This is a genomic window from Flavobacterium sp. UBA2787, assembly GCA_002352205.1.
In the GTDB taxonomy this organism is placed as follows: domain Bacteria; phylum Bacteroidota; class Bacteroidia; order Flavobacteriales; family Flavobacteriaceae; genus Flavobacterium.
Genome location: DEHZ01000010.1, coordinates 115,343 through 173,013, shown reverse-complemented (window position 1 = coordinate 173,013; position 57,671 = coordinate 115,343). Strand labels below are relative to the sequence as shown.

The following is a 57,671-nucleotide window of genomic DNA, read 5'->3' as shown; positions in this document are numbered from 1 at the left end:
GTTTGTTTTATGAATTTAGGACAATATTAAAAAAATACTTTCAATTTAAGTTTAATAGTTAAAAAAATGTTTAAAAAAAATTAATGAAATGTGAATTATTTTGAAAAAAAGTATATTTTTGGGAATTATTAAACTTTAGCTAAACTATTAATTAACAAACCACTAACAATTTTAATTAACAAACCACTAAACTATGAAAAAAACACTACTTACAGCAATTCTGCTGACATTTGGTTATGCAAATAGCCAAACTTTTGTTAGTACCACACCAGAAAACAAAAAAGTTATTTTAGAAGAATTTACGGGTGTCAATTGCGTTTATTGTCCACAAGGGCATGTTATTGCAAACAATATTAAAAATGCAAACCCAAACAATGTATTTTTGATTAATATTCATCAAGGATCATTTGCAACCCCTGGAGCTGGACAACCGGATTTCAGAACAAGTTTTGGTAATGCTATTGCAAATCAAGCAGGAATAGCTGGTTATCCGGCAGGAACTGTAAACCGATCAGTTTTTACAGGACTTTCTCAAAATCAAAATGGAGGAACCGCTATGAACAGAGGAAGTTGGGCAAATGCTTCAAATCAAACCCTAGGACAAAGTTCCTATGTAAATGTTGGCGTGCAAGGAGTTATCGATGCACAAACCAGACAATTAACAGTAACTGTTGAAGTTTACTATACTGGAAATAGCCCCGTAAGCACAAATAAATTAAACATAGCTCTTTTACAAAATAACACTTTAGGACCTCAAACAGGAGGTAATATGGGTAATAATTACAATCACCAACATCGTTTGGTTCACATGTTAACGGGACAATGGGGTACAGATATAACAACAACCACAAGCGGTTCATTTTATTCACAAACTTTCAATTATACTATCCCTGCAGCCTACAATAATATTCCTGCAGAAATCGGAGAAATGGAATTTGTAGCATTTGTAACTGAAACACAACAAAAAATCATCAGTGGAAATGGAGCAAAACCAACTTTTACTGGTTTGGCAACAAATGATGTAAAACTTAAAAGCATAGAAGGAATTAGCACGCAATGTGTTACCTCAATTAGTCCAAAAGTGACGATTCAAAACATGAGTCAAACTGCATTAACTAGTCTACCTATAGAATATAGTATTAATTCTGGTGAAAATTCGGTATATAATTGGACCGGAAATCTAGCTCCATTAACTAGTACAATTGTTCAATTACCTAATTATGATTTTACATTAAACCCAACAAACACACTTAATGTAAGCATTCCTAGTGATGACAATAATGCAGATAATAACGGTAGTACAAACTTTAACAAAGCTGTTGAAACAGATCAGACAAACATTACAATCAAAATCACAACAGATCGATATGGAAGTGAAACAACATGGAATTTGAAAAATGCAGCAGGAAATATTGTTTCTCAAGGTGGTCCTTATGTTGATGGTGCTACTAATGGTATTTATCCTCAAGCAGATGTTAATTTAACTTTACCAAACGATTGTTATACTTTCACAATTAATGACTCTTATGGTGACGGTATGAGTAGTCCAACTTATGGTTTGGGTGGATATCAAATACTGGCAAATAACGTTTTAATACCGGGAATGAGTGGAGGTACTTTTACAAGTACAGATATTAGAAAATTTGGAGTAAACACTAATTTGAGTGTTGATGATTTCAATGCTTCCTTAATCAAATTTTATCCTAATCCAACAAATGGATTGGTTAACATCTCTTTACCAGAATCAGCTACAATTACTCTAACCGATTTAAGCGGGAAACAAGTTTTATCAGGTTCATATGAATCAGGCGAATCAACTATAAATTTAAGTTCACTTTCAAAAGGATTATACCTGATTAATTTTTCAGGAGATAATTTTTCTAAAACGGATAAAATTGTTGTAAAATAAATTAAACAAAGGGTGTTAAATTAATGATTTAACACCCTTATTCCTCAAAATCTATTTTTTTTATTAGATTTGTAAACTACTAAAACTTCAAAAATGAAAAAAATTACCTTATCAATTTTATTTTCAATGGTATTTCTGAATGCATTTTCTCAATTTGTATTTAGAAAATCAGATGGAACACCTATTACAAACGGAATGGTTTTGACTTACGGGCCAGGAGAAAATTACCTAAATTTTAGAGTTCAAAACACAAGTAATCAAGATCTTGACATTAAAATAAAATGTACTAATCTAATTAACACAACCGGAGCTCAATTTGAATTGTGCTATGGAGGATCTTGTTATGATAGCGTAGCAGTAAACGGAGTCTATCCTGAATATGAAAACCCTTTAACACCAGGTCAAAGTAATCCTTCACAAGGAGACCATTTCGTGAATTTTAATGCCGGTAATGGACAGGTAATGGAATTACATTTTTCTGTTTACCCAATTGGTTTTGAAAACGATGCGATTAATTTCGTATATCGTTTTGATCCATTTTTGGGCGTAAATTCTTTTGAAAATTTATCTTCCATGGGAATTAATATTGAAAACACTTCAATAAAAAGTGATTTTAAATTCAATTCAACTCAAAGCGGAAATCTTTCTATTTTTAACTTGAATGGTCAACTAATAAAAGAGATTAAATTCTCAGAAGGTGCTCAAAATCTAAGTTTATCTGAATTGAGTTCAGCTATTTATGTTGCAAATTTTTCAACAATTGAAGGAAAAACTTCCTCAGTTAAATTAATAAAAAACTAAATAAATGAATAAATTTGGTTTAATAGGAATCGTCATTGCTTTTTTCTGTTGCCTTTCATGTAGCACCGATTATACTATTTTAGATCCTGTTGAATCCATTAGTTTAACGGCAGATAGTTCAGTTAAGGTGATTGGGGAGACCATTACTTTTTCAGTTAATACTAATGACGGTGCTGATATCACAGATGAAGCAACTATTTTCATTAACGATAATCAAATAGATGGAAATACTTACACGGGTTCTGAAACTGGTGATTTAACCATCAAAGCAGAATACTTAGGTGTTGAGTCTGAATCAATAGTCGTTCGCTTTCATGATGGTTCTGAAACGAATTTTGTTAAACGCGTTTTGATTGAAGATTATACCGGAACGTGGTGTGGTAACTGCCCGAGAGTAAATCATGCCGTTGAATTAGCTCGTGCTCAAACAGATAAAATTGTGACAGTTGGCATACATCGATCAAGTTCTAATCCTGCAGATGCTAATTATGATCCTTATAATTTTGATACTTCTGAATTAGAGGCAGTTATAAACATGTCTGGTTATCCAAAAGCTTTATTAAACAGAATGACACGTTGGCAACCTTTGGAGCAAAACAACATTACTCAAGTTATTAATTTAACGCAAGGTGAAAATCCTAAGCTAGGTTTAGCTATGGATGTTTCAATTGTTGGAAGCACTTTAAATTTAGATACTAAAGTTAAATTTAGCAAAGACTTTTCTAATTTGAAATTAGTAGTTTATGTTTTAGAAAATGGATTGATTTATGACCAAGTAAATTATACAAATTTTTATACTGGTCCAGGAACAATTTCTAACTTCCTGCACGATCATGTCTTAAAAGCATGCTTAACCCCGCTGATGGGTGAAGCAATTGCAAATAGTAATACAACGGTTGGACAAACTTATACTAAATCTTTTTCGGTTCCGGTTCCATCTAACATTTCAAACTTGAATAATATTGAATTTGTTGCTTTCATAACTGATGAAAACAATAAAACAATTAATGTTAGAAAAGCAAGTGCTGGAGTTACACAAGATTTTGAAGAATTATAAAAACCAATTCTATATTTAAAAAGACTGTCATTTTTTGGCAGTCTTTTTTTTACCCTAACCACTCTTTAAAATCACTTACTCGTTCACGACTCACAATTACCTCATCGGCTTTATAAGTTGGCAAAATCACTTTTAAACGCGAATTACTGTAAACCACAATATCTTTAATTGTTTTTAATGGGATAATGAATTTTCGGCTGACTCTGAAAAAATTTTTCGGATTTAATTCGGTTTCTAATTGTTCTAATGTTATATCTAACAAATAATCACGATTGTCAATAGTGTGAAGATAAGTTCCTTTATTTTCACTGAAAAAACATTCCACTTCATCAATAGAGATCATTTTGAGATGTTCGCCAATTTTGATGGTAAAACGTTGTTTGTATGTCTTTTCAGTTGGATTAACCAACATTCGTTTAATGGCTTCAAAATCTAAAGAAGATATACTGCTTTTTTGAAATTGATTTTTGAATTTTGAAATTGCTATTTCCAATTCCTCTTCGTCAATGGGTTTTAGTAAATAATCAATACTGTTTAATTTGAAAGCTCGCAACGCATATTCATCAAAAGCAGTGGTAAAAATGACAGCACTTTTAATCTCAATTTTTTCGAAGATTTCAAAAGATAATCCGTCAGACAATTGAATATCTAAAAATATCAAATCCGGATGTTGATTCGAATTAAACCATTGCAATGATTCTTCCACAGAATGAAGCATTGTTTCTACTTGCAATCCTAATTTCTCAACTTTGCGTTGCAATAATCGGGCAGCGGGTTTTTCGTCTTCGATGATGATGATTCTCATTTTTTAAGGTAATTGGTTATTGGTAATAGGCTATTCTTGTGAACAGATACTGAAAGCTGCTTACTAAAACTACTCCCACTTATTATTTTTATCCTTTTCCATAATTTCTTTTATTTTTCGTTCCTCCCAATCATTACCTAAAAACCATTGCGGAATGAAAACTGATAATCCGTGTGCCAATAATCCAATTCCCCAAAAGAATGCTGTAAAGAAGTTTTTGTAATGAAAATAGGATTCTCCGGGTGATAAATTTTGAATATTTACCGCTACAATCATAACATTTACAACAACATAGACAATTGCATGTGTATAAAAACCTTTTATTTTTTGCACTCTTTTTCGAGCTTGTTCGTATTTAATTTCTTCTTGCGTGTTCATCGTACTATTATTTAAATTGATTGTTTTTTAATTTCTCCTCTTCTTCTTTTATAAACTGTTTTAGTTTTTTTTCCTCCCAACCTTTCCCAAAAAAGGAACCTGTATCAAACACACCCAAGGCATGAAAAAAGACTCCTATTCCCCACCCTATCATTGGGTAAAAAAACCAATAATGACCAGGAGTAAATTTAAAATTGATAACCACAAAAAGTGGAATAACCAACAAATAGGCAATCAAATGGCTGTAAAACCCTTTTATTTCTTGTACTTTTTCACTTGCTTTTTTATATCGTTCGTAATCATTCTTTTTTTCCATGACAAATTATTTTTAGTTCCAGTTACTATCTTGTTTTTTATCTTTATTCATAATTTCCTGAATTTTTTTGTCTTCCCATGATTTTCCATAACCAAAGGTTTCCATGGCATGAAAAATAATACCCATCCCCCATCCCAACATGGGAAACCAAAACCATTGAAAATTTGAAGTACTTATATTGACGATAATCAACACCGGTATCACAACACAATAAGAAATCAAATTGGCATAAAAACCTTTTAATTTTTCAACGCGTTCTTTTGCTCTTGCAAAAGCTATATTTTCACTATAATTTGTTTGAAAGTTCATCTCTGTAATTTGTTTAGTTAAAATAGGTAATAAGATTTTGAATGTATTTTCACTTTCCTCAACCACTACATTTCGTTTGGTTAAAATGGCATAGCGATTCACTATATTTTGCAATCCAACTCCTTTTCTATCTGACAAAACTTCTTTTTTTTGTAAATTATTTTCAACAACGAGTAGGTTATTTTCAATGTAAATTTTGATATGCAATGGTTTACTTTCACTCACCACATTATGTTTAATACAATTTTCTAAAAGTAATTGAAGTGACAATGGAACAACTTTGGCTTCTTCATTATTAAAATTCTCTGGCAACTCAAATGTAATACTGTTTTCGAATCGCATTTTCAACAAGTTCATATACGTTTTAGCGAAGTTTAATTCTTCCTGAACAGATACCAATTCTTTATCTTTTTGCTCCAAAACATAACGGTAAATTTTGGATAAAGAAGTAGTGAACTTTTGAGCACTTTCCGGGTTTTCTTCAATTAAAGAACTCAATACATTTAAACTATTAAACAAAAAATGCGGGTCGATTTGATTTTTTAAACTTTCAAACTGTGCCGAAGCTGTCCCTGCAATAACTTTTTGTTCTTTTACTTTGTTTTCCTGATACGCTTTGTAAAAATAGAAAGCATGAATTCCTAATGTTATAATGAGCGTGATCACCATCGCCACGATATAATTGGATGGTTTTTCGGTTGATAAAAATTCGCTTAGCGATTTCTTTTCAATGATTACATCTTCAAAAATTCGCATTAAAAAAATAACAAACATTGAGACAACAAATGAAGCTATTCCTCCTATGATTATTCTTTTTCGATTAAAGCGATCATCTTTAAATATATAATCTAACTTACTGAAAACAAAACTATTGGAAAAGTATAAAGAATATCCATATAACATGGTATAACCAAAATTGACAAGCAAATTAAAATTAAAATTAATTTTTCCTCCGCTTAAAAGTTGGATAAAAACTAATACAATAAAAACTGTGATACTAATCCACGTTGCTCTGGGAAATTCTTTGATATACTTCTGCATAATTATTATTGTTTACAGCCTTTTGCAGCTTCTTGTGCTCTTTCTAATCCCCATTTTGGATGAAAAACTGTTTGAGGTTTAAAAGTAGCAAAAAGTTCGATAGATTTTTCAATTTGAGCACAGATTGGTTTGGTATCTGTTCCGAAAAATCGAGCAGAACCCATTTCAAACTCGGCTTTGCTAAACACTACTCTCGGATTACTTGGCTCAATTTGTTCTGCTTTTGCATAGATTTCCATTACTTTTCCGGATAATTTCATTCCGTTGGTCATTGGATCAAAAGCAATCCAAGCAGTGTGAATCATGGCTTGCATCACTAACAATTCTGCATTGTTTGGATATTTGTTCAACTCAACATCCAACGCAGATTGAGCTTTTGTCAGCAAGGCATTTACTTGTTCTTTGTCTTTTGTGGCAAAAGCAGTTGTTGTATTCACTAATGCAACATAATAATTTGGCAACCAGTTGTCTTTTTCAGCCGAAGCAATTCGTTCAAACATAGCTGAAGCTTCAGTGTTTTTTCCTTCTCCCCAAAGACTGAATGCTTTTCCCATTCCTTGTTCAAATTGACCTTGTGAGAATAATTGTGAAGTCACATGTAAAACGATGGTAACGATAATTTTTGTCATAATTTTAATTTTTATTTTGATTATTGGATTGTTAGATTATAGATTTTTTGATTGTTAGAATTTTGATATTGAATTTTGATATTGTCATTGATTTACTGATTCAAATTTCCGTCATAAAATCAAATTTTAAAAAAGAGACTGACTGAGTTGTTGATTTTTGAGGATGAATTGTTTTTGAAAAGGTTCAGAGATGCTGAGGTTCTAAGGTACTGAGGGGTTAACAGTGATTAAACCTTAGCTCCTCAGAACCTCAGAACCTCAGAACCTTAGAGCCTTAGAACCTATAGATTCTCCAATTGATTCGTTTTCTTATTATCACTAATCGTCCAAAAGAAACCAACAAAGAAAAAGCGATCGGCTGGCTGACCAATAGCTCTTCGTTGAAATTGGCCATTCATATCAGGTGAATTGGCATATTGATAGCCAAAAACATTATCAGTTCCGATGATATTGGAAACCGAGAAATACAAAATCTTTTGTTGCGAAAGCAAATAAGCCCAGTTGAAACTCAAATTTTGAAAGGCTTTTGTCTTTCCATTCATAAATTCCATTTCATTCGGATTGTTGTAAGGACGACCGGAATTAACAGTGTACGAAAACCCGATTTGCGATTTCCAATCTTCAATCCAATGTTTTGTAACCACTGACAACGTATGATCAGCAATAAAGCTTGGAGTAACTTGGTTTGGAAAATTCAAATAATCACGTTCCGAATCGATGTATGAATACGAAACCCAATAATCGGTGTTTTTAAAGGTTTTATTATCTCGCCAAAATATATCGATTCCTTTAGCAAAACCGGAACCATCGTTGTTGAAAGCTGAATTAAATTGAGCAATTTCTGTATCAAATTTTACTAAATCGTCATATTTTTTATAATAAGCTTCGGCTCTAAATAAACGACCATCTTTATTATGTTGAAAATTTAAAATGTAATGACTCGCTTTTTCCGATTGAAAATCATCCGAATATTTGATATAATCTGCTCTCGGAGTTTGAACGAAATCGCCATAAGCAAATGAAAATTGTCCGTTTTTTGACACTTTGTAAGCAAAAGAAGCTCTAGGCGAAAGTCGGAATTCATCCAACAAGCTGTTTTGCGAAGCCCTTGCTCCTACTTTCATCGCTAATTTTTTACTAAAGAAAATATCTGATTCAGCATAGGCCGCAGCAATTGAGTTTTGATAACCAACATTAAAAGTTTCTCCTTGAAATTCAGTAAATTTTTCATCAAAATCAGTCACAAAATAATCCGCTCCTGCTGTAATTTTAATTCGTTCGGTGATTTTTTTTCCCACTTTCATTTTTAGGTGAAGGGCATTTTCGTCATTTTCAACTTGATCAGAATTGATTCCGATTTTATTCACACCCAAACCATAACTCAATCCGGTGTGAATATTCCAATTGCTGCCAAACGTTCCTTTGTACGAAGCATTTCCATAAAAATTATCATTCCGCAAATCAAACCGAACTTTCTCCGGTTGATTGATATCTTCCTGATTAATGTCAAATTGAGACACATCAAATGCTCCATACACTTTTAATAAACCATTTTTAAATTGATAACGATAAACCATTTCTCCGGCTAACGATTGATAAGGTTTATTCCAATCAACTGCTTGCGGAATCAATTTTTGATACGGTTCTAAATTGATGTAAGCCGCATTAAAAGTCAGTGAATTATTGTTCCTTTTTTGCGTATTTCCGATTCCTAATCCAACGGTCATCAACGAAATATCGGTTTGTTCTTGTGTTGGTTCATCAATCGTATTCAAAGTCAGCACACTCGAAAGAGCTTCTCCAAATTCGGCACTATAACCTCCTGTTGAAAACGAAATTCCGTTAAACAAAAATGGTGAAAAACGCCCTCGAGTAGGTAAATTTTGTGCCGTTGCACCATACGGTTGAGCCACTCGAAGTCCGTCCACAAAAGTTTGAGTTTCATCAGCTTCACCACCACGAACAAATAAGCGACCGCTTTCTCCGACAGTTTGAGTTCCCGGTAACGTATTCAATGCTCCGATGATATCTCCGGCAGCACCGGCGGTAGTTACAATATCTAAAGGTTTTAGGACAGAAACTCGAGCTTTATCTCCGGCTTCAAACGTTCCGGCAGTCACAATAACAGCATCCAAGGTATTTACACTTTCTCTGAGTTTGATGGTTTGGTTTTTGAAATTGTTTACATCAATTTCCTTTTTAAATGTTTCAAATGAAAGAAAACTAACCACAATTATTTTAGTTCCCGTTTCTGAAGTTGAAAATGTAAAATTTCCGTTTTCATCTGATGAAGCTCCGTCATACGTTCCTTCTAAATAAATGTTTGCACCGGGAATGGCGATACCTTTTTCGTCAGTGATTCTTCCGGAAATCTCTGTTTGAGCGTACGTTTGAATTCCGATAACAAAAAGTAGAAATGTAAAAATAGTTTTCATTGGTTTGATTTTGATGAGACAAAGTTGGTTCAAACGATATTGAATAAAAATTGAAAATTACTCAAATGTGAAAATTAGAGGATGAATTGTAAATTAGTATGTTTTTTAGTATTTTTACTAAAATCAATTATATCATGAAGAAAATAATTGTCATAATTTTATTTCTTGTCTCTTTTCTCGGCTTAAGTCAAGAAAACAATTCTAATTTGTCGAATGAAAACAGTAAGTCGTTTTATAATTTTAATTTTCAGGAAACAAATTACAATTACAAACCTTTTCCAAAAAATTATTTTTCTGAACTACAAGACAATTTCGCAACATTAAATGAATTACAAAGCAATTTACCTAAACTGAATTATGGTAAGCAAACCTTTTTCTACACTAAAGATGAATTCACAGGATTTTATAATATTTATAGTTCAGTGAATAATGAAGTTAGATTGTATCAAAGTCATTTCAGTATTTTAGATTTTTCGCCGACTTGTGGGATGCCTGGTCCCGTGAGCAATGGAGATGCGGGAGATTTGTTTGGTGCAATCATACATTCATTACTTTCTGACCTTGATTTAAAATTTAAAATAGGCAAACGACATACTATTTCCTTCTTTTAACATTACTTAATTAATGAACCCAACAATCCAAATCACCAAAACCGAATTACTTTCAGATAATTGGTATTTACTTAACAAAGTTACTTATGAATTTACTCCCGAAAACGGCGAACCCGAAATCCAACGTAGAGAAGTGTATGATCGCGGAAATGGTGCCGCTATTTTATTATACAACAAAGAAAAACAAACTGTTATTTTAACTCGTCAATTTCGATTACCGACTTTCTTAAACGGAAACGAAAGTGGTATGATGATTGAAGTTTGTGCTGGATTGTTAGACGAAAAAAATCCCGAAGATTGCATCAAACGCGAAACGGAAGAAGAAACCGGTTACCGCATTCAAGATGTAAAAAAAGTATTTGAAGCTTATATGTCTCCCGGAGCTGTTACAGAAATTTTATACTTTTTTACGGCTGAATATCAACCTCAAATGAAAGTGAGTGAAGGAGGCGGATTGGCTTCGGAACATGAATATATTGAAGTGTTAGAACTCGATTTTAACGAAGCTCTGAAAATGGTTTACAATGGAGAAATTAAAGATGCGAAGACGATTATGTTGTTGTTGCATGCAAAAAGCGAAGAATTATTACCATAAAAAATCGGACAACTCAAAAGATGAGCTGCCCGACTTTCATCACTAATCAATCTTTAATTTTAAAAACTTTGGTTAAAATATCATCCATCAAACACCATTTTGTTAAAGATGATTGTAGCAAATTGGCTCCCACAAATGCGGTGAACCATAACCAATTTTGGTTTACATAAATAGCCAATAACAAACTGATGATAATAAATGTTCCGGCCACTCCGCGTACGATTCTGTTTTTCATATTTTTAAGGTTCTAAAGTTCTGAGGCACTAAGGTTCTGAGGTTGGGGACTATTTTTAACTTAGTCCCTCAGTTTCTAAGTACCTTTTATATAAATTTTTCGATGCTAAATGTCGCTAAATGCACTTTTGATTTGGTTTCTAGTTCTTGATTGAAAGTCAGAATTAATCGGTATAATTTTTCCAAATTTTCAACCGGAACGAAAGCATAAAATGCAATGGATTCGTTTTCGTTTACTTCGCTTCCAAACCAATTGGATGCCAAGGCTTCTTCGGATAAATCTTTAAATCCGGTTACATCACGATACGAATAGGTTTTTACACCGGATTGTTTGAGCAAATGCTGTATCTCTCGTTTGAAAGAATGGACAGCGGTTATTAAGACTAGTTTCATTTTTTTTTTTTGAGTTGCTGAGTTACTGAGTTGCTGAGATGCTGAGATGCTGAGTTACTGATATACTGAGTTTTATCAAATAGCCAATTTTTACTAATTACTATTCACTATTCTTCTCCCATTTTTTCCGCTCGGTGATGTAATAGATTAATGGCACCACAATTAAAGTTAATAACGTAGATACAATCGCTCCGGCTACTAACGAAATCGCTAAACCTTGGAAAATAGGGTCGAATAGGATAATCGATGCTCCAATAACAACGGCTCCGGTGGTTAGTAAAATTGGTGTGGTTCTAACAGCTCCAGCTTCAATAATGGCTTGTTTTAGTTCTATTCCGTCGTTTAATCTGATTTCAATGAAGTCGATTAATAAAACAGAGTTTCGAACCATTACTCCAGCTAATGCGATCATTCCGATGAATGAAGTTGCCGTGAAGAAAGCTCCCAACAACCAGTGACCTAACACAATTCCTACCAACGAAAGCGGAATGGCCAACATCATTACAATAGGCGTTTTAAAGTTTTGGAACCAACCCACAATTAACATATAAATTACTAAGATTACGACTAAGAAAGCCACGCCTAAATCACGGAAAACTTCTAAGGTAATTTGCCATTCACCATCCCATTTTACAGTAAAATTACTTTCGTCAGAAGGTTGTTCCATATATAATTCATTGATGGAATAGCCTTTCGGTAAATTCATTTTTTGAAGTTTTTCTTCCATTCCTAAAATGGCATACACCGGACTTTCTAAATCACCGGCCATGTCTGCGGTGATATAAACAACCCGTTTTTGGTCTTTGCGGTAAATGGTGTTTTGTAAGGTACTCTCCTCTACTTTCACCAAATCATTCACCGGAATCACATTGTTTTGTGAACCTTTAATTTTTAGGTTTAAAACATCTTGCAACGACGTTTTATCTTGATCGTCAAGCGATAATACAATGCCCACCGGGTTATTAGAACGTTCGTCATACAAATTGGAAACAGGCATTTCTCGCAACAAATACGTCAAATTACCCACCACTTGCTGTGGAGCAATTCCGTTCAACATGGCTTTTTCTTTATCCACTTCTAATTTATATTCGGTTTGGGCATCTTCTACCATCCAATCGATATCCACAATATCGGGAGTGTTTTCTAAAATGGTTTTTACTTGGTGAGCTACTTTAATTTGCTCTTTGTAATCAGGTCCGTAAATTTCAGCCACCAACGTAGAAAGTACAGGTGGTCCGGGTGGAACTTCAATGATTTTTACATTCGCACCATATTTTTTGGCAATTTTTTGCACTTCCGGACGAACGATTTTGGCAATATCATGACTTTGTAAATTACGGTCTTCTTTATGTAATAAATTCACTTGAATGTCTGCCATATTACTTCCGCCACGCAAATCGTAATGTCGTACCAATCCGTTGAAAGTAATAGGTGCAGAAGCTCCAATATAATTTTGATAATCCACTACTTCCGGAACGGTTGACAAGTACTGAGCAATTTCTTTGGTAACGGCTGCCGTTCTTTCTAATGTTGTGCCTTCCGGCATATCAATCACCACTTGAAACTCATTTTTATTATCAAACGGTAACATTTTAACGGCTACTGATTTGGTAAAAAACATCAACACCGAACCGATTAGCAATACCGTCGTAATTCCCAACATAACCATTCTTTTCTTTGAGCTATCTAAAAACGGACGTTCTAATTTGTTGTAAATTTTATAAATACGAGAAGTTTCTAAACCTTGTTCTTCTTTGTGTTCTTGTTCGTCTTTTTCTCTTAATAAATGATAACCCAAATAAGGCGTAACGGTTAACGCAACAAACAACGATAAAATCATGGCAATGGAAGCTCCAATCGGCATCGGACTCATGTAAGGCCCCATCATTCCGGATACGAAAGCCATCGGAAGAATCGCTGCAATTACGGTGAATGTGGCTAAAATAGTTGGATTTCCTACTTCATTTATCGCATAAATGGCAGCTTGTTTGAATGGGAGTCGCTTCATTTTAAAATGCCTGTGCATATTTTCGGCAATGATGATACTGTCGTCAACCACAATTCCCACCACAAAAACTAAGGCAAAAAGCGTAATTCTATTCAACGTATAACCTAATAAATAATAACTAAATAAGGTCAACGCAAAAGTCAACGGAACGGAAAAGAAAACTACTAATCCACCTCTCCAGCCCATGGCCAACATCACTAAAATGGTTACAGCTAAGATAGCAACACCCAAATGCAACAACAACTCGCCTACTTTATGAGAAGCTGTTTCCCCATAATTTCGGGTAACTTCCACATGTACATCGTCAAGAATTAAATTGGTTTTGAGTTGTTCGACTTTTACTAAAATCTTATCCGAAATTTTCATTGCATCGGCACCTTTTACTTTTCCAACAGAAATAGTAACGGCGGGATATTCGCTTGGCTTATTGGTAAACTTTTCATTCGCTTTTCCATACCCAAAAGAAACATAACTTCGAGCTGTGGAAGGTCCGTCTTGAATGGAAGCCACCTGTTTTAAATACACCGGCATATTTTGATTTATTCCCACTACCAAATTTTCTACATCTTCGACATTGGATAAAAATTTTCCGGTGGTAATTAAATATTCCGTGTCATTTTGCACAAAGCTTCCCGATTGCGAAGAACCGTTATTGGCCTGAATCATTTGCATAATTCCCAACGCATCCACTTTATTTTCGGCCATTTTGTCTTTGTCTAAAACTACTTTCAACTCGCGGGTTCTTCCTCCAATTTCTTTTGTAATAGCTACATCTTTTACTTTTTCTATTTCAGATGTAACTTCTTCTGCCAATTGTCGAATTTCAAAATCATCATATTTTTCACTCCATAATGTTAATCCTAACATCGGAACATCATCGATTGAACGCGTTTTTACCATCGGTTTATAAACACCTTGCGGAAACATATGTTCGTGTTTGGCTAATTCGTCATACAATTTCACATAGGAACGCTCAATGTCTTCGCCAACATAAAATTGAACAATAATCATCGCTTGACCATTCATCGCCATACTATGCAAATGCTCAACCCCTTTTATGTTTGATAAAACTTTTTCCAACGGTTTAATAACACGGCTTTCTACTTCTGCCGGAGTTGCTCCCGGATAACCAATCATTACATCGGCCATGGGAACATTAATTTGTGGTTCTTCTTCTCTTGGAATTAAGAACGAACTATATACACCAATTACCATCAAAGCCACCATCAACAGAATGGTTAGTTTGGAATTGATAAAAAAAATGGCAATTTTGCCTGAGATACCTTCTTGCATAATTTTAATGTGTTAATTTGACAATATGTCAATGTGACAATTGACTAATCGGCTAATTGAACAATTGCCTAATTAATTTGAACTTTTGCTCCATTGAACAATTTCCCTTCTGCCGAAACGATATACGGTTCTTTGGAAGATAATCCGGAAAGGACTTCTACTTTGTCGCCGTAGGTTTTTCCGATTCGCAACCATCGCAAAATAGCTGTATTGTTGGCAACTGTGTAAATTCCGGTGAGCTGACCTTGCTTTACTAATGCAGATTCGGGAACTAAAACTTGTTCTGAACCTTCATTTGAATCTGATGATTTTTCAATTGGAAATTGCACGTTGACAAACATTCCGGAAAGGATCGTTTTATCCATTTCGTCTAAATTGACTTTCACTAGATATTGTCCGCCTGTGTTTTTGGCTGATAAACTCACTTCCGACACTTTTCCTGCCACTTTTTTATTCATTGATTTGATGATGATGGAAACCGGCATTCCTTGTTTTATTTTAGAAATATCACTTTCCGAAACCATAGCAGTCACTTGTAATTTTCCGGAACCTTCCACACTCACTAAAGGCATTCCCGGATTAGCCATGTCGCCTTCTTTGATGAATGTATTAGTTACAATTCCGCCAAAAGGTGCAGTTATATTAGCATAATTAAATTGAGCAATGACTTCGTTACGCATTTGTTTTGCTCCTTCCAATCCTGCTTTTGCCATTTCAAAACGAGCGGTAATGTCATCTAATTCTTTTTGTGAAGCACTTTGTTGAGCAAACAAGTTTACAAAACGATCGTAGTCTTTTTTGGCATTGTTATAACCGGCAGTTGCTTGTAATATGGAAGCATCCACTTGTGCTTTTTTGGCTTGTAAATCGGTGTTGTTAATACTTACTAACAATTGTCCGGCTCCAACTTTTTGTCCTACTTTCACATGTACTTTAGTTACATAACCCATCATTCGGGTACTGACATTGGCACTGTTTTCTGCTTCAATTTTTCCGCTTGCCGTTACAAACGGTGTGGATGTGTTATCAACCGAACCATTAACTTTTACAGCAATGGCAGGTAATGTTTGGACTTCTTTTTGGTCGCTTCCGCAGGAAAATAAAATGGCTGCTGAAAAAATAATTAGAGATTTTATTTTGATATTCATAAGATTGTGATTTAGTATATTGATTTGTTGAAAGCTATTATTTAGTTAAAAATTCCAAATACATTTTGGTGAAATTGTATTCAAAAACCGCTTGTAAATATTCCAATTCCTTTTGAGCCGTTTGTGTTTCCGTCATCAATAAATCGGAGGTTTTTTCCAATCCTTGTACAAAACGATTTTGACGGATTCTGAAACTTTCTTGGGTTTGTTCAAAAGCCAATTTAGAAAGTGTCACTTTGTTTTGAGCATCGGTCAATTGACGATTGGTTTTGTTCAATTCTAATTGACTTTGTTTTTTGTATTGTTCGGCTTCCGTTTCTGCTTTTTGAAATTCAACTTTTGATTTTTCAAATTTTCCGATGGATTTGTAACCGTCAAATAAATTCCAAGACAATTGAGCTCCGACAGTGTATCCATTTGCTCCAAATTGGAAGATTTCGGTATCATACAGTTCATACGTTCCAAAAGCATTTAAGCGAGGTAAAAAACTCATTTTACCGGATTTCATCATGTTTTTATACGCTTCTGTTGATTTTTCCATCGCTAGAAAATCTTTTCTTGATGTTGATAATTGAGCGTTTTCTAACGTAGGATTAATTTCGTTTTCTAAATTTTCAACCGGTTTATAAATGCCGCCTTTGGTATCTTCGTTCAATAAGAAAGCCAAATAATCGGATGCATTTCGAATATTACTTTTGGCATACGATAATTGATTGGTGATTTCATTTACACGAACTTGCACATCCAACACATCTGTTTTTTGAAGCATTCCTTGTTTGAAATAATTGTTGACCAAATTCAGATTGGCTTGTGCAGTAGAATTCGCTTTTTCTAAAACCTCAACCGCTTTATAAGCCAGTTGCAATTGCATGAAGGCTTTGTTCACTTCCAATTCTAAATATTCTTTGGTGCGTTCGGTTTGCAATTGATAGGCTTCCATTTTTGACTTGGCGGCTTTTCTTTCAAATAAACCATCGGCATTTAAAATGGGTTGAAGCACTTCAATTCGAGTAGCATAATTTTGCACTTGTGAAGGATCATTCAACAAAGCCGGATTAAAATCAGCTTGCGTTAAAATTTCCTGATTCAATTTAGAACCAAATGCCATCAATGGATTGGTTGTAGTAATGGCCGTATGCGAAGCAGAAATACTCGGTAAAAAAATTGCATTCGATTGACGGTAATCTGAACGAGCCGATTCAACATTTTGTTTGGAAATTTTCAATTGAAGATTTTGTTCCGATAATTTAGTGGATAAATCCGTTTTGGAAATTTGCAAGGTATCTTGACTGAATACGGCTGATGAACAGGCAAATATCCCGAGTGCAATTGTATTTTTAATTGTTTTCATTCGTTTTACTTCTTAATTACAAGGCAAAAGTAGAACGATGAAAAGAGGTGTGCAGTAACATTTGTTACCAAGAGAATTTTTTATGATTTTAGGATAATTGGAAAGAATCGGCCACTTATAATGGAAGTTTTGGAAAAAACCGTCCTACTTTCTCCTGATATTCCTTGTACGAATTGAATTTTTGAGCAAGTTGTTTTTCTTCATATGTTGATTTAAGATAAAACCAAATGAGTAACAAACTTCCGACGATGAGTTTATAAATTGAATACTTATAAAGTGCAAAACCAAAGGCAAACATCAAAATTCCAGAGTAAATGGGATGACGACTATATCGAAAAAATCCTTGCGTTAGTAAAACCGCTTTTTCGGTTGGTGATGGAAAAACGGTTAGATTAGTTTTTAACTCAAAAACAGTCAATAAAGCAATCATAAATCCGATAATGGCAATCACCATTCCGAATGTTGCCAGATAGTTTGGAATTGCTAATGGTTGAAAAAAATCAAAAGTATAGGCTCCAAAAAGAAGAAATTGGATAAAAACAAAAATGTAATCTTTGCTACTCTTTTTCATTTTTTTCCTTCTTCTTGGGGGAAGTTACAAACAAATTAAACAATAAACCACCCATTAAACCTCCGTATAAAGTGCTGTTTAATGGTTTGGAGGTGATGGAACACGTTCCACTAACACAACCTATTTGTTGATAATAGAGATATCCGGCAACTAGTCCTACAACCACCCCAATTCCGGTAACAATGATAGCTTTTTTATTCATTTGTTTTTTTTGTAAAGGTAATACTCCAAATCCCACGTACTTCATTTTCATCATATCCAATCGCTAAATCCTTGGGATATAATTTCAAAATTTGACGTTGTACTTCCGGTTTGATTTGTTTTCCGTGACATTGCAAACACATTGTGTTAGTTTCTATCGGGTAATAAAATTGAATTTTATCTCCTTTTTCAAGAGCAACAGGTTTGATGTCTTTTTTGTCAACCAAATCTTTTTTAAATTGAGCAATATAGTTTAATTCTTCTTCATTGGCTTTGTTATTAGGGTTTCGATTTTTGTCGGAAACTCTTTTTATAGTAGCATTAAACTGCGTTGACATACTATCAGTTAAAGGGATGGCTTGAATGTTACAAAAGGTCAGGGCTTCCATTGTTCCTTTTTGCTGAATCGCTTCCATTAAATTTTTGCCTAATACTTTTTTGGTGCCCAAAGCATAGTCTAAACCTATATCGGCATACGTTTTAACCACTTCCACTTCTTCCATTTTCTTTCCTGATTGTGTCCAATTTTCATTACCATGACCTTCCCAATGAGCTTTAAACCATTCGGGTTCTTCAATTTGATAGTCATACATAAAGGCAGCAATTTTCTCTATACTACCTTCCGGAAAAGCTTGTTTCGGCATTAGTCCGTGTTTTTTTATCGCACCATACATTAAGGCTTTGTCTTCTGTAGGGTTTTCAACAAATTGTTCAATGTGTGAAACAAATTCCTCTTTTGTTTTATTATCCATCAAATAGCGAGCTTTAATGGCAACCATCGGAGGAGCTATGCGACCTTGAGTTTCAGAAGCCGTTGGACTGTGGCATATATAACAATGAGTCTGCATTAATTTCTGAGCATGCTCGGCTTCTGCTTGAGTCAAATCTTTTTGGATTTCAAGTAGTTCATTTTTATTTTGACAAGACAATAAACTTAGAAATACAAATAAAACAATACTACTTTTCATAATTAATTCTGATTCTAATTAACAACTACTTTTTGAGATATATAAAACTTATTATCAAAAACAAAAGTGATGATAATCAATTGATTTGAAATTTTATTTAATTCAAAATTCATCGAATTTTCGCCTTGCTTTGCATCGATTATTTCGCCTTCTGAAATAATTTTACCATCTGTTGATGTTACAAAATAGTCAACTGAAGTTTCATATGGCAATGTAAAATGAATTCTAATCTTCTCGTTTTTTGTAGGATTAGGTGAAGCAACCATCGTAAAAGGGTTTTTACCATCTAAAGTGGCAACTTCCAATGTTGGATCATAAATTAATTTCACTTCATAAATGGTTGGATCTGCCGAAGTGGTTGATGTTTGATTGTTTGAAAAAGGATTAATACTTGGACTCAAAATTCCACCATACAAATGTCCAATCACAAATTCGGTAGCAGTAATATCATTTAATTTAATCACTTTATTTGAATAATGTGGTAGGTTTAAATTTGGAATAAACTCTGCTCCTGCCCCTTTAAAATTAGGCATCTCCAAAGGAAATTTATGTTCAGACAAAGTGCCGTCTGCTAATCGGGTTACTCTACTAATCGTTTTTACAAATGGTACATTGTCATCTTGAATTAAAGTTGTTCCATTATAATAATACTGACTCATTCCACCAAAAAAGAGGCTGTGCATTTTATTGGCATCTTCATCATACAAGCCTACTTTTCCATTATGATAGTTACTCAAATATTGATTGAATTGTGTTTGAGGGAAATACCCACTACTTTTAACATCAATCGGATATAGATAAGGTAAATCAGCATTGATTTGAAATACTCCTGATGAAATGGTATAACCTTGTTCTCCATTTGGAAAAACCTGAGGCACCAAATTATAATCGCGTCGGTGCAAATGCACTGCATCAGTAACCGCAGAATAATTCGCATAACTCAATTGTGTCTCAGAATTATCAATAGTGAATTTTTGAATTTTATTCAAATACGATTGCGTAAAAGTGGGATTATTCATAGGATTGTATCTTCCCATAAAAACATGTCCACCAATTAAATAAAATTCACTTCCTATTTTTCCTAATTGTCCACCCGTATTTTGAAAAATAGGATTAGAAATTTGTTTAAAATAAGAAGTTATCGGATTGCCGTTGATAATTGCATCCATTAAATTTGGCACATCTACCGATGTTAACTTATCAAAAGTAATGTGGTCATTTGCAGTCACTGAGAATGCATATCCGCCGATAATATAAAGTGAATTATCCACTTGATAAAAATTCATATTTGTCGCTTGTAACTGTTCTCTTAAACCAACCGGCAATGTATTTACGGAAGCTGACCAAAATTGTTCAGTAGCCACATCCACAACATAAATATTAGTATTATTTAATGAGCCGGGAAAAGCATTGAAAGGTTGACGTGCATGAATTCCATCTAATCGTCCTCCGATAATTAACCATTTACCATTGTGTTGACCATAAACATATGAATGCAAACCGGGTAAATTTGAAATTGTAACGGGTGTCAGTTGAATATCAAATTGAAATGTATTTTGAGCTATTGAGAAATTTGATAAAACCGATAATAGAAATAAATAAATAGTTTTTTTCATTTTTAAATAATGTTTTATATGTGAAAATTTAAATGAAATTCAAAATTTAAATTTTGTATACAAACATATAGAATCATAAATAGATAAGGTGTAACATTTGTTACGTAACACTATACAAATCTTAAATTAGAAAACTTATAAATTAAATTTCTATTTGTCAAATCAAAGAAGTTTTACTTTTTTACATAGTATTAATTTATAAACAATTCTAAAAAACCTCAATCACAAATCGCAAATAATCGTTACTTTTGCCTTCCGTAAAAATGCAACGACAATGATTTACAAATTACGAGTAATACTCGACAACGAAGAAGATGTTTTTAGAGATTTAGCCATTGAAAACACTGATACTTTAGAAGATTTACACAATGCGATTGTGAATGCGTTTGGCTTCGACGGAAGTGAAATGGCTTCTTTTTACACCTGTGATGACAATTGGAATCAAGAAGATGAAATTCCGCTTTTTGATACTGGTGATGTTCCGGGCGAAATGCGAATTATGAGCGACTTGTCGTTGGAAGATATGCTTTACGAAAAGCAAACAAAAATCATTTATGTATATGATTTTCTAAATATGTGGACGTTTTTGGTAGAATTAGCCGCCATCGAAGAAAAACAAGCTGGTTCCACTTATCCTGAATTATTGTATTCACTTGGATTAATGCCACTTGGAGCCAATGATCCAACTTTTGAAGCCGATGACGATTCTTTATTCTCCGAATTTGAAGACGAATTAGACGAGGATGATTTGGATATGTTTGAAGGCGGAGATGACTCTTTTGAAGATTTTGGGTTTGAGGAAAACTGGAACTAAAAGGTTTAAAATTGTTTAAAAGTTTAATGGTTTAATATCGTTATGGCCACAGTTAAAAGGTTTGAAGATTTAGAAATTTGGAAAGAAGCAAGAAGATTATCCAAAGAAATAATTTTATTATCCAAAACGACAGATTTAAAACTTGATTTCAAATTGAAAGATCAAATTAAAGACTCAGCTGGTTCTGTTATGGATAATATTGCTGAAGGATTTGAAAGAAGTGGAAATGGAGAATTTAAACAATTTTTAGCTATTGCAAAAGGCTCTTCCGGCGAAACTCGTTCTCAATTGTATCGTGTTTTTGACAACGACTATATTAATGAAGAAAAACTAAACATTCTTGTAACCGAGTACGAAAAACTCAATGTGAAAATTCATAATTTTATTGTATATCTAAATAATTCCGATTTTAAAGGCACGAAGTTTATCAAACCCTAAACTGAATTAAACAATTTAAACAACTTTAAATAATCTTAAACTTTTAAACAATTATATCCCAAACATGATCAACCTTTTCAACGCCCACATCGAATCCCTATCCATACACCGAGTTGGAAACAAAAGCCGTAACGAAGCTATTTTTTTATCGGAACAACCATATCAAACCAATGATGAAATTACGCCATTGTTGAAAGAGTTTTTCCTGAAATCGTTTCGTGAGAAAGAGGAAAACTATTACCAATTTGCTCACGAAGTTGATTTAGAATATAACGATATGTTCAAATTGGCCTCGGAAGTTTTTGAAAATCCTTCCAACATTCACGATGTTTCCAAGAAAATCACGAAACATTTGTTTGAGCAATCCAATCATCCACACATTAAGAACGGTGAAGTTTATGTCGTTCATTTTACACATTTAACTATTGATAACAATCAAGTGGATGCGATTGGCGTATTCAAAAGTGAGTTGCAATCTGACTTTTTACAATTTGAAGAAAAAGGGACAAATTTAGAAATGTTGCTTCAACACGGCATCAATTTGAATAAATTAGATAAAGGTTGTTTGATTTTTAATTACAAAAAAGACGAAGGTTATAAAATTCTAACGGTTGACAGCAATCGATACGATGCTCGTTATTGGTTGGAACATTTTTTAAGTGTTGATGCTTTTCAAGATGAAAATTTCATCACTAAAAAGTATTTGAAATTCTGTCAAGATTTTGCAAAAGATGTTGTATTTCCGGCCGAAGATAAAAAACAAGAAGTGATGTTTATGAATCGTTCGGTGAATTATTTTGCAAAGAATGATGAGTTTGAGGAAACCAATTTTTTGAATGAAGTAATGGATAATCCGGATTTGATTCCTGAATTCAAAAGTTATAAAGTGGATAAAGGTGAAAAATACAGCATCGAAGATGTAACCAATTTCCCGATTGCCAATGCTGCAGTTTCTGATGCAAGAAAGAAAATTAAAAACGTAATTAATTTGGACACCAACATTCAAATTAAACTCGATTTCATCAACCCCGAAAGTGCTGAAAAATTTGTTGAGAAAGGTTGGGACGAAGAAAAACAAATGTACTACTACTTGGTCTATTTTAATAAAGAACAAAAATCTTAAATAACAAATCCTCAATTAGTTAAAATGATTGAGGATTTTTTTATGTCTTGTGATTTGTAAGTTTTTTATGTCATAAAATTTAAATTTTAATCAGTTTATCGACTTTTTTTGGCTTTTCGTCTATGTTTTTGTAGTTTTCGCTAACCACAATTTAAATACCACATTTATGAAAACCTACACAAACAACAATTCCGTTTCAGCCACTTCCGTAATTTGCTCCGTTTTGGGGCATAAGTATCATTCTACCAGAAAAATAACCAATCATTTTAGCGAATACCAATGTCGCTGCTGCGGAAAACAAATGACAGAAGATACAAGAGGTCGTTTGATTTCATTAACACCCGAACTTCGTGAGATTAATGAAACGTTGAATATGATTTTCACTAGAAGGCAAATTCAATTATAAAAATTCAAAATAAGGTTTTTCAAGAAACATCCGTAACAAATTGTCATCTTAGTCGTCCTATCTGTAACGATTAAACAATTTATCTTGGAAACTATTCTCACTATCGAAAATCTGAACAAACGATTCGGCCCCGTTCATGCGGTTAAAAACGTTTCGCTTGAAATCAAAAAAGGAAATGTTTACGGAATTCTCGGTCCAAACGGTAGCGGAAAATCGACTACGTTAGGAATTGTGCTGAATGTCGTGAACAAAACTTCCGGAGAATACCGATGGTTTGGCGGTGCGATGGAAACGCACGAAGCTCTCAAAAAAGTGGGAGCCATCATCGAACGCCCCAACTTTTACCCGTATATGACTGCTAAGGAAAATTTGGAATTGGTTTGTAAAATCAAAGGAACTCCGAATACCAAAGTGATTGAAAAATTGGAAGTAGTTGGACTTTTAGATCGAAAAGACAGCAAATTCAGAACTTTTTCATTAGGTATGAAACAGCGTTTAGCAATTGCTTCTGCCCTATTAAACGACCCCGAAATCTTAATTTTAGACGAACCAACAAACGGATTAGATCCGCAGGGAATTCGTCAGATTCGTGATATCATCAAAACCATTGCTTCGCAAGGAACGACTATTTTATTGGCTTCACACCTTTTGGATGAAGTAGAAAAAGTGTGTAGTCACGTTTTAGTTCTTCGAAAAGGCGAAATTTTATATTCCGGAAAAGTGGACGGTATGATTTCAAACGAAGGATTTTTTGAACTTCAATCAGATAATTTAAATGAATTAGAATCAGCTTTACAAAATCATCCTTCCATCGAAAAAATGGAAATGGAAGAAGGTAAATTAGTTGTTTATTTAAAATCCGCTTTAGAAGCAAGAGATATGAATAAATATTTAGTTGATAAAGGAATTTACCTCAATCATTTAGTCAAAAGAAAACACAGTTTAGAAGAACAATTTTTACAATTGACCAATAACAACTAAGCCTATTTACCATTACCAATAACCCATCACCTTTTTATGATACGTCTTCTTCAAATAGAATTTCAAAAAATATGGAAAAACAAAGCGAGTCGAATATTAACGATATCGTATTTTGTCATTCTCTCTTTCATCGCGTTAATTGCTTCGATAAAATTCAACATTGGAAATTTTGAACTGCGAATTGCCGAACAAGGCATTTTTAATTTCCCATACATCTGGCATTTTAACACCTATATTGCTGCCATTTTAAAATTATTTTTGGCCATTGTCATCGTTTCAATGATGGCTAATGAATATACTTATGGTACTTTAAAACAGAATTTAATTGACGGTCTAAGTAAAAAAGAATTTATTTTATCAAAATTTTTAACCGTTTTAGTATTTTCAGTTGGTTCAACAATTTTCGTTTTCATAATGAGTTTGCTTTTGGGATTAAGCTTCTCATCATATAATGAATTCGGAATTATTTTTTCTGATTTAGAATATATTTTTGCTTACTTTTTGAAACTGACCGCCTTTTTCTCTTTCTGTTTATTTCTGGGAATATTGGTCAAAAGATCAGCTTTTGCTATCGGTTTTTTGTTTGTATGGAATATTATTGAGGGAATTATAATTGGCGTAATGAAATGGAAAATTTTTAAAAATTCCAATACCGCAGACCATATTGCTCAATTTTTACCATTAGAATCAATGTCAAATTTGATAAAAGAACCCTTCACTCGATTGAATGTGATTAAAAATATCGAAGAATCAATTGGCGGTGTTCCAAACCTAAAAGATTACGGCGTTCATTGGTATTCGATGCTTATCGTAATTTGCTGGATTGTTATATTTGTGTTAATGTCGTATAAAATTCTTCAGAAAAGAGATTTGTAGTATCTTTGCAAACGCTATGAAGTTTGCAAAAAACATTCTGTTTATATTCTTTTCGATTGCTTTTTCACAAAGCATCACAGCACAATACATTCAGGTTGACGACAACCGCACAGTAGAAGATTTAGTTGAAACTGTTTTAATCAATTCTTCTTGTGCCAATGTTTCTAATATTTCCGTTTCAGGATGGGCATTCACTAGCGGAAATAGCTACGGTTATTTTAATGCGAATGGAAGTACTTTCCCATTTCAAGATGGTGTGATAATCTCGACTGGTAGAGCAGCTTCTGCGGTTGGACCCAATACAAATTTGCTCAGCGAAGGACCTACTTCTTGGGGCGGAGATCAAGATTTGGAACAAGCTATTAATGAGAATAATACAATAAATGCAACGGTCATTGAGTTTGATTTTTTGCCATTTGCCAATAAAGTAAGTTTCGAATATATTTTTTCATCAGAACAATATTTATCCAATCCAAGCCCAAATCAATGTAATTTCTCTGATGGATTTGCTTTTCTTTTGAAAGAAGCGAGCTCATCAGACTATACAAATTTAGCTGTAGTTCCCGGCACAAACATTCCTGTAAAAATTCCAACAGTTCGCGGTTCAGGAACCATTTGTCCGCCTGCCAACGAAGAATATTTTGATGCTTTTAACGGATTTGAACATCCCACCAATTACAACGGTCAAACTAAAATTTTAAAAGCCGAAAGTTCAGTTGTTCCGGGTGTTTTGTATCATATTAAGTTAGTAATTGCCGATCAAGGAAATAATTTATATGATTCTGCCATTTTTTTAGGTGGAGGAAGTTTTTCAGTTGAAACCGATTTAGGAATCGATCGATTAATTTCAACCGGAAATCCGCTCTGCCCGGATGATACTTTACTTTTGGATGCTACCAATTCAACAGCAATTGGATATAAATGGTTTAGAAATACGATTGAATTGGTAGGTGAAACCAATCCAACTTTATTAGTAGATGAGTTTGGTATTTATGAAGTGGAAGTTATTTTCAACCCAACTTGTTCCTCATTTGGCGAAATTGAAATAGAATACAGTACCAACCCAATTCCTAACAACGCAATAATTACACAATGTGATTCGGATGGTGATGGTTTGGCGTTGTTCAATTTGAACGATGCAAACGCTGCTGTTATTGGGGCAAACACAAATGTTGGTTCACCTTTTTATTATCTCACACAATCAGATGCCGAAAATAATGTAAGTTTGATTACAAACTTTTCTTCTTTTCAAAACACAAGTATAAATCAGGTAATTTATGCTCGATTACAAAATAATTTTGGTTGTTTTGGAGTTTCAGAAGTAACGCTTTCAACCTCAACAAGTACCGTAACGATTCCTCCTTTTGCTGTTTGCGATGGGGATGCATTGCAAGACGGAATAACTTCAATTGATTTAAATACAGAAATTTCTCCCACAGTTTTATCAAATTTTACACCCGGTTTATTTGTAAATTACTATCAAACGGAAGCAGATGTTCAAATTCAAGTGAATCAAATCGCTTCTCCATACACCAATTTGACAGCATTTCAGGAAATTATTTTTGCAAGAATTACGGACGGAGTAAGTTGCTTTGGAATTATTCCCATCACAATAAACATCAAAACATTTGAACCTACTAATTTTGAAAACGAAGCACTTTTTTTATGTGAAAATGAATCGATAACAATCGGCGTAGATGCTATTTTTGAAAGTTATGTATGGAATAATGGTGAAACAACTCCGGAAATTACAATTTCTCAACCCGGAACATACAATGTAACTGTTACAAATATTGATGGTTGCTTGGCTCAAAAAACATTTGTTGTTACGGCTTCCGGTCCGGCTACAATTACCTCTATTTTAATAAATGACTTTCAAGGAAGTAATAATACCATTCAAATCAATTATACTGGTTTGGGTAATTATGTATTTTCATTAGACGAAAGTTATTTTCAAGAAAGCCCAATTTTCACAAATATTGGTGCAGGAGAATACACCATCACAATCAATGATTTAAATGGTTGCGATGCCATATTTGAAACAATTTTCGTATTAGATTATCCTAAATTCTTTACACCAAACGGAGATGGAATCAATGATTTTTGGAAGATTGAAAACCTCAATCAACCTTATGCCAAAATTTACATATTTAACCGTTACGGAAAACTATTAAAACAAATTGGTTCTAACGGAACTGGTTGGGACGGAACATTTTCAGGCTCACCACAACCCACTTCCGATTACTGGTTTTCATTATTTTTGGAAGACGGAAGAATCATCAAAGGACACTTCGCGTTAAAAAGATAATTTGCTATCTTTGTTATCCTTTGAAAAAGAAAAATGAAAAAAATTGCTCTATTTTTTCTGTTATTTACATTGAATTGTTTTGGACAATTTAGTAAAACACATTACATCCCACCAATTTGTGGTTCTGACTCGCAGCCTATTCAAAACCAATATATTTATATTTCTTCACCAAGTCCTACACCTATTAATTTTACTATCAATTTATTGGGTGGAGGAATTGTTAATGGTACCGTTTCAAGAAATAATCCATATGTGTATAATATTGGATTTGGAACAAATTCACAATTGCAAGTAACCCCGGCAAATGTAAACTCCATTTTAAACAATAAAGGATTCATTATAGAAGCTGAAGATCAAGTTTATGTAGCAGTTAGAGTAACTGCATCAACTCAAAATTTTCAAGCGGGAGGACTAGTTTCAAAAGGCTTGGCAGGATTAGGAACCCAATTTAGAATTGGTGCTCTAATTAATACCGGATTAAGTGCAAGCGGATATACTAATAATCACCTTACATTTATTTCCATTTTAGCAACCGAAAACAACACAACTGTTTCATTCAGTGATATAAAACCGGGTGTGCAACTAATTAATAATGCGGGTGTTGGAAATAACCCAGCTGATATTATTTTAAATCGAGGTCAATCATTCACATTGGCCACAACGGGTCCAAACTTTGCTAATAGAGACGGGCTAATTGGTTCTTTAGTAAGCTCAGATAAACCGATTACTGTAAATTGTGGTTCATTTGCAGGTACAAACGGAAATATTGATAATAATTTAGATTTAGGATTTGACCAAATTGTCTCGGCTGAAAGAACAGGGAATGAATATATTTTTGTTAGAGGTTTTGGAGAAAACCTAACAGAAAGACCCTTGATTGTTGCACATGAAGATAATACTGAAGTTTATTTAAACGGAAATTCTGCACCAGACTTCATATTAAATGCAGGAGAATATATTGCAATCAATGGAAGTAATTATAGTGTTGACGGAAACTTATATGTCAATACTTCAAAAAATGTATTTGCCTATCAAGGGGTTGGAGGTAATTCTCAAGCCAATCAAGAAATGTATTTTGTTCCGCCATTGAGTTGTCAAACACCTAAAATTATAGATAATATTCCACTGATTAGTTTAATTGGAAACATATCCTACACAACCAATAGTGGTATAAATATAGTAACAGAAACAGGAGCTGAATTGGAGTTTATTATTAATGGTACAAATTATTTATTGAACAACTTACCGGGGGGAATAACTGTTCAAGGCCCTTTTACAATTACGGGAAACTCTAATTATATTACATATAAATTAACTGGTTTTACAGGTAATATTTCTGTATTTGCCACCAAACAACTTTATCTATCCTATTTTGGATCCAATGATGCTGCAACGTATGGCGGATATTATTCCGGATTTACATTTAAACCTGAAATATCATTCGAACGTTTGGATATTAACTCGTCAAATTGTATACCTAATGTAAATTTATCAATAAATACATTATCACCTTTTGATACCTATCAATGGTATTTTAACGGTAACCCAATAGTGGGTGCAACCAATCCTGAATACACTCCTACACAACCCGGATTATATTATCTTTCAGCTACAGTTTCTGAATGTAATATAACGTTGATTTCAGATGAAATTCCGGTAAGCGACTGCCCAATAGATTCTGATAATGATGGTGTAAATGACAATCTTGACCAAGATTTAGATAATGATGGTATAGCCAATTGCACAGAATCATTTGGTAATCAAAACATCAACTTAAGCAACACAGCGGCTGGTTCACTAATAGTTGGTAACTATTCTAATACATTCACCGGAACAGTTACAACAAATGGTCCCGGAGTTGCTGTTGCACAACCTTTTGTTGGAGATAATGAAGGAAATTTTGTAACTCAACCTGCAAACGGAAAAGACAATTCTGTTTCATATAGATTGGATTTTGCACAACCAATCAGCCTTTCAATGGAATATGTTTTAACAGCAAATAACGCTGATTTACTTTCGTCAACGGGAGAATTTATCATTCAAACATCTGTTAACAAAACAATAACTTTACTGAATCCTGATGGACAATTGCTAGTTGACACCAATTATGACGGAATTTTTGAAAGTGATGTAACCGAATATTCCTCATTTCAAATACGCTTCCGTTTAAATAATGCTATTCCGCTTGCTGCAGGTTTAGGAACATTTAAATTCATGGTCTATTTAACTGATTTTATATCGATCACACACGAAAACATCTCTGAAAACTCATCCAAAGCAACTTTTAAATTTATTGCCACATGTGTTCCTAAAGATTCTGATGGAGACGGTATTCCAGATTCATTAGATTTAGACAGCGATAACGATGGTATTCCTGATAATATTGAAGCTCAAGGCCAAAATTTTGTAGCCTATAGTTCAGATGATTTAAATAATGACGGAATAAGTGATGCCTACGGACTTGGATTAACTCCAGTTGATTCAGATGGAGATGGAATTCCAGATTATTTAGATTTAGATAGCGATAATGATGGTATTTTTGACATAGTAGAATCAGGTTCAAATGCACCGGATTCTGATTTTAATGGAAGGATTGATGGCACTAACTTCGGCACAAATGGTTTATTTTCTTCATTAGAAACCAGCTCTAATAGTGGAATTTTAAATTATAACATCGTAGATACAAATGCAGATGGAATAGCAAATTATATATCCTTAGACAGTGATGGCGATTTATGTAATGACGTGATTGAAGCAGGATTTACAGATGTAAACGGTAATGGATTACTAGGCGACACCTCTATTTCTGTTGATGCAAACGGAGTTGTTTTAAGTGCAGGAGGATATACCACACCAAATCAAAATTATATTATTGCTGCTCCAATTGAAATTACTACACAACCTAGCAATCAAATAACATGTAATTTTGAAAATACTTCCTTTACAGTAATCGGAACAATTTCAGATAGTTATCAATGGCAGATGAGTTCTGATAATGGTATAAATTGGAATAATATTAATGACAACATAACCTATTCAGGAACCGCTTCCGATATTTTGCAAATTAATGGAGCAGTTAATTCAATGAATAACTATCGTTATCGGGTAGTTTTAAACCGAATTGGTAACAGTTGTGGATTAAATTCTGATGATGCCGTACTCACAATTAACCCAACACCGGTTTTAACTTCTCCCATTTCAATTGTTCAATGTGACAACGATGCTAGTAATGATGGGATTTCTGATGTCAACCTGCTTCAAAAAAATGATGTGATTTCATCAAATTTTGCCAATGAAACGTTTAGTTATTTCACAACGGAAATAGCGGCAGAAAATAATGATGCTGCATTTCAAATTACAAATCCATTAGCTTACAACACAGGAAACTCAACTGTTTGGGTTCGTGTTGAAAATAATTTCGGTTGCCACGAAGTGGGACGAATTAATGTTTTTGTTTCAGCTACACAAATTCCGAATACTTTTTTACGAACATTTGCCAAATGTGATGATTTTGTTGATACTACTAACGATGATAGAGATGGAATTTCCACATTTGATTTTAGTAGTGTTACTAACGATTTGAATGGGATTTTACCTGCTTCTACCCCATTTACCATAAAATATTATCAAACAGAAGCCGATGCTTTGGCAGAAGTCGATGAAAATGGGAATTCGTTAGAAATTATAAATATTAGTAGTTATAGAAATACCGATTCACCAAACTTTCAACAAATTTGGGTTCGGGTCGAAAGCACTTTAGACAATGCATGTTATGGATTAGGTCCATTTATCGAATTAACAGTAGAACCTTTACCAACATTAAATCAAATTCCGACTATAATTAAATGTGACGATGATCAGGATGGAGAATTTCCTTTTGATACATCTTCCGTCGTTGCTGATTTATTAGGAACCCAAAATCCAAGTGATTTTGTTATAACCTATTTTGATGAAAATAATGTTCCGCTACCAAGTCCGTTACCAAATCCTTTTTTAACAAGCTCGCAAACCATCAAAATTGTTGTAACAAACGCAACTACTTTAGCCCCAGATGGTCCTTGTTCAGAAGAAATATCTTTGACTTTTGTAGTTGATAAACTTCCATTTATTGCAAACCCGATTCTTGATCAAATTAGTTGTGATGTGGATGGTTTAGAAGATGATTCTTTTGGTTTTGATACCTCCAGCTTTGAAAGTGTATTATTAGGAAATCAAACCGGAATGATCGTGACTTATTTTGATGAAGACGGTGTGCAAATTAATCCATTACCAACAACATTTGAAACAGGATCACAAACTATTACGGCCGTTATTACAAATTCAGTTAATGCCGGTTGTTCAGTCACCGCAAACATCAATTTTATTGTCCATCCTTTACCGCAGTTAGAAGATGGTTTTACAGAAATAATATGTTTTGGCGTTGATGCTATTACATTTGATGCCGGTTTAAAAGAAGGAAATGTTTCGGATTTTACTTATCAATGGTATCGAAATGATCTAATTATTGTGAATGAAACAAATTATGAATTAACTGTTGATGAAGATGGATTTTATAAAGTGATTGTTACAAATTCTTTTGGCTGTGAGCAAGAAAGAATAATTGAAATTGTTTATTCACAACCCGCCACTTTTGATGATATAGTTGTGGTTGATTTGGTGGAAAACAATACGGTTACTGTTCTTGTAAGTGGTTCAGGTGATTATGTTTATAGTTTAGATTCAGCCAACGGATTATATCAAACTTCAAACATATTTGAAAATGTGATTGCCGGAATCTATACCGTTTATGTAAAAGATTTGAATGGTTGCGGAATCGAAGAACAAGAAATTGCTGTTCTTGGAGTTCCTAAGTTTTTTACACCAAACGGAGATGGTTATAATGACACTTGGAAAATTAGAGGTGCAAATGAAAAATATAACTTCAATTCTATAATTTATATTTTCAACCGTTTTGGAAAATTAATCAAACAAATTGGCACAACGGGTGAAGGTTGGGACGGAACCTATAACGGAAGCCCTCTACCTGCAGATGATTATTGGTATTCAATCCAATTTGAAGATGGCAGAGCAGCAAAAGGTCATTTTTCTTTAAAAAGATAATCATGAGTAAATTACTCTTTATACTATTTTTCTGTTTGAGTTTTAATGTAATTACTGCTCAAAAAATAAATGTAAAATATGGTGTTGTGGAAATTTACGAAAATTTTGCCTCAAAAAATGTGCAACCCAGAAATGTTGGTGTTTGGCTTCCGCAACACTATTCTCCAAAAAAGAAATATGCTGTTTTGTATATGCATGACGGACAAATGCTTTTTGATTCCACTATAACTTTTAATCAATCAGAATGGGGTGTTGATGAATGTTTAACTCAACTCATTCGTGAAGGAAAAATAAAAAATACCATTGTTGTTGGTATTTGGAATACAAAAGAAAATAGACATCAAGAATATTTTCCTCAAAAACCGTATCAAAGCTTATCCAAAGATGAAAAAGAAAAAGTAGGTCAGTCATTAGAAAAAATAGGCATGTCTAAAGAATTTAAACCGACTTCTGATAATTATTTGAAATTTATTGTAGAAGAACTTAAGCCTTTTATTGACAATACTTATTCTACATTTCAAAACAAAGAAAACACTTTTATAGCTGGTTCCAGTATGGGTGGGTTAATTTCGATGTATGCAGTTTGTGAATATCCAGATGTTTTCGGTGGGGCTGCATGCATATCAACGCATTGGCCGGGAACTTTTGAAGTTGAAAATAATCCGATTCCTGAATCTTTTTATACTTATTTAAAAGAAAAACTACCTAATCCTAAAAGCATTAAAATATATTTCGATTACGGTACAGTTGATTTAGATGCACTATATCCTCCTCTACAAGCAAAAGTTGATGAAATTATGCAGTCTAAGGGATTTACTAACGAAAACTGGATAACTAAAAAATTTGAAGGTGAAAATCATTCTGAAAATGCTTGGAAAAAAAGACTTCACATTCCAATGGAATTTTTGCTCAAAAAATAAAAAAGCAAACGATTTTTAATTGCTGTTTATAAACATTCTTCTTGTTTAAAAAAGTTATTAAATAAGAATGTTAAAAAAATTAAACAATCTAATAGAATACCAATATGTTAAATGGTTAATTTAGTTAATTAAATTTCAACTAATTATCCGCAGCATGAAAAATATTTTTAAACTAAATCAAATTGGATTTTGCATCGTACTATTATTCTTTTTTTTTAGTGAAAATAGTTATTCCCAACTAGCCGTTCCTTTTAAAGTTCGATATCAATCTTATGTAAAAGGCGATATGACAGTAATTTCAAATACAATTGTCAATCGAAAAGACAATAGAAATTCTACTTCAGACCCTTATAATGACATTTCAGAAATTGCAAAATTAAATGACCAATTTGAAATGAATTACATCGATATTGATAATGATGAGTTAACATTTAGTTCAAGTTCGGCTGAATTAAATTTAGAAAATTCATCGTCAAAAAAAATTAAATATGCAGGATTATATTGGTCGGCTACTTATAAATATGACTCCGGAATCAGAGATAAAAAATGGAATTATGTTGCTGTAGATAACAACAGAGCTTCAGTTAATGAAATTAAATTAAAACTTCCCGGTCAAAATGAGTATATCGATATTTATGGTGACATTATTTTTGATGGTTTAAACATTAAAAATTTCAAAGAAAGTGCTCCTTATGCGGTTTATGCGGATGTTACAAAACACATTCAATCACTTCAAAATCCAAATGGTGAATATACAATTGCCAATATTAGAGCGACACAAGGTATAATTAGTGGTGGTGTTGCAGGTGGTTGGACATTATTTTTAGTGTATGAAGATGAGACTGAAACAGGTAAATTTATCACTTCATTTGATGGCTTTGTGGGAATTACAGCTAGACCTGTTGAAATTTTATACTCAGGATTCAGCACTCTTCCTGAAGGAAAAGTAAATGCAAAATTAGCCGGATCAGTTTTAGAAGGAGATAGAAATTTAGTGGGCGACCAATTGGAAATTAAATCCGGAGAAAGTAAAAATTACACTTTATTAAGTCATTCCTTAAAACCAATTGATAATTTCTTCAATAGTACGATTGTTATCAACGATTCTTATTTTGAAAACAGAAAACCAAATAGTTTAAATACGTTGGGCTATGACACTTTTCTGATTCCTATTGACAATCAAGACAATAGTGTTATTCAAAATAACAGCACAAAGGTTTCATTAAAATTAAAATCATCTGGCGATCGATATTCAATGTTTTTCAGTGCTTTTAATGTAGAAGTAAAAGATCCTGAAAGTGAAGTGGAACAATTAATTTCGAGTGCTAAAACTACGTCTAAAATTGCTGAACCTTCTGTTTCTGAAATGTTAACTAATGCGATGCCATCGAATGTAATTAAGAATGAAGAAAAAGCGGTGACTGAAATCGCTCAACCGGACTCGACACAACAAACAATTGTCAATAATGCATATGAAAAGAAAAACAGCGAATTAACTCAGGAAGAAATAAAAGCAGAAATGGAAAAACTTTTAGCAGACGAATCTGTCAAAGCAGCTGAAACTAAATTTTACAGTATTCGCGACATGATTAAAGAAAGTGAAAAAATGAATGCCGAAATTGGTGAAACTCAAACCAAAAAAAGAATTACGGTTTTACCTGGAGCCGATGTTTTAATTCCAAATCAACCCAAAGGATATTATGTTGTAGCCAATGTTTTTGGAAAACCAAATAATGCAGAGCGTTTTGAAGCTAAATTGAAAAAGAAAGGGTTAGATGCTCAAATTTTATATAATCCAACCACTAATTTAAAGAGTGTTTATATTGGAAAATTCGGAACTTGGTCTGATGCTATCAAATTCTATTATTCAAATGCCGAAGGAAAATACACTGATGAATTATGGATTATGTTAGTCAATACATCAACAGGAACAATTTTGTAAAAATTACAAAATCCTTAAAAACAAAAAATCCCGATTGCTCGGGATTTTTTTTATGATTAACAGCGAGAACTTATTTAGCTCTGCTTGCATATTTATTTTTGAATTTATCAATACGACCTGCAGTATCGATAAGTTTAGATTTACCTGTATAAAATGGGTGAGATGTTCTTGAAATCTCCATTTTGAACACTGGGTATTCAACTCCTTCGTGTGTGATTGTTTCTTTTGTTTCAACAGTAGATTTAGTGATAAAAACGTCTTCATTAGACATGTCTTTAAAAGCAACTAATCTGTAATTTTCTGGGTGAATTCCTTTTTTCATTTTGTGTAAATCTTTTTCTTATTAATGGTTGTGCTTCTTTTTGCGGCTTTTCATTTTGAAAAGGTATAAACGAGACACAACTTTTTGTTTATACTTTTTTGAACGTGCAAATTTACAACTATTTTTTAATATTCAAATCTTTAAAATACATTTTTTTAAATTCTTTTAAACTTTGATTTTCCTTACCATATTTGTAATATTACTATATTTGTACATTAAATATATTAAATTTATGGAAAACACTATCAAAAAAAACGGTTCAACTTACGGTTTGATTTTAGGAATAATTTTAGTTTTGTTTACCACCATCATGTATGTGGTTGATTTATCATTATTTACAAGCACTTGGGTTGGAATAGTCAATTTTGTTATTATAATTGGTTTTGGAATCTATACTTCAATTATCAATAAAAAACTTCTCAAAGGTATAATGACTTACAAACAAGCTTTTTTGAGTTTTATATTACCAATTATAATTGGAATGGCACTATACGTTTTATATAATATTCTACTATTTAATGTAATTGATCCAGAAGCAAAGGAAGTTATTACCGATAACATTGTAAAAATGACACGTGATATGATGGCTAAATTTAATGTTCCCGCCGCTGATATCAACAAAGCAATTACGGAAATTGAAAATAAAGACAATTTCGGACCTTGGCCTCAAATCCAATCTTATTTTTTTATGATTGTTTTCTATTCTGTTTTAGGTCTGTTAGTTGCCTTAATTTTTAAAACTCCTGCGAATAAAGAATAAATGAATTTATCCATAGTTATTCCATTACTTAACGAAGAAGATTCTCTTCAAGAACTTCATGATTGGATTGTGCTTGTCATGAATTCCAATAATTTTAGCTACGAAATCATTTTTATTGATGATGGTAGTACTGATAATTCATGGAATGTAATTGAGTCACTATCAAAACAGAATCCAAACGTAAAAGCTATTCGTTTTCTAAAAAACTTCGGAAAATCGCAAGCTCTTCATGCCGGATTTGCAAAAGCACAAGGCAATGTTGTAATCACAATGGATGCTGATTTACAAGACAATCCTGAAGAAATTCCGGAATTATATAATTTAGTTTTAAATCAAAATTTCGATTTAGTATCCGGTTGGAAGAAAAAAAGATATGATTCTATCGTTTCAAAAAACTTACCTTCCAAACTATTTAATTGGGCTGCCCGAAAAACCTCTGGAGTTCAATTGAATGATTTCAACTGTGGCTTAAAAGCATACAAAAATCTTGTCGTAAAAAACATAGTTGTTTCGGGCGAAATGCATCGCTACATTCCTGTTTTGGCCAAAAATGCCGGTTTTTCTAAAATTGGTGAAAAGGTAGTAAAGCATCAAGCCAGAAAATATGGCGAAACCAAATTCGGTATGGAACGTTTTATAAATGGTTTCCTCGATTTAATCACAATTTGGTTTTTATCCCGTTTCGGAAAAAGACCAATGCATCTTTTTGGTGCTTGGGGTGTTTTGATGTTTATCATCGGATTTGGCTCTGCTGGTTATATCGGAATTTCAAAATTATACAGAATGTATAACGATTTACCCTATGATTTAGTGGCAAATAGTCCGTATTTTTACATTTCGCTTACCACTATGATTATTGGAACACAATTATTTTTAGCCGGATTTTTAGGCGAAATTATTTTACGAAACAAAGAATCAAACGAAAATTATAAAATTTCAAACGAATTAAATATGAACTAAAAAACATCAAAGCCATTTAAAATTTATAAACGCCATAATTATGAAATTAGAAATTATTCAACAACAAATTATCGAGTTAAGAGGTCAAAAAGTAATGCTCGATTTTCATTTAGCCGATTTGTATGAAATCGAAACTAAAGTTCTAAAACAAGCTGTCAAACGAAATATAAATCGTTTTCCAAATGATTTTATGTTTGAACTTACCAAAGAAGAGTTTGAAAATTTGAGGTCACAATTTGTGACCTCAAAAAGAGGAGGTATAAGATACATGCCTTTTGCCTTTACAGAACAAGGAGTTGCCATGCTTTCAAGCGTTCTAAATTCTGATAAAGCCATCGCTATAAACATTGCTATTATGCGAACATTTGTTTCACTAAGGCAATTTGCACTGAATTACAAAGATTTAAATGATAAAATAACCGAAATAGAAAAGCAATTTCCTGACATCTATAAAATTTTAAATTTTTTGATGGATAAAGAAAATTCAACTTCATCGAAAGAACGAAATAAAATTGGATATAAAAAATAAAATTATGCATATTCCACAAAACATTTTAGACAAAGTAAACGAATGGTTATCTCCTGTATTTGATGCAGAAACCCACAAAATAATCGAAGAAATGATGACTTCTTCCCCAAAAGAATTAGAAGAAAGTTTCTATAAAAATCTAGAATTCGGAACGGGTGGAATGCGAGGAATTATGGGCGTTGGAACCAACAGAATTAATAAATATACACTTGGAAAAAACACGCAAGGTCTTTCCGATTATATTTTAAAATCGTTTCCAAACGAACAAACCAAAGTCGTGATTGCCTATGATTGCCGTCATAATAGCGATACATTAGCCAAAGTGGTTGCTGATGTTTTTTCGGCCAACGGAATTAAAGTGTATTTATTTTCGGCATTGCGACCTACTCCTATTTTATCGTTTGCCTTAAAATATTTAAACTGTCATGCCGGAATTGTTTTAACCGCATCACACAATCCGCCGGAATACAATGGATACAAAGTATATTGGCAAGATGGCGGACAATTAGTTCCGCCACAAGATGAGGAAATCATCAAATTGATTGAAGAATTAAAATACAGCGAAATCAAGTTTTCTGCTAACGAAGATTTAATCGAATATATTAATACGGAAGTGGATCAAGCTTTTATCAAATCATCTATTGAAAACGCTAGCTTTAACACGCCAAAAGCGGCGAAAGAAAATTTAAAAATCGTTTTCACTTCGCTACACGGAACTTCAATCACATTAGTTCCTGAAACATTGGCAAAAGCAGGTTACACGGATGTCAATATCGTGAAAGAACAAGAAGTTCCTGATGGAAATTTTCCAACCGTAAAATCACCAAATCCCGAAGAACCGGAAGCTTTATTAATGGCAACCGATTTAGCCGAAAAAATAAATGCTGATATTGTCATTGGAACCGATCCTGATGGAGATCGATTAGGAATTGCCGTTCGAAATTCTGAAGGAAAAATGACGTTATTAAACGGAAACCAAACCATGGTCATCATGACCGCCTTTTTATTGGAACAATGGAAACGTGCTGGCAAAATCACCGGAAATGAATTTATCGGTTCTACAATTGTATCAACACCAATGATGACAGAAATTGCATCAGGTTATGGTGTAGAATGCAAAGTTGGGTTGACCGGATTCAAATGGATTGCTAAAATGATTAAAGATTTTCCAAACCAAAAATTCATTGGCGGTGGCGAAGAAAGTTTTGGCTACATGGTGGGCGATGCCGTTCGCGATAAAGATGCCATTGCCGCTACCCTACTCGTTTGCGAAGTAGCTGCTCAAGCAAAAGCCGCCGGAAGCACGTTGTATCAAGAACTTTTAAACTTGTATGTTGATTTTGGATTCTATAAAGAATATTTAATTTCATTAACCAAAAAAGGAATTGAAGGAGCCAATGAAATCAAGCAAATGATGATTGATTTACGTGAAAATCCTTTGAAAGAAATTAATGGACAACGAGTAGTTTGTGTAGAAGATTATCAAAATTCAACTGTTTTGAATTTATTTACCAATGAAATTGAACCGTTACACATTCCAAAATCGGATGTATTGATTTATTATTTGGAAGACGGAACTAAAATTTGTGCTCGCCCAAGCGGAACTGAACCAAAAATTAAATTCTATTTCAGTGTGAATGAACCGTTGGACTCCATAGATAATTTCAAAAAAGTGGAAGCTAATTTAGATCAAAAAATTAAAAATATTGTAGCAGAAATGCAATTAAAATAATGGATGAAAATTTAAAAAAAATAATTCCGTTTCTAAAACCATATAAAACCAATGTGGTATGGAATATTATTTTCAATGTTTTTTATGCTCTTTTTAGTACACTTTCATTCATCGCTTTAATTCCAATGTTGGATGTGCTTTTCAAAGACGCAGAAAAAGTAGTTGTAAAACCAAAATTTACTTCAATTTGGGAAATTACAAGCTTCGGAAAAGATTATTTATACTTTTATATTACCAAGTTAACTGAAGAAAATGGAGCTCAGTATGCATTGTTATTAGTGGTTTGTATTGTTATAACTACATTTTTATTAAAAAATTTATTTAACTATCTAGCTCTAAACCATTTATTGTTGCTTAAAAATGGGGTTTTACGTGATTTGAGAAATAAAATGTTTGATAAAATAATTGACTTACCGGTTTCATACTATTCTGAAAAAAGAAAAGGAGATGTAATGGCAAGAATGTTAAATGATGTGAATGAGGTAAAAAATTCATTCTTCTCAATTTTAGAATTAGTTGTTAAAGAACCAATGACCATTCTTTTTACAATTGGAGCAATGGTGGCTATTAGTTTTAAATTAACACTTTTTGTATTCATCTTCATTCCTATATCCGGATTTATTATTTCAAAAATAGGTAAAAGTCTTAAAGCAAAATCAAAAAAAGCTCAAGATGAAAATGGTTATTTAATTTCAATTGTTGAAGAAACGTTAGGTGGATTGAAAGTTGTTAAAAGTTATAATGCGGAAAAAAATTTTACAGCAAAGTTTAACGATTCTATTCAGCGATTATATAAATTAACCAACAGTATAGGCAAAAAAAATAATTTGTCTTCACCTTTAAGTGAATTCATGGGTATTTTAGTCATTGCAATTTTACTATGGTATGGTGGCAACATGGTCTTAGTAGATAAATTGGCTGATGGAACTCCCCTTTTAGAAGGTTCTAAATTTTTGGCTTATATGGGATTAGCCTATAACATCTTAACTCCTGCAAAAGCAATTTCGAAAGCTTCATATCAAGTTAAAACCGGTTTGGCAGCAGCAGAAAGAGTTTTTGATGTATTGGAAGTGGAAAATACAATAGCTGATAAACCAAATGCCGTTTATAAAAACTCTTTTGATGATAGTATTCGTATAGAAAATATTAACTTTAAATATGAAGATGAAATTGTTCTGAAAAACTTTTCATTACATATTCCAAAAGGAAAAACCGTCGCTTTGGTAGGTCAATCCGGAAGTGGAAAAAGTACGATTGCCAATTTACTTACTCGTTTTTATGATGTGAATGATGGTTCAATTAAAATTGACGACATCGACATAAAAGACTTATCAATGAATTCTTTACGGAATTTAACGGGATTAGTTTCTCAAGATATAATTCTGTTTAATGATACTATCAAAAACAATATTCTTTTAGGCAAACATGACGCAACCGACGAAGAAATCATATCCGCTTTAAAAATCGCAAATGCATATGATTTTGTAATGGCTTTACCTCAAGGAATAAACACAAACATTGGTGATGCAGGTGGAAAATTATCCGGTGGACAAAAACAACGTCTTTCGATTGCTCGTGCTGTTTTGAAAAATCCTCCGATTATGATATTGGATGAAGGAACCTCCGCTTTGGATACCGAAAGTGAAAAAATTGTTCAGATTGAATTAGAAAAGTTAATGCAGAATAGAACTTCAGTAGTCATTGCTCACCGTCTTTCTACTATTCAAAAAGCAGATTTGATTGTGGTAATGCAAAAAGGCGAAATAGTCGAGCAAGGAAAGCACGATGAATTGTTGGCCAAAAACGGAATGTATTCTAAATTAGTAATGATGCAGTCGTTTGAATAGATTAAAAGTTGCGAGTTTTAAAATATAGAAAACAAAAAATGACAAGAACAACTTTCACAATTATTTTCATGGTAATTGCCGGAATATTCCTTTATGCAATGATTCATTTTGAAAAATTGGATTTGCTTGGGAAATTTAGTTTTATTCTAATTTTAGCTGGCTATACTGCAGGACAATATTCAACAAAATTTCCTAAAGAAAAAGAATGATCTATCAATCTAAAAATCAAACAATCTAAAAATCCAAAATGTACATTCATAATCCAAATATAATTCTTCCCGCAGATCAAGATACGATTGTATGGAAATACTTGGATTTGTCTAAATTTTTGGATCTGTTGCTTTCGAAAAAATTATTCATGTCGCGATCGGATAAATTTGAAGACCAATATGAAGGAACTTTTAGCGAACCCACTTACGAAGAAATTCGAAAAATTGCCGAAAACAATCCGAAGTTTTTAGATTATTACAAGTCGCATCGTGAGAAAATTGTCATCAGTAGTTGGCATATAAACGAATACGAATCGTTTGCCATGTGGCAGATTTTTACCAAAAATAATGAAGGTTTAGCAATTCAATCTACAGTAAAACGTTTACAAGAAGCTTTGAAACCCGAAAGAAAAACTGAACAGTTTATTGGTGAAGTAAATTATATCGATTATAAAAAAGAATACATTCCGTTTGATGATACTTTCTTTCCTTTCTTATTCAAACGAAAAAGTTTTCAATATGAAAGAGAAATTCGAATTATTTCGGATGTAACCCCAAATAATATTACTGTAAATGATGGTGTGAAAATCGATGTAGATATTCATCAATTAATTGAACGAATCTACATTCATCCCAAATCAGAAAACTGGTATAAAAACTTAGTTATTCAATTAATGGAACAACTCGGATTTAATTTTACGATTGAAAAATCAGATTTAGAAAGTGATATTCTGATTTAATTGAATGGTTTGTATTCGTTTAATTTCCATTCTGCATCCATCAAATCTATAAAGTAGTAGAAAACAGCATCATCTTTATCAAAATCTCCGTTTTTATTGGAATCTTGAATCGTTCTAAAGTATAAACGGTTTTTTACTTCCATTAAATTCCAATCAATTAACTCTTGAAAATCGGGTGTAATTTTGGTAAAATTATCTCCTGAAATATCGCTGATATAAAGCGATCTGATATCATTAGCATCTAATTTCCCATCTCGATTGGTATCCATATCCGAAATAGAATAAACTAAAATATGCTTCTTTGATTTTTGAGCAAACGTATTCAAATACGTCGCCGTTTGAATCACCATCGATTTATCTGTCAATGGCTTAGAATTCACTGAATCAATATGTTGAATATAAATATTTTTTAAAAAACCGGTAATTTCAAAACGATTATAATTCGAAACTGCATAGCTCACACGACTTGTACTTGATGAACCATAACTCATTTTAGATTTGGTGTCATAAACCCTTACCTCACCCACCGGATGAAGTAAATAAGACGTACCTTCCATATTAACAGGAAGATCGGCTACTCTAATTTGAGTGGTATCAACTTTGGCTTCCACCTTGGTTGCTGACTCTTCATAGATAACTTTAGGCTTTTCTTCTTCTTGCTCTTTGCAACTGAATAAAACCAAAACCACCAAAAAACTATAATTGAAATTGAAACGCATACAAAATAGAGTTATGTTTCAAAGATATAAAATTTAATCAGATTATAACCTCGCTGTTAACTTCAAATTAAAAACTCGAGTAGTCATATAATTTGGAACACCATATTGCGTTTTTGTATAAACATCTCTAACCCAAGTGTTTGTAATAGCATTTTGATTATTAAATAAATTAAATATCTCTAAACCTAATGATAAATCTTTAAAACGTTTTAGCCAATGACCGTTTGGTCTAAGCTCATTTTTTTCGGTTAAAACATATTGAAAACCAACGTCTGCTCTGCGATAATCTCTCAAACGCAATTGATAATCATACGGATCGGCATAGGAAGGCGAACCACCCGGTAAACCAGTGTTATAAACCAAATTCAAATACATTTTTAAACTTGGAATATTCGGAACATAATCTTGAAACAAAACGCCAAACTTCAAACGTTGATCGGTTGGTCGAGCAATAAAGCCTTTGTCTTGATAATTTTCTTCGGTTTTTAAGTAGCCAAAACTAAACCATGATTCGGTTCCGGGAACAAATTCACCGTTTAAACGCATGTCAAGACCATATACATAAGCTTCCGCCTCATTGTCAGCAATATAGCGAATTCGTACATTGTCTAATGTATAGGTATTTACGTCAGTCAAATTTTTATAATACAACTCACTCACAAGTTTAAATGGTCTGTCCCACATTTTAAAACTGTAATCATTACCAGCCACAAAATGAATTGATTGTTGGGCTTTCACATTAGGTCTAACCTGTCCGTCAAATCCGCGAAGTTCTCTGTAGAAAGGTGGTTGATGATATAATCCTCCAGAAACTCTAAAAACCATATCTTTTACCCATAGCGGTTTAATTGCAAATTGTGCTCTTGGACTAAAAACCATCTGACTCTTTCCATCTAAATCATCACCGGAAACTTGCCATTGATGCATACGAACTCCGGCATTATACCAAACTTCACTAGAACCTAAATTCGATTTTCTACTCCATTGAGCATAACCTGAAAAACGATCAATTGTTGTGAAATTCGTAGCTCGAACACTTTGGAAAGGAACCAAAGGACCAACATACGGATTATAAGGTTGGTCGTTTACAGGAAAATCACGTGGTGGATTGATGGAAAATCCTGCAGAATCAATCACTTCCCATTCTACTAAACGATCACGAATATCTTCTTTGGTGTATTTTACTCCCCATTCGATGGTATTTTCATTTAATTTATGAAAACCTTTTACTTCTGTATTGATAATTAATGCATCTAAATCATTTCGTCCGTGATTCAATTGAGTTCCGATTCCACGATTGAATTTTACATCGCCAAATGTTTCCGAACCGATGTTGCTATCAACTTCTCCTAAAAAATAGGCAGCAAAAATATCAAAATGTTCTTGCTCTTGGGTGTGATAAGCTGATCCTATGAACTTTAAAGTATTGTTATCATTTATATTGTAAGACGTTTTTAATGCTCCAAACAACGTTTGATACTGATCTTTTTCTTGTCCGTCATAAAAAATTTGAAGTGCAATTGGTTCGTCAATCGTTCCAAAATTAGTTTGACGAGTGAGCGGTTCAAAATTATATTTGTTTTGAGAAGCATTTCCTAAAAATCCAAATTGCCATTTCGTATTCGGTGTGTAGGTCAAATACGTTTGCACATCGGTAAAAGTTGGTCGAAAGTTAGATTCCGTTTCTTGACTATTCACCAATAAACTGTTATCTCGGTAGCGAACACCTGTTATATTCGCCCATTTTTGGTTTTTACTTACGCCTTCTAAGGTTAAACTTCCGCCTAAAAAACTGGCTTCTAAAGCGGCGGCATAACGAGTTGGAATGCGGTAGGTGATATCTAAAACAGATGATAATTTATCACCATATTTTGCCTGAAAACCTCCGGCAGAAAAGTCAACATTTTGCACCATATCGGTATTGGTAAAACTCAACCCTTCCTGCTGACCGGAACGAATTAAAAAAGGACGATAAATTTCTATTTCATTGACATACACGAGATTTTCATCATAATTTCCACCTCGAACGGAATATTGTGTACTTAATTCGTTGTTGGAATTCACACCTGGCAATGACTTTAATATATTTTCAACTCCGGCATTTGCTCCCGGAATTGTTCTTATTACTGCTGGTTCTATCGTCGTAATACCTTCTACCCTTTTTCTGTTTCCGGCTGTAACAATTACTTCACCTAATAAATCTTCTGAATCACTCATTTGAAAATTATATTCATAATCTTCATTGGTTTTCAATTCTAATCTAAGAGTAGCTTTTTTTAGAGAAACATGCGTAAAAACAAGCGTTATTTTTTGGTTTGCAGGAATCGTTAAGGCATAAAAACCATTCACATTCGTGGTAGTTCCTTTATCTTGGTAATTGATATTTACACCTTCAACCGGATTATTATTTTTATCTAAAATGATTCCTTTTATTCTGGCTGTTTGTGCATTTGCTGCAAATCCGATGCAAAAAAGCATCAATGCCACTATAAATTGTTTTGTTTTCAAAAGATGAATTTAAGGTTTTTGACTTCTAAAAAAATGTGATTCAAATATAGTAGAATTTCCGACATTATCCACAACCACAATCTTTAATTCGTTTCGTCCTTCTATAACGATGTTATCTGAAAAATCGTGTACAATCTTGTTACTTTTATAATCATAGTCAAACAAAATCCATTTTTCGTTCAAATAACCATTATAGGATTTGATTCCGGAAAGATCATCTGAAATCGTAAATTGAAGATCATTTTGCTTACTTAACCACTTTCCTTCTTGAAAGTTAACTGATTTAATTTGTGGAGCAACCGAATCTTTTATCAATTGAAATTGTCCTAAATTTCTAGTCCAAGTGATAAAAACATTCTCTTTAATTTTGGTAGAATTATAGGTTATTTTGCTTCCTTTTATTGTAGCAATAAAATATTTTTCTCTTTCTTCTGCCGGAACTGAATCATTTTGAAACGTAATATTCAAATTGGAATGAACCGGAGTTGCATCATCTTGCAAAGTCAGCACATTGTCTTTTACATCAAAATTCAAATAAAAATCTTCATAAAATGTATTTTCCGGAATAAATACCGAAATATTATCTTTCGTAAAATTATAATCGTTGGAAGATTTTACGAAATAGTTTGTCTTTTGTTCTTTTTTAGGAATTTTTACCGGCAAATTTGAATATTGAATCGGAATCGTTACTGTTGTTTTATTTCCATGATAATCGGAAATTTCCAATTTATAATTGTGCGAAAGATTATTTCCAACTTTAATAATTCCATTGTTTTGATTGGAAGAAACTAAACTCAACGGATATTTTTTGGCTAAGAATAATTTCTGCACTCGCTGATTCATTTTTTTGAAACGGTTGTAATCAATATATGCATTGATGTATCGGGTTTCGTCATAACTAAATGTATCAAATGTAATTTCAAACGAAGGTTTTCCATCTAACGTCGAACTAATTTTATACACGCCATTTTTACCATAATTATTATCCGATTGATCGTATGTATTTACACCAATACCAATTTCACCTTTTGCCAAAACTTTTGTAGCCAAATAACTTCCGTCTTTTTGTTGAGAAATCGGAATTTGTATTGGAATTTGTGATTGATTTACCAAACCATCTTCACTTAACGGATAAACAACAATTTCATTGATAACCGGAATTCGAGTATCTTTTACCTTATTATCTAATCCGAAAAAGAATGGATTAATAATTTTTTCTGTTTTTGAATCACGATATTCAAAATGTAAATGAGGTCCGCCGGAACCACCAGTATTTCCTGACAAAGCGATAATTTCTCCTTGTTTTACAACTAAATCTTCCGGTTTCGGAAAAATATCAATTTCAAAACTTTCCAAAGCATAATGTTGTTTTTTTAAATAATCATCAATTTTGGAAGATGTCTTCAATAAATGTCCATAAACGGAAGTATAACCATTTGGATGTGTAATATAAATTGCTTTTCCATAACCAAAAGTGGATATTTTAATACGAGAAACGTAACCATCAGCAACGGCTATTACATTTAATCCTTCTTTTTGTTGGGTTCTAAAATCTATTCCGGAATGAAAATGATTTGAACGCAATTCGCCAAACGTTCCCGATAGTGAAAGTGGAATATCCAACGGTGGAATAAAATCTTCTTTTGGATATTGATTTTGAGAAAAAACCGCAATTGGGGCAAATAATAGAATGTAAAGAATGTATTTCATGGCTTTGAATTTTTGCTAATTTAAAAAATGTAATACAAAATTCAAACCAAATTCAAAAAAAATCAATATTTTACTGATTTACTTGACTTTATCTCAAAAATAAAAATGAAAACAAAATTTATTTTTTTTATTTGCGTTAATCGTTTAGGAATACTAACTTTGTAACTCGTGTAATGAATACATGCTCCTATGAGTGAAATGGTAGAAATTGTTGATTCTCTTGAAAATAGGCTCTCCAAACTGATTAGCAAAATGCAAAGTTTAGAGACAACTGTTCAGGAATTAAAGCAGGAATTGAAGAATTCTACCACAACTATACAAAAACAAGCCGCCGATATGGAAGGTTTGAAGAAAAAGTATGAAACACTCAAAATAGCCAATTCATTATTAGGCAGTGACGAAAATAAAAGAGATACGAAGCTTAAAATAAATTCATTAATTCGTGAAATTGATTACTGTATTGCACAGTTATCTGATTAATACAGCATGAACGAAAAGCTTAAAATTAAAATATCAATTGCAGACCGAGTTTATCCGTTAACGGTTGAACCCACACAAGAAGAAGGACTACGAAGTGCTTCCAAAAAAATTGATGTAATGATTAAGCAATTTGAAGAAAATTATGCTGTGCGAGACAAACAAGACGTGTTAGCCATGTGTGCTTTGCAGTTTGCCTCGCAATTAGAGCAAAAACAAATCGAAAAAACGGAAGATAATCAGGAATCATTAGAAAGACTGAAAAAAATAAATGATTTATTAGCCAATTATCTGGAAAAATAAATACGTTCTTACACATTAATTAAGATACTGCCTACATTAGTTTCTATTTGATAAACTCAACACTAACATTTTAGAATGAGCAAATCTTCATTACTATAGCATGCCCACCTTGTAGTGGGATCCTTGAACAGTGAGTTAGCTCAAAACTTGTCATAACGAGTTTATACAATCACCTAATGTAGGCTTTTTTTATATATAAACCTTACCTAAACAAATGGACAGTACATTACTACTTATTATCGCCGGAATTGTTGGTCTTGCAGCGGGTTTTGCTATCGCAAAAGTCATTGAAAAGAGCAATGTTTCCAATCTTATAAAAAATGCAAAAAAAGAAGCCGCTTCCATCCTAAAAGATGCAAAAGTAGAGGCTGAAAACATCAAAAAAGACAAATTACTTCAAGCAAAAGAAAAGTTTTTAGAATTAAAATCGGAACACGAAAAAGAAATTTTATCAAAAGATAAAAAAATTGCTGAAGTTGAAAAAAGAGTTCGCGACAAAGAATCACAAGTTTCAAGTGAATTAGCAAAAGCTAAAAAATCAGCTGATGATTTTGACGCAAAAATTATCGATTACAATAACAGAATCGAAATTCTTGACAAAAAACAAATAGAAGTTGAAAAACTACACAAAAGTCAAGTTGAACAATTAGAAGTTATTTCCGGCTTATCTGCCGAAGAAGCCAAAGAACAATTAGTAGAAAGCTTGAAAGCTGAGGCTAAAACTAAAGCAATGGCTCATATTCAAGATACGCTTGAAGAAGCTAAATTAACTGCTCAACAAGAAGCTAAGAAAGTAATTATCAACACCATTCAACGTGTTGGAACAGAAGAAGCAGTAGAAAATTGCGTTTCTGTTTTCAATATTGAATCGGACGATGTAAAAGGTAGAATCATTGGTCGTGAAGGAAGAAATATACGTGCTCTTGAAGCTGCAACCGGTGTTGAAATCATCGTTGATGATACTCCTGAAGCGATTATTCTTTCCTGTTTTGACCCTGTTAGAAGAGAAATTGCTCGTTTAGCTTTACATAAATTAGTAACCGACGGTCGTATTCACCCTGCCAGAATTGAAGAAGTTGTTGCTAAAACGACGAAACAAATTGATGATGAAATCATTGAAGTTGGTAAGCGAACAGTAATCGACTTAGGTATTCACGGTTTACATCCGGAATTGATTAAAGTGGTAGGTAGAATGAAATACCGTTCTTCTTACGGTCAAAACTTACTACAACACTCCAGAGAAGTTGCAAAACTTTGTGGAATCATGGCGGCAGAATTAGGTTTGAATGTGAAATTAGCTAAACGTGCCGGACTTTTACACGATATTGGTAAAGTACCTGATACTGAAAGTGAATTACCTCACGCTATCTTAGGTATGCAATGGGCTGAAAAATACGGTGAAAAAGAAGAAGTTTGCAACGCGATTGGAGCTCACCACGATGAAATTGAAATGAAATATTTGATTTCACCAATTATTCAAGTGTGTGATGCTATTTCTGGTGCTAGACCTGGTGCTAGACGTCAAGTTTTAGATTCATACATTCAACGTTTAAAAGATTTAGAAGCGATTGCTTTTGGATTTAATGGTGTGAAAAGTGCGTATGCTATTCAAGCCGGACGTGAATTACGTGTGATTGTAGAAAGCGAAAAAGTTTCAGACGAACAAGCGGCTAAACTTTCCTTTGAGGTTTCTCAAAAAATTCAAACGGAAATGACCTATCCGGGACAAGTGAAAATTACTGTAATTCGTGAAACAAGAGCGGTGAATATTGCGAAGTAATAACGTTGTCGGTTGTTTGATTTCCGTTTACGAAAAGAAATAAATAAATTTATAGAAATGACTTGCAGAAATGTAGGTCATTTTTTTATATACAAAGTTTGAAAACAGACAACCAACAACGGCAATCACTTCCTCGGATGAAACTTATTTACAATCTGAGTGAGATGTTTTCGATCTAAATGCACATACACTTCGGTAGTAGTAATCGATTCATGTCCCAACATTAATTGAATGGAACGCAAATCGGCACCATTTTCTAAAAGATGCGTAGCAAAGGAATGACGAAATGTGTGCGGACTAATCGCTTTATTTAATTCGATTTTTACGGCTAAATCTTTAATAATAGTAAAAATCATTGCTCTGGTAAGTTGCTTTCCTCTTCGGTTGAGAAATAGCGTATCTTCATGCCCTTTTTGAATGTTTAAATGAGTACGAACATGATTTTTATATAACTCAATAAATTTTTGTGTTGTACTTCCAATGGGAACGAAACGTTGTTTGTTACCTTTTCCTGTAATTTTGATAAAACCTTCGTCAAAAAATAAATCGGAAATTTTAAGTGAGATTAATTCGGAAACACGCAATCCACAACCGTACAAAGTTTCAAGTATAGCTTTGTTGCGTTCGCCTTCATCCTTAGACAAATCAATAGCAGCAATTAAGGCATCAATGTCTTGAACGGAAAGAGTATCGGGTAACTTTCTACCTATTTTAGGAGTTTCAATTAATTCCATTGGATTATCAGCACGATAATCTTCAAAAATTAAATAGGTGAAAAAACTTTTTAAACCGGAAATAATACGAGCTTGAGAACGCGGATTAACTTCTTTGGAAACTGCATAAATAAATTGTTGAATCTCTTCTTCACCAATAGTTATTGGATTTTTAGAAATAGAATTTTCATCCAAAAATTGCCTTAAACGTAACAAATCAAAAGAATAATTATCGATGGTGTTTTGCGATAAACCTCTTTCAATTTTTAAATACGACTGAAAACTTTTGATATACGTTTGCCAATTCATGTTTCAAAGTTCGACAAATTATAGGAATAAAAAAACCACGCAGAAGGCGTGGTTAAAATTTATATTTATTCTAAAATTAGAATCTATATCCAAAAGATACTTGAAAAACTGCATTTTTAACATCAACATCAGAATCATCAGGGATACTAGACAAACCAAAATTATAACGAGCTTCAGCAAAAAGTTTATCTGTAAAACTATATCCTAAGCCTAAATTAAATCCAAAATCAATAGCCTTAGTATCATCTTTAATATCAAATTCCTCAGAATCAGACTCTCCCTCGAATGAATAAGTTACTTCATTCTTTGCACTCATCAAAAAACTAACCTGAGGTCCAGCTTGGATATTAAATTTTTCAGTAATAAAATACTTAGCCATGATTGGCAAGTTGATATAATTCAATTTTAAATTTTCTTCAACTTTAACATTAAATCCATCAAAATCATCAAAGTACTCCGCTTTAGCTCCTTGAGTAGAAAATAATAATTCAGGCTGAATTGCAAATTTTTCATTTAATTTAATCTCTGCAAAACCTCCAACGTGAAAACCAATTTTAGGATCAAGGTCTTCTATATCCCCTGTTAAAGTTGTAACGTTTAAACCTCCTTTAACACCAAAATTAACATCTTGAGCACTAGTAACACCAAATGTTAAAACAGTAATTCCAACAAAAATAAGTTTTTTCATTTTTTTATATTTTTAAAATTTGAGTGCAAATATATAATAAAAAAAATACTACAAACTATATAATAATAAAAAACCACGCATAAAGCGTGGTTTTTATTTATTCAATTAAATTATTAGAATCTATATCCTAAACCTACTTGGAAGTTAGTATTCTTAACATCAACAGCATCTGTTTCGCTAATGTTTGCTAAACCTAAATTATATCTCACATCAAAAAACAATCCCATTGGCAACTCATAAGCTGCACCTAAACCTAAGCCAAAATCTATTGATTTTACTGCATCGTCAAAATCTTCTTCAACTGTACCGATTTTAAATGCTACAGAAGGACCAGCTTGAAGATTCAAAGCTTCAGTAAGGTAATATTTAGCCATAATTGGAACTCTCAAATAATTTACACCTAAATCAACTCCATCGCTATCTGCACCTTCCATAGAGTATAGTAACTCAGGTTGTACATGAAATTTATCTGAAATACCAATGTCTACTAAACCGCCTACATAGAAACCAGTTCTACCATCAGTTTCAGCATCTCCCGTGAAGTTAGAGAAGTTCGCTCCGGCTTTTACACCAAATTTAATTTCCTGAGCATTTGCAGTCCCAAATGCTGCAACAGCAAGAATAGATAAAATGATTTTTTTCATGTTTTACTTGTTTTAAAGTTATAATACAAAATTATAAACTCTTATTGTAAGTAATTATTGGTCAAATTTCAGTTATCAACAATTTTATCAACAACTATTTGGTAACAATCTCGATATATTTAATAATAAATTTGTTATAATTTTGTTTTATCAATATATATCAACTAAATTATTAAAACATGAAAAAGCTACTTTTTTTTATCGCATTCATGATTATTGGGATAACCCAATCGAATGCTCAAATGTTGAAATTTGGTGTAAAAGCCGGAGCCAATTTTGCCAGTCTTGAAGGAGATGGTTTAGAAGGTTTAGAAACCTACACAAGTTTTCACTTTGGTGCTTTGTTAGAATTAAAAGTGTTTGAGAACTTTGCTCTTCAACCTGAATTATTATATTCTTCACAAGGTGCTAAAGTTGAAAGTGAATCGTTTGACGACATTAACTTTAATTATTTAACTGTACCTGTATTAGCCAAATTTTATTTAATTTCAGATAGATTGAGTGTTGAAGCCGGACCGCAATTCTCCTTTTTAATTGATGATAATGTTGGGGATCAATTTGAATCAGAATCATTCGATTTTGCTGCAGTTGGTGGTTTGGGTTTGAATATTACTGACAATATTTTTGCACAAGCAAGATATGTAGTTGGTTTAACCGAAGCTTCAAAAGATGCAGAAGTTAAAAACAGAGTGATTCAGGTTTCACTAGGTTATCGATTCTAACCAATTAAAATTTTAAACCATATAAGTCATATAAGTTTTCAGACACTCTAAACTTATATGACTTATATGGCTAATTTTTTTCTATTTTACTTTATCAGACACAAATCCACCTTTTGCACTGGAAACCTCAACAGTTGCTCCATTTGCATTTCCGCTCACAAACCAACGAACTTTTACGCTTCCCATTCCACGAATATTATCGATTTCAATGGTTTGTGGACTATGTTTTTGTTCAGTAAACAAATTCAAGTCTTCGTTTTGAACAGTCATTCCGGCTATCACATTGGCTCCTTTTAGTGTAATAAAATCAGGTCGCTCAATTTTATTTTTTACATCAATCGATGAATGCGTTGGAATAATTCGTGTATTCATTATAGTTGCAGTAACTGCTGTTAATCCTCCGGAAAGTTTTTCGGTTTTAATGTCTAAAATTTCTAATTTTGGCGTTTGATAGGCATGGTATAGTGTGAAAGCCATGTTTCGATGAGCATCTTCCTGCAACATAAAACCCGGATGATTTCTGATATAATTCTTCTTAGCTCCACCAATTTCAATTTCACCAAACTGCGGGTGATTGAACGGTTTCCATTCCACATAACCATCACCAAATAAAAGGTATTTATCAAATTCATTAAACTCATCGTTATCCCAACGACTCCATGAACTTTTTTGGTTGAATAACTTGTATGAAGTCATCAATTCATTACTAAACGTAAAAATGCCACGTGTTAATGATAGAAAATCAATTTCACCACCATACACCGTGTATAAATCTTTGTGCAATACAAAATAATTATAGCCGGGAATCATCTTCTCTCCTAATTTACCGATGTTATCATACACTTCAATATCTTGTCTGCTGAACAACGGATCATCTTCTGCAGCACCCGGCCCGCGGAGAAACATCCCACCATAATTATGATAACTTTGTGCTCCGGCAATATTTGGATGACTAACGATAAAATCTTTTACAGCTCTGGTTTCAGGTAACGTTCCGGGATAAAAAAGAGCTCCTCTCTGCACATAATCGGGTTGCCAATTCCAAGCCCAATCACGATTTGGATCATAGGTTCCCAATTGGTCTTCGTTTACTAATCCGTCTCCGTCTGCATCAAGTCCTTCGTAACCCAATAATTCATATTCACCCATTTCATCACCTCGCACTTGATACATTCTGCTTGGGTATTTTGGATCAATTTTATATCGTCCGGTTTTTGATTTTCTTCGCATCATGACGATATTTCCATCGCCATCTAAATCATTGTATTTATCTTCATTCACCAATCCATCGCCATCGTTATCAAACGGACGCATTCCTGAACGAGAAGAATTGGCCGTATTTTCTTTGTAGATAAAATTCTCACGTGAATCAGGGCTAATGGTCAACGCAATGTAAAATACTTTATCCTTTAATAAGGTATTAATGAATTTTACGGTTTGGAAACTTTCTGCCAAATACCAAGCAGTGTACATTGAAATTTCAACACCTTGCAATTCATTAGCGTGAATTCCACCATCAATATAGAAACCCGGTTTATTTTCTGTTTTATCGGTTTTGAAATCGGAAACGGTTAACAACCAAATATCTCTTCCTTCAAAAGATTTTCCGATGGATTCCATTTTTACCAAATTGGGATAGGCTTTTACCAAATCTTTACAAAACTGAGTAATTTGTGCATAATCGTGGTACCGATCCCAAGACATGCGAACTTTTGGATTTGCCGGCGAACCGATTGCTCTCATTCCGTTTAAATCCTGAGGAGCAATATCATTTTTTTGTGCATTTACATTTGCCATTAACAAACATAAAATAGTAGTCAGTATATATCTTTTCATGTTTATCTTATTTCAATTCAACCTTAATTTCTTTGATTCCTGTTGTTGCACAACCAGTTGTAATAGTTGCCGTTCCCGATCCGGAAACCAACCACGAATATTCTTCCGATTCATTGGGTTGAAGCGTGTTTCGCAAAAAGTATTTTCTTCCTGAAACCATTTTCTGATTATTGTTCAGCATAATTTCGGTTTTCATGCGAGAAACGAAACGGATTTTATCACCAATTTCAGCATACGTGGGTAACATTCCTTTGTTAACCACTTTAATGGTGATGCGGTATAAATTGCTATCTAACTTTTCTACCACAGGAACTGTCGTTTCAATTTTTGGCATTGCATTCACTAATTCTACCAAAAAAAGTTTGTGTTTTGCAACCGATTCATCCAAAAATTTAGACGGTGGATTATTCATCACATACGGAACAAATCCGCCAACTTCTGCTTTTTGATTGGGAAAATCGGGATGTTTGATACTTGTCCAATTCACAAAAACATTGTTTAACTGATTTCTTTCAGCCCATTTTAAAAATTCAATTTCAGGGTTTACTTCTGATTTTTCACCTTTTTTAGGTTTTTCGGTTTTTGCTTCGGTTGAATCTTTTTTCTCTTCCACTTTATCTATCCACCAACCAGGCGTTGAAAAACTGAATTTTCCGGCATGATAATAAGCTGTTTGAGCAAAATTACCTTTTGTCATCGGCAATTTTGGTCCGTCTTTGATGGCTGCTTTTTCGGTATACAATTTTGAAACATGCTCAGCTGCTTTCACATCATTTTCCAACCAACTTTTAACAATTCTACTGCTGGCCGATTTGCTGTCGAATTTTGGAGCTTCCGACAAATTGTTGTGCATTCCAAATGTTAGCACACCATAAATATGTTGATTGAGGTATAAAAAATCCAACAATGATCTGGTTTCCGGTTCAGAAGCAACATAAACACCGGAACCTTTTTCAAAAACAGGATGATCGAACGTGAAATTTTTATCAATGTTTACACCTTCCGAAATATCTTCGTTGAATTTGCCATCTTTATCATTATCAAATCCTTCGGAAATCAAACTGAATTTTCCAACCTGATTTTTTGAAGGATCGGCTTTGATTAAAATTCGGGCATCATCGGGACTTTCGATATAACTTCCAGTTACATCTTCAATTCTAACTTGAGTGATATAACCATCATTATTCAAATCTTCAAAACCATCCTCGCCTATTTTTCCATCGCGGTCATCATCAGTTTTGGTTGCATTTCCACTTTCTTCAAATTTTAATTTAGTGAAATACGCAGCAATTGCATCAGGATTTACAGAAGGAACAAAATACAAGGTTTTATCTTCTAATAATTTGGAAAGATTGGCATCGTCAAGCAATTGCTCAATTAGTTTAGCGGCAATTTGAGTACCGGCTTGGTGTTTTCCATCAATTCCGGCAGTAATTAAAAGTGCGGGTTTGGCTTTTTCTGATGATGAAAGTGTTAAGAGCCAAATATCTTTTCCGCCACTGCTTTTTCCAATTGATTTAACGGAACACGATTTGTTTTTTGATGCTAATTCTTTAAGTTTTTTTGATAAATCTTCATAAGTAAGGTAGTCATTTTGAGCTTGACTGAATCCGAAAATGAATAGGAAGAAAAATAGTATTTTTTTTCTCATTTGATGATGTTTTGTTAGAACCATAAAAATAGTTGTTTCAAACCTATCAAAATGTTAATATTAAACTAATGTTTTTAAGTAATAGATTTGAAAGTATGATTTTTTTGATAAATTTACTCCAAAACGCTTTCTATGAAAATTATAATTATTAATGGTCCAAATTTAAATCTCTTAGGAAAAAGAGAACCGGACATTTATGGTAATCAATCGTTTGAAGATTTTTTTAAATCGCTTCAAGAGAAATATCCTAATTTGGAACTGTTTTATTACCAAAGCAATATCGAGGGAGAACTGATTGATAAAATTCAAGAAACCGGATTTTCATTTGATGGAATTATCTTAAATGCTGCGGCTTATACACATACTTCTGTTGGAATTGGAGATGCTGTAAAAGCCATTCAAACGCCTGTAATTGAAGTACACATTTCGAATACATTTGCTCGTGAAGAATTCAGACATCATTCCTTTATTTCGCCTAATGCTGCCGGAATAATTGTTGGATTTGGATTAAAAAGTTATGAATTGGCCCTTCTATCATTAATAAAATAAAAAAATACGCTTTCAACTTTATACTACTAACTCGTCTCGCAAAACCTACACATGAAATATAGTATCGTTCTTATACTTAATTTAGTATCAATAATTTCATTCGCTCAAATTAAAGGAAAAATAACTGATGAGTCAGGAAATCCTTTGCCTTTTGTAAATATTTATATTGAAAATACCTATATCGGAACAACTTCAAACGAAAATGGCTTTTATGAACTTAATGTTCAAAATCAGGAAAAAGTGGCTGTTGTTTATCAATATTTAGGATATAAAACGCAAAAACACATCTTAAACATAAACAAATTTCCATATACTTTTGATGTTAAATTGATTGAGGAGAATTATAATTTGAATGAAGTTGTTTTGAGTTCAAAAGATAATCCGGC

At 33.1% G+C, this 57,671-nt stretch carries 52 protein-coding genes (1 of these 52 cut by a window edge); 28 read left to right on the top strand and 24 right to left on the bottom strand.

All coding sequences use genetic code 11. The annotated features are described in order from the left end of the window. The first annotated feature begins 193 nt into the window (after positions 1-193). From B4N66_RS07420 to B4N66_RS07410, 3 genes are all read left to right on the top strand, one after another. Entirely contained in the window at positions 194-1,909 is a 1,716-nt protein-coding gene (locus B4N66_RS07420; RefSeq protein ID WP_291093603.1) for an Omp28-related outer membrane protein, read from the top strand. A gap of 93 nt (positions 1,910-2,002) precedes the next feature. Then, entirely contained in the window at positions 2,003-2,710 is a 708-nt protein-coding gene (locus B4N66_RS07415) for a T9SS type A sorting domain-containing protein (protein ID WP_291093602.1), read from the top strand. 4 nt (positions 2,711-2,714) lie between these two features. Next, positions 2,715-3,767 (top strand): Omp28-related outer membrane protein, encoded by a 1,053-nt coding sequence (locus tag B4N66_RS07410; protein WP_291093600.1) that lies wholly within the window; start codon positions 2,715-2,717, stop codon positions 3,765-3,767. Between the two features lie 49 nt (positions 3,768-3,816). On the opposite strand, the gene B4N66_RS07405 is transcribed toward B4N66_RS07410, so the two are convergent. The 6 genes from B4N66_RS07405 to B4N66_RS07380 all read right to left on the bottom strand — a co-directional run bounded on the left by B4N66_RS07405 (position 3,817) and on the right by B4N66_RS07380 (position 9,680). Next, positions 3,817-4,572 (bottom strand): LytR/AlgR family response regulator transcription factor, encoded by a 756-nt coding sequence (locus B4N66_RS07405; protein ID WP_291093599.1) that lies wholly within the window; start codon positions 4,570-4,572, stop codon positions 3,817-3,819. Between the two features lie 69 nt (positions 4,573-4,641). After that, the gene (locus B4N66_RS07400) at positions 4,642-4,950 is read right to left on the bottom strand and encodes a 2TM domain-containing protein (protein ID WP_291093598.1); all 309 of its coding nucleotides are present in this window, start codon (positions 4,948-4,950) and stop codon (positions 4,642-4,644) included. Between the two features lie 7 nt (positions 4,951-4,957). After that, complete coding sequence (locus tag B4N66_RS07395; protein WP_291093597.1) at positions 4,958-5,266, bottom strand: 2TM domain-containing protein; 309 nt, start codon at positions 5,264-5,266, stop codon at positions 4,958-4,960. Between the two features lie 12 nt (positions 5,267-5,278). Next, positions 5,279-6,616 (bottom strand): 2TM domain-containing protein, encoded by a 1,338-nt coding sequence (locus B4N66_RS07390; RefSeq protein WP_291093595.1) that lies wholly within the window; start codon positions 6,614-6,616, stop codon positions 5,279-5,281. 5 nt (positions 6,617-6,621) lie between these two features. Next, positions 6,622-7,245 carry a hypothetical protein gene (locus B4N66_RS07385; protein WP_291093594.1) on the bottom strand — a complete coding sequence of 208 codons (624 nt, stop codon included), beginning with the start codon at positions 7,243-7,245 and terminating at the stop codon, positions 6,622-6,624. A gap of 281 nt (positions 7,246-7,526) precedes the next feature. After that, entirely contained in the window at positions 7,527-9,680 is a 2,154-nt protein-coding gene (locus tag B4N66_RS07380; protein WP_291093592.1) for a TonB-dependent receptor, read from the bottom strand. Between the two features lie 134 nt (positions 9,681-9,814). Here B4N66_RS07380 and B4N66_RS07375 point away from each other — a divergent pair, with 134 nt between their 5' ends. Together B4N66_RS07375 and nudK are read left to right on the top strand one after the other, a co-directional pair. Further along, positions 9,815-10,291 (top strand): hypothetical protein, encoded by a 477-nt coding sequence (locus B4N66_RS07375; RefSeq protein WP_291093591.1) that lies wholly within the window; start codon positions 9,815-9,817, stop codon positions 10,289-10,291. Between the two features lie 13 nt (positions 10,292-10,304). Continuing rightward, on the top strand, positions 10,305-10,886 hold the full coding sequence (gene nudK / locus B4N66_RS07370) for a GDP-mannose pyrophosphatase NudK (protein WP_291093589.1): 582 nt from the start codon (positions 10,305-10,307) through the stop codon (positions 10,884-10,886). 46 nt (positions 10,887-10,932) lie between these two features. Here the strand turns inward: nudK and B4N66_RS07365 are convergent, their stop codons facing one another. The 9 genes from B4N66_RS07365 to B4N66_RS07325 form a co-directional block, all read right to left on the bottom strand. Continuing rightward, on the bottom strand, positions 10,933-11,121 hold the full coding sequence (locus B4N66_RS07365; RefSeq protein ID WP_291093587.1) for a YgaP family membrane protein: 189 nt from the start codon (positions 11,119-11,121) through the stop codon (positions 10,933-10,935). 86 nt (positions 11,122-11,207) lie between these two features. Beyond that, on the bottom strand, positions 11,208-11,513 hold the full coding sequence (locus B4N66_RS07360; protein ID WP_291093586.1) for a hypothetical protein: 306 nt from the start codon (positions 11,511-11,513) through the stop codon (positions 11,208-11,210). Between the two features lie 100 nt (positions 11,514-11,613). After that, positions 11,614-14,814 carry an efflux RND transporter permease subunit gene (locus B4N66_RS07355; protein WP_291093585.1) on the bottom strand — a complete coding sequence of 1,067 codons (3,201 nt, stop codon included), beginning with the start codon at positions 14,812-14,814 and terminating at the stop codon, positions 11,614-11,616. 68 nt (positions 14,815-14,882) lie between these two features. Further along, complete coding sequence (locus tag B4N66_RS07350; protein WP_291093583.1) at positions 14,883-15,962, bottom strand: efflux RND transporter periplasmic adaptor subunit; 1,080 nt, start codon at positions 15,960-15,962, stop codon at positions 14,883-14,885. 37 nt (positions 15,963-15,999) lie between these two features. Next, positions 16,000-17,313, bottom strand: coding sequence for a TolC family protein (locus B4N66_RS07345; RefSeq protein WP_291093581.1), 1,314 nt, complete (start codon positions 17,311-17,313; stop codon positions 16,000-16,002). A 115-nt stretch (positions 17,314-17,428) separates the two neighbouring features. Then, a complete protein-coding gene (locus B4N66_RS07340; RefSeq protein ID WP_188362248.1) occupies positions 17,429-17,884 on the bottom strand; it encodes a methyltransferase family protein in 456 nt (151 codons plus the stop codon). Further along, positions 17,871-18,086, bottom strand: coding sequence for a DUF6132 family protein (locus B4N66_RS07335; protein ID WP_291093578.1), 216 nt, complete (start codon positions 18,084-18,086; stop codon positions 17,871-17,873). The genes B4N66_RS07340 and B4N66_RS07335 overlap by 14 nt, the downstream gene beginning before the upstream one ends. Further along, positions 18,079-19,053 (bottom strand): Tll0287-like domain-containing protein, encoded by a 975-nt coding sequence (locus B4N66_RS07330; protein ID WP_291093576.1) that lies wholly within the window; start codon positions 19,051-19,053, stop codon positions 18,079-18,081. Before B4N66_RS07330 ends, B4N66_RS07335 begins: the two co-directional genes overlap by 8 nt. Before the next feature lie 14 nt (positions 19,054-19,067). Continuing rightward, positions 19,068-20,669: a hypothetical protein gene (locus tag B4N66_RS07325; protein ID WP_291093575.1), complete on the bottom strand. Its 1,602-nt coding sequence runs from the start codon at positions 20,667-20,669 to the stop codon at positions 19,068-19,070. A gap of 274 nt (positions 20,670-20,943) precedes the next feature. On the opposite strand from B4N66_RS07325, the gene B4N66_RS07320 reads away from it, so the two are divergent. The 10 genes from B4N66_RS07320 to B4N66_RS07275 all read left to right on the top strand — a co-directional run bounded on the left by B4N66_RS07320 (position 20,944) and on the right by B4N66_RS07275 (position 35,577). Next, on the top strand, positions 20,944-21,483 hold the full coding sequence (locus B4N66_RS07320; RefSeq protein WP_291093574.1) for an IS1096 element passenger TnpR family protein: 540 nt from the start codon (positions 20,944-20,946) through the stop codon (positions 21,481-21,483). A 42-nt stretch (positions 21,484-21,525) separates the two neighbouring features. Continuing rightward, positions 21,526-21,921: a four helix bundle protein gene (locus B4N66_RS07315; RefSeq protein WP_291093572.1), complete on the top strand. Its 396-nt coding sequence runs from the start codon at positions 21,526-21,528 to the stop codon at positions 21,919-21,921. A gap of 64 nt (positions 21,922-21,985) precedes the next feature. Further along, positions 21,986-23,044, top strand: coding sequence for a nucleoid-associated protein (locus B4N66_RS07310; RefSeq protein WP_291093571.1), 1,059 nt, complete (start codon positions 21,986-21,988; stop codon positions 23,042-23,044). A gap of 166 nt (positions 23,045-23,210) precedes the next feature. Continuing rightward, complete coding sequence (locus B4N66_RS07305) at positions 23,211-23,450, top strand: hypothetical protein (RefSeq protein ID WP_291093570.1); 240 nt, start codon at positions 23,211-23,213, stop codon at positions 23,448-23,450. A gap of 84 nt (positions 23,451-23,534) precedes the next feature. Beyond that, positions 23,535-24,431 carry an ABC transporter ATP-binding protein gene (locus tag B4N66_RS07300; RefSeq protein WP_291093569.1) on the top strand — a complete coding sequence of 299 codons (897 nt, stop codon included), beginning with the start codon at positions 23,535-23,537 and terminating at the stop codon, positions 24,429-24,431. 36 nt (positions 24,432-24,467) lie between these two features. After that, positions 24,468-25,307, top strand: a complete 840-nt coding sequence (locus tag B4N66_RS07295; RefSeq protein WP_291093568.1) for an ABC transporter permease — start codon at positions 24,468-24,470, stop codon at positions 25,305-25,307. Positions 25,308-25,323: 16 nt separating this feature from the next. Further along, positions 25,324-27,615, top strand: a complete 2,292-nt coding sequence (locus B4N66_RS07290; RefSeq protein ID WP_291093565.1) for a T9SS type B sorting domain-containing protein — start codon at positions 25,324-25,326, stop codon at positions 27,613-27,615. Between the two features lie 33 nt (positions 27,616-27,648). Further along, complete coding sequence (locus B4N66_RS07285) at positions 27,649-32,715, top strand: T9SS type B sorting domain-containing protein (RefSeq protein ID WP_291093563.1); 5,067 nt, start codon at positions 27,649-27,651, stop codon at positions 32,713-32,715. A gap of 2 nt (positions 32,716-32,717) precedes the next feature. Then, the gene (locus B4N66_RS07280) at positions 32,718-33,635 is read left to right on the top strand and encodes an alpha/beta hydrolase (protein ID WP_291093561.1); all 918 of its coding nucleotides are present in this window, start codon (positions 32,718-32,720) and stop codon (positions 33,633-33,635) included. A 154-nt stretch (positions 33,636-33,789) separates the two neighbouring features. Continuing rightward, entirely contained in the window at positions 33,790-35,577 is a 1,788-nt protein-coding gene (locus B4N66_RS07275) for an SPOR domain-containing protein (RefSeq protein WP_291093558.1), read from the top strand. 70 nt (positions 35,578-35,647) lie between these two features. On the opposite strand, the gene B4N66_RS07270 is transcribed toward B4N66_RS07275, so the two are convergent. Beyond that, entirely contained in the window at positions 35,648-35,899 is a 252-nt protein-coding gene (locus tag B4N66_RS07270; RefSeq protein WP_291093557.1) for a type B 50S ribosomal protein L31, read from the bottom strand. 232 nt (positions 35,900-36,131) lie between these two features. Here B4N66_RS07270 and B4N66_RS07265 point away from each other — a divergent pair, with 232 nt between their 5' ends. From B4N66_RS07265 to B4N66_RS07235, 7 genes are read left to right on the top strand one after another with little or no spacing between them, the layout of a single operon-like run. Beyond that, positions 36,132-36,659 carry a DUF4199 domain-containing protein gene (locus B4N66_RS07265; RefSeq protein WP_291093556.1) on the top strand — a complete coding sequence of 176 codons (528 nt, stop codon included), beginning with the start codon at positions 36,132-36,134 and terminating at the stop codon, positions 36,657-36,659. Continuing rightward, entirely contained in the window at positions 36,660-37,619 is a 960-nt protein-coding gene (locus tag B4N66_RS07260; protein WP_291093555.1) for a glycosyltransferase family 2 protein, read from the top strand. Positions 37,620-37,659: 40 nt separating this feature from the next. Beyond that, positions 37,660-38,148 (top strand): ORF6N domain-containing protein, encoded by a 489-nt coding sequence (locus B4N66_RS07255; RefSeq protein WP_291093554.1) that lies wholly within the window; start codon positions 37,660-37,662, stop codon positions 38,146-38,148. A gap of 4 nt (positions 38,149-38,152) precedes the next feature. Then, entirely contained in the window at positions 38,153-39,880 is a 1,728-nt protein-coding gene (locus B4N66_RS07250; RefSeq protein WP_291093553.1) for a phospho-sugar mutase, read from the top strand. Continuing rightward, a complete protein-coding gene (locus B4N66_RS07245) occupies positions 39,880-41,727 on the top strand; it encodes an ABC transporter ATP-binding protein (RefSeq protein WP_291093552.1) in 1,848 nt (615 codons plus the stop codon). The genes B4N66_RS07250 and B4N66_RS07245 overlap by 1 nt, the downstream gene beginning before the upstream one ends. 38 nt (positions 41,728-41,765) lie before the next feature. Then, positions 41,766-41,936 carry a hypothetical protein gene (locus tag B4N66_RS07240; protein ID WP_248433306.1) on the top strand — a complete coding sequence of 57 codons (171 nt, stop codon included), beginning with the start codon at positions 41,766-41,768 and terminating at the stop codon, positions 41,934-41,936. Positions 41,937-41,974: 38 nt separating this feature from the next. Then, positions 41,975-42,676 carry a hypothetical protein gene (locus tag B4N66_RS07235; protein WP_291093550.1) on the top strand — a complete coding sequence of 234 codons (702 nt, stop codon included), beginning with the start codon at positions 41,975-41,977 and terminating at the stop codon, positions 42,674-42,676. On the opposite strand, the gene B4N66_RS07230 is transcribed toward B4N66_RS07235, so the two are convergent. The 3 genes from B4N66_RS07230 to B4N66_RS07220 are packed head-to-tail and all read right to left on the bottom strand — an operon-like array spanning position 42,673 to position 47,613. Continuing rightward, complete coding sequence (locus B4N66_RS07230; RefSeq protein ID WP_291093549.1) at positions 42,673-43,395, bottom strand: hypothetical protein; 723 nt, start codon at positions 43,393-43,395, stop codon at positions 42,673-42,675. The two genes, B4N66_RS07235 and B4N66_RS07230, sit on opposite strands and share 4 nt — an antisense overlap. A gap of 42 nt (positions 43,396-43,437) precedes the next feature. After that, on the bottom strand, positions 43,438-45,903 hold the full coding sequence (locus tag B4N66_RS07225; RefSeq protein ID WP_414654099.1) for a TonB-dependent receptor: 2,466 nt from the start codon (positions 45,901-45,903) through the stop codon (positions 43,438-43,440). A gap of 9 nt (positions 45,904-45,912) precedes the next feature. Further along, positions 45,913-47,613 carry a M23 family metallopeptidase gene (locus B4N66_RS07220; RefSeq protein WP_291093547.1) on the bottom strand — a complete coding sequence of 567 codons (1,701 nt, stop codon included), beginning with the start codon at positions 47,611-47,613 and terminating at the stop codon, positions 45,913-45,915. 189 nt (positions 47,614-47,802) lie between these two features. Here B4N66_RS07220 and B4N66_RS07215 point away from each other — a divergent pair, with 189 nt between their 5' ends. The 3 genes from B4N66_RS07215 (at position 47,803) to rny (ending at position 50,173) form a co-directional block, all read left to right on the top strand. Next, entirely contained in the window at positions 47,803-48,093 is a 291-nt protein-coding gene (locus B4N66_RS07215; RefSeq protein WP_291093544.1) for a hypothetical protein, read from the top strand. A 6-nt stretch (positions 48,094-48,099) separates the two neighbouring features. Then, on the top strand, positions 48,100-48,393 hold the full coding sequence (locus B4N66_RS07210) for a cell division protein ZapA (protein WP_112084614.1): 294 nt from the start codon (positions 48,100-48,102) through the stop codon (positions 48,391-48,393). 214 nt (positions 48,394-48,607) lie between these two features. Next, the gene (gene rny, locus B4N66_RS07200) at positions 48,608-50,173 is read left to right on the top strand and encodes a ribonuclease Y (RefSeq protein ID WP_291093539.1); all 1,566 of its coding nucleotides are present in this window, start codon (positions 48,608-48,610) and stop codon (positions 50,171-50,173) included. 125 nt (positions 50,174-50,298) lie between these two features. On the opposite strand, the gene xerD is transcribed toward rny, so the two are convergent. From xerD to B4N66_RS07185, 3 genes are all read right to left on the bottom strand, one after another. Continuing rightward, entirely contained in the window at positions 50,299-51,195 is an 897-nt protein-coding gene (gene xerD / locus B4N66_RS07195; RefSeq protein ID WP_291093537.1) for a site-specific tyrosine recombinase XerD, read from the bottom strand. Between the two features lie 76 nt (positions 51,196-51,271). After that, positions 51,272-51,883, bottom strand: coding sequence for a porin family protein (locus B4N66_RS07190; protein ID WP_291093534.1), 612 nt, complete (start codon positions 51,881-51,883; stop codon positions 51,272-51,274). 113 nt (positions 51,884-51,996) lie between these two features. Further along, a complete protein-coding gene (locus B4N66_RS07185; protein WP_291093532.1) occupies positions 51,997-52,527 on the bottom strand; it encodes a porin family protein in 531 nt (176 codons plus the stop codon). A 179-nt stretch (positions 52,528-52,706) separates the two neighbouring features. Here B4N66_RS07185 and B4N66_RS07180 point away from each other — a divergent pair, with 179 nt between their 5' ends. After that, positions 52,707-53,249, top strand: a complete 543-nt coding sequence (locus B4N66_RS07180) for a porin family protein (RefSeq protein ID WP_291093530.1) — start codon at positions 52,707-52,709, stop codon at positions 53,247-53,249. Between the two features lie 81 nt (positions 53,250-53,330). On the opposite strand, the gene B4N66_RS07175 is transcribed toward B4N66_RS07180, so the two are convergent. Together B4N66_RS07175 and B4N66_RS07170 are read right to left on the bottom strand one after the other, a co-directional pair. After that, positions 53,331-55,085: a M14 family metallopeptidase gene (locus B4N66_RS07175; RefSeq protein ID WP_291093527.1), complete on the bottom strand. Its 1,755-nt coding sequence runs from the start codon at positions 55,083-55,085 to the stop codon at positions 53,331-53,333. 7 nt (positions 55,086-55,092) lie between these two features. Next, positions 55,093-56,736, bottom strand: a complete 1,644-nt coding sequence (locus B4N66_RS07170; protein ID WP_291093526.1) for a M14 family metallopeptidase — start codon at positions 56,734-56,736, stop codon at positions 55,093-55,095. Positions 56,737-56,868: 132 nt separating this feature from the next. Between B4N66_RS07170 and aroQ the strand changes: the two genes are divergently transcribed. Then, the gene (gene aroQ, locus B4N66_RS07165) at positions 56,869-57,285 is read left to right on the top strand and encodes a type II 3-dehydroquinate dehydratase (protein WP_291093523.1); all 417 of its coding nucleotides are present in this window, start codon (positions 56,869-56,871) and stop codon (positions 57,283-57,285) included. 51 nt (positions 57,286-57,336) lie between these two features. Then, positions 57,337-57,671 carry the beginning of a DUF5686 and carboxypeptidase regulatory-like domain-containing protein gene (locus B4N66_RS07160; protein ID WP_291093520.1) on the top strand. 2,143 nt of this gene lie beyond the right edge of the window, so only the first 335 of its 2,478 coding nucleotides appear in the window; the start codon lies at positions 57,337-57,339; its stop codon lies off the right edge, out of view.

Excerpts from the sequence above, each read along its gene's own strand:
- B4N66_RS07420 (WP_291093603.1), top strand. The coding sequence starts at position 194 with ATGAAAAAAACACTACTTACAGCAATTCTGCTGACATTTGGTTATGCA.
- B4N66_RS07415 (WP_291093602.1), top strand. The coding sequence starts at position 2,003 with ATGAAAAAAATTACCTTATCAATTTTATTTTCAATGGTATTTCTGAAT.
- B4N66_RS07410 (WP_291093600.1), top strand. The coding sequence starts at position 2,715 with ATGAATAAATTTGGTTTAATAGGAATCGTCATTGCTTTTTTCTGTTGC.
- B4N66_RS07405 (WP_291093599.1), bottom strand. The coding sequence starts at position 4,572 with ATGAGAATCATCATCATCGAAGACGAAAAACCCGCTGCCCGATTATTG.
- B4N66_RS07400 (WP_291093598.1), bottom strand. The coding sequence starts at position 4,950 with ATGAACACGCAAGAAGAAATTAAATACGAACAAGCTCGAAAAAGAGTG.
- B4N66_RS07395 (WP_291093597.1), bottom strand. The coding sequence starts at position 5,266 with ATGGAAAAAAAGAATGATTACGAACGATATAAAAAAGCAAGTGAAAAA.
- B4N66_RS07390 (WP_291093595.1), bottom strand. The coding sequence starts at position 6,616 with ATGCAGAAGTATATCAAAGAATTTCCCAGAGCAACGTGGATTAGTATC.
- B4N66_RS07385 (WP_291093594.1), bottom strand. The coding sequence starts at position 7,245 with ATGACAAAAATTATCGTTACCATCGTTTTACATGTGACTTCACAATTA.
- B4N66_RS07380 (WP_291093592.1), bottom strand. The coding sequence starts at position 9,680 with ATGAAAACTATTTTTACATTTCTACTTTTTGTTATCGGAATTCAAACG.
- B4N66_RS07375 (WP_291093591.1), top strand. The coding sequence starts at position 9,815 with ATGAAGAAAATAATTGTCATAATTTTATTTCTTGTCTCTTTTCTCGGC.
- nudK (WP_291093589.1), top strand. The coding sequence starts at position 10,305 with ATGAACCCAACAATCCAAATCACCAAAACCGAATTACTTTCAGATAAT.
- B4N66_RS07365 (WP_291093587.1), bottom strand. The coding sequence starts at position 11,121 with ATGAAAAACAGAATCGTACGCGGAGTGGCCGGAACATTTATTATCATC.
- B4N66_RS07360 (WP_291093586.1), bottom strand. The coding sequence starts at position 11,513 with ATGAAACTAGTCTTAATAACCGCTGTCCATTCTTTCAAACGAGAGATA.
- B4N66_RS07355 (WP_291093585.1), bottom strand. The coding sequence starts at position 14,814 with ATGCAAGAAGGTATCTCAGGCAAAATTGCCATTTTTTTTATCAATTCC.
- B4N66_RS07350 (WP_291093583.1), bottom strand. The coding sequence starts at position 15,962 with ATGAATATCAAAATAAAATCTCTAATTATTTTTTCAGCAGCCATTTTA.
- B4N66_RS07345 (WP_291093581.1), bottom strand. The coding sequence starts at position 17,313 with ATGAAAACAATTAAAAATACAATTGCACTCGGGATATTTGCCTGTTCA.
- B4N66_RS07340 (WP_188362248.1), bottom strand. The coding sequence starts at position 17,884 with ATGAAAAAGAGTAGCAAAGATTACATTTTTGTTTTTATCCAATTTCTT.
- B4N66_RS07335 (WP_291093578.1), bottom strand. The coding sequence starts at position 18,086 with ATGAATAAAAAAGCTATCATTGTTACCGGAATTGGGGTGGTTGTAGGA.
- B4N66_RS07330 (WP_291093576.1), bottom strand. The coding sequence starts at position 19,053 with ATGAAAAGTAGTATTGTTTTATTTGTATTTCTAAGTTTATTGTCTTGT.
- B4N66_RS07325 (WP_291093575.1), bottom strand. The coding sequence starts at position 20,669 with ATGAAAAAAACTATTTATTTATTTCTATTATCGGTTTTATCAAATTTC.
- B4N66_RS07320 (WP_291093574.1), top strand. The coding sequence starts at position 20,944 with ATGATTTACAAATTACGAGTAATACTCGACAACGAAGAAGATGTTTTT.
- B4N66_RS07315 (WP_291093572.1), top strand. The coding sequence starts at position 21,526 with ATGGCCACAGTTAAAAGGTTTGAAGATTTAGAAATTTGGAAAGAAGCA.
- B4N66_RS07310 (WP_291093571.1), top strand. The coding sequence starts at position 21,986 with ATGATCAACCTTTTCAACGCCCACATCGAATCCCTATCCATACACCGA.
- B4N66_RS07305 (WP_291093570.1), top strand. The coding sequence starts at position 23,211 with ATGAAAACCTACACAAACAACAATTCCGTTTCAGCCACTTCCGTAATT.
- B4N66_RS07295 (WP_291093568.1), top strand. The coding sequence starts at position 24,468 with ATGATACGTCTTCTTCAAATAGAATTTCAAAAAATATGGAAAAACAAA.
- B4N66_RS07290 (WP_291093565.1), top strand. The coding sequence starts at position 25,324 with ATGAAGTTTGCAAAAAACATTCTGTTTATATTCTTTTCGATTGCTTTT.
- B4N66_RS07285 (WP_291093563.1), top strand. The coding sequence starts at position 27,649 with ATGAAAAAAATTGCTCTATTTTTTCTGTTATTTACATTGAATTGTTTT.
- B4N66_RS07280 (WP_291093561.1), top strand. The coding sequence starts at position 32,718 with ATGAGTAAATTACTCTTTATACTATTTTTCTGTTTGAGTTTTAATGTA.
- B4N66_RS07275 (WP_291093558.1), top strand. The coding sequence starts at position 33,790 with ATGAAAAATATTTTTAAACTAAATCAAATTGGATTTTGCATCGTACTA.
- B4N66_RS07270 (WP_291093557.1), bottom strand. The coding sequence starts at position 35,899 with ATGAAAAAAGGAATTCACCCAGAAAATTACAGATTAGTTGCTTTTAAA.
- B4N66_RS07265 (WP_291093556.1), top strand. The coding sequence starts at position 36,132 with ATGGAAAACACTATCAAAAAAAACGGTTCAACTTACGGTTTGATTTTA.
- B4N66_RS07260 (WP_291093555.1), top strand. The coding sequence starts at position 36,660 with ATGAATTTATCCATAGTTATTCCATTACTTAACGAAGAAGATTCTCTT.
- B4N66_RS07255 (WP_291093554.1), top strand. The coding sequence starts at position 37,660 with ATGAAATTAGAAATTATTCAACAACAAATTATCGAGTTAAGAGGTCAA.
- B4N66_RS07250 (WP_291093553.1), top strand. The coding sequence starts at position 38,153 with ATGCATATTCCACAAAACATTTTAGACAAAGTAAACGAATGGTTATCT.
- B4N66_RS07245 (WP_291093552.1), top strand. The coding sequence starts at position 39,880 with ATGGATGAAAATTTAAAAAAAATAATTCCGTTTCTAAAACCATATAAA.
- B4N66_RS07240 (WP_248433306.1), top strand. The coding sequence starts at position 41,766 with ATGACAAGAACAACTTTCACAATTATTTTCATGGTAATTGCCGGAATA.
- B4N66_RS07235 (WP_291093550.1), top strand. The coding sequence starts at position 41,975 with ATGTACATTCATAATCCAAATATAATTCTTCCCGCAGATCAAGATACG.
- B4N66_RS07230 (WP_291093549.1), bottom strand. The coding sequence starts at position 43,395 with ATGCGTTTCAATTTCAATTATAGTTTTTTGGTGGTTTTGGTTTTATTC.
- B4N66_RS07220 (WP_291093547.1), bottom strand. The coding sequence starts at position 47,613 with ATGAAATACATTCTTTACATTCTATTATTTGCCCCAATTGCGGTTTTT.
- B4N66_RS07215 (WP_291093544.1), top strand. The coding sequence starts at position 47,803 with ATGAGTGAAATGGTAGAAATTGTTGATTCTCTTGAAAATAGGCTCTCC.
- B4N66_RS07210 (WP_112084614.1), top strand. The coding sequence starts at position 48,100 with ATGAACGAAAAGCTTAAAATTAAAATATCAATTGCAGACCGAGTTTAT.
- rny (WP_291093539.1), top strand. The coding sequence starts at position 48,608 with ATGGACAGTACATTACTACTTATTATCGCCGGAATTGTTGGTCTTGCA.
- xerD (WP_291093537.1), bottom strand. The coding sequence starts at position 51,195 with ATGAATTGGCAAACGTATATCAAAAGTTTTCAGTCGTATTTAAAAATT.
- B4N66_RS07190 (WP_291093534.1), bottom strand. The coding sequence starts at position 51,883 with ATGAAAAAACTTATTTTTGTTGGAATTACTGTTTTAACATTTGGTGTT.
- B4N66_RS07185 (WP_291093532.1), bottom strand. The coding sequence starts at position 52,527 with ATGAAAAAAATCATTTTATCTATTCTTGCTGTTGCAGCATTTGGGACT.
- B4N66_RS07180 (WP_291093530.1), top strand. The coding sequence starts at position 52,707 with ATGAAAAAGCTACTTTTTTTTATCGCATTCATGATTATTGGGATAACC.
- B4N66_RS07175 (WP_291093527.1), bottom strand. The coding sequence starts at position 55,085 with ATGAAAAGATATATACTGACTACTATTTTATGTTTGTTAATGGCAAAT.
- B4N66_RS07170 (WP_291093526.1), bottom strand. The coding sequence starts at position 56,736 with ATGAGAAAAAAAATACTATTTTTCTTCCTATTCATTTTCGGATTCAGT.
- aroQ (WP_291093523.1), top strand. The coding sequence starts at position 56,869 with ATGAAAATTATAATTATTAATGGTCCAAATTTAAATCTCTTAGGAAAA.